56 protein-coding genes and 1 pseudogene (1 of these 57 running past the window's edge) are annotated in these 54725 nt (G+C 71.5%); 29 read left to right on the top strand and 28 right to left on the bottom strand.

Annotation, left to right across the window (positions count from 1 at the left end; genetic code table 11):
* Together ACIRVK_RS20215 and ACIRVK_RS20210 are read left to right on the top strand one after the other, a co-directional pair.
* Window positions 1-879, top strand: the 3' portion of a protein-coding gene (locus ACIRVK_RS20215; protein WP_404249058.1) for a hypothetical protein. It extends 291 nt beyond the left edge of the window; only the last 879 of its 1170 coding nucleotides appear in the window; its start codon lies off the left edge, out of view; the stop codon is at window positions 877-879.
* A gap of 99 nt (window positions 880-978) precedes the next feature.
* Window positions 979-1134 carry a hypothetical protein gene (locus ACIRVK_RS20210; RefSeq protein WP_404248850.1) on the top strand — a complete coding sequence of 52 codons (156 nt, stop codon included), beginning with the start codon at window positions 979-981 and terminating at the stop codon, window positions 1132-1134.
* Between the two features lie 80 nt (window positions 1135-1214).
* Here ACIRVK_RS20210 and ACIRVK_RS20205 read toward each other — a convergent pair whose 3' ends face one another.
* From ACIRVK_RS20205 to ACIRVK_RS20195, 3 genes are read right to left on the bottom strand one after another with little or no spacing between them, the layout of a single operon-like run.
* A complete protein-coding gene (locus ACIRVK_RS20205) occupies window positions 1215-2153 on the bottom strand; it encodes a 3-oxoacyl-ACP reductase (RefSeq protein WP_404248848.1) in 939 nt (312 codons plus the stop codon).
* Window positions 2154-2173: 20 nt separating this feature from the next.
* Window positions 2174-3250, bottom strand: a complete 1077-nt coding sequence (locus ACIRVK_RS20200) for a Zn-dependent alcohol dehydrogenase (RefSeq protein ID WP_404248846.1) — start codon at window positions 3248-3250, stop codon at window positions 2174-2176.
* A 29-nt stretch (window positions 3251-3279) separates the two neighbouring features.
* On the bottom strand, window positions 3280-4173 hold the full coding sequence (locus ACIRVK_RS20195) for a MaoC/PaaZ C-terminal domain-containing protein (RefSeq protein WP_404248844.1): 894 nt from the start codon (window positions 4171-4173) through the stop codon (window positions 3280-3282).
* A 268-nt stretch (window positions 4174-4441) separates the two neighbouring features.
* Between ACIRVK_RS20195 and ACIRVK_RS20190 the strand changes: the two genes are divergently transcribed.
* The 4 genes and pseudogenes from ACIRVK_RS20190 (at window position 4442) to ACIRVK_RS20175 (ending at window position 8060) form a co-directional block, all read left to right on the top strand.
* Entirely contained in the window at window positions 4442-5347 is a 906-nt protein-coding gene (locus tag ACIRVK_RS20190; protein WP_404248842.1) for an ABC transporter ATP-binding protein, read from the top strand.
* A 26-nt stretch (window positions 5348-5373) separates the two neighbouring features.
* Window positions 5374-6089 (top strand): annotated as a pseudogene (locus tag ACIRVK_RS20185) (ABC transporter permease).
* A gap of 27 nt (window positions 6090-6116) precedes the next feature.
* Window positions 6117-7388, top strand: a complete 1272-nt coding sequence (locus ACIRVK_RS20180; RefSeq protein WP_404249056.1) for a sensor histidine kinase — start codon at window positions 6117-6119, stop codon at window positions 7386-7388.
* Window positions 7389-7427: 39 nt separating this feature from the next.
* Window positions 7428-8060, top strand: coding sequence for a response regulator (locus ACIRVK_RS20175; RefSeq protein WP_404249054.1), 633 nt, complete (start codon window positions 7428-7430; stop codon window positions 8058-8060).
* A gap of 25 nt (window positions 8061-8085) precedes the next feature.
* Here the strand turns inward: ACIRVK_RS20175 and ACIRVK_RS20170 are convergent, their stop codons facing one another.
* Together ACIRVK_RS20170 and ACIRVK_RS20165 are read right to left on the bottom strand one after the other, a co-directional pair.
* Window positions 8086-9531 (bottom strand): MFS transporter, encoded by a 1446-nt coding sequence (locus ACIRVK_RS20170; RefSeq protein ID WP_404248840.1) that lies wholly within the window; start codon window positions 9529-9531, stop codon window positions 8086-8088.
* A gap of 64 nt (window positions 9532-9595) precedes the next feature.
* Window positions 9596-10783 (bottom strand): lipid-transfer protein, encoded by a 1188-nt coding sequence (locus ACIRVK_RS20165; protein WP_404248838.1) that lies wholly within the window; start codon window positions 10781-10783, stop codon window positions 9596-9598.
* 161 nt (window positions 10784-10944) lie between these two features.
* Between ACIRVK_RS20165 and ACIRVK_RS20160 the strand changes: the two genes are divergently transcribed.
* The 5 genes from ACIRVK_RS20160 to ACIRVK_RS20140 all read left to right on the top strand — a co-directional run bounded on the left by ACIRVK_RS20160 (window position 10945) and on the right by ACIRVK_RS20140 (window position 16527).
* Entirely contained in the window at window positions 10945-12678 is a 1734-nt protein-coding gene (locus tag ACIRVK_RS20160; RefSeq protein ID WP_404248836.1) for an MFS transporter, read from the top strand.
* 163 nt (window positions 12679-12841) lie between these two features.
* Window positions 12842-13492: a class I SAM-dependent methyltransferase gene (locus ACIRVK_RS20155; RefSeq protein WP_404248834.1), complete on the top strand. Its 651-nt coding sequence runs from the start codon at window positions 12842-12844 to the stop codon at window positions 13490-13492.
* A gap of 22 nt (window positions 13493-13514) precedes the next feature.
* On the top strand, window positions 13515-14483 hold the full coding sequence (locus ACIRVK_RS20150; protein ID WP_404248832.1) for an N-acetylmuramoyl-L-alanine amidase: 969 nt from the start codon (window positions 13515-13517) through the stop codon (window positions 14481-14483).
* An 85-nt stretch (window positions 14484-14568) separates the two neighbouring features.
* Complete coding sequence (locus ACIRVK_RS20145; RefSeq protein ID WP_404248830.1) at window positions 14569-15384, top strand: hypothetical protein; 816 nt, start codon at window positions 14569-14571, stop codon at window positions 15382-15384.
* Between the two features lie 132 nt (window positions 15385-15516).
* Complete coding sequence (locus ACIRVK_RS20140; protein ID WP_404248829.1) at window positions 15517-16527, top strand: LLM class F420-dependent oxidoreductase; 1011 nt, start codon at window positions 15517-15519, stop codon at window positions 16525-16527.
* Here ACIRVK_RS20140 and ACIRVK_RS20135 read toward each other — a convergent pair.
* The gene (locus tag ACIRVK_RS20135; protein WP_404248827.1) at window positions 16524-17093 is read right to left on the bottom strand and encodes a hypothetical protein; all 570 of its coding nucleotides are present in this window, start codon (window positions 17091-17093) and stop codon (window positions 16524-16526) included. The two genes, ACIRVK_RS20140 and ACIRVK_RS20135, sit on opposite strands and share 4 nt — an antisense overlap.
* Window positions 17094-17233: 140 nt before the next feature.
* Here ACIRVK_RS20135 and ACIRVK_RS20130 point away from each other — a divergent pair, with 140 nt between their 5' ends.
* Entirely contained in the window at window positions 17234-17521 is a 288-nt protein-coding gene (locus ACIRVK_RS20130; protein ID WP_404248825.1) for a hypothetical protein, read from the top strand.
* Window positions 17522-17765: 244 nt separating this feature from the next.
* On the opposite strand, the gene ACIRVK_RS20125 is transcribed toward ACIRVK_RS20130, so the two are convergent.
* The 3 genes from ACIRVK_RS20125 to ACIRVK_RS20115 are packed head-to-tail and all read right to left on the bottom strand — an operon-like array spanning window position 17766 to window position 20991.
* Window positions 17766-18836 carry a prenyltransferase/squalene oxidase repeat-containing protein gene (locus ACIRVK_RS20125; protein WP_404248823.1) on the bottom strand — a complete coding sequence of 357 codons (1071 nt, stop codon included), beginning with the start codon at window positions 18834-18836 and terminating at the stop codon, window positions 17766-17768.
* Window positions 18833-19567, bottom strand: a complete 735-nt coding sequence (locus ACIRVK_RS20120; protein ID WP_404248819.1) for a class I SAM-dependent methyltransferase — start codon at window positions 19565-19567, stop codon at window positions 18833-18835. Before ACIRVK_RS20120 ends, ACIRVK_RS20125 begins: the two co-directional genes overlap by 4 nt.
* Window positions 19561-20991: a glycosyltransferase family 4 protein gene (locus ACIRVK_RS20115; protein WP_404248817.1), complete on the bottom strand. Its 1431-nt coding sequence runs from the start codon at window positions 20989-20991 to the stop codon at window positions 19561-19563. Before ACIRVK_RS20115 ends, ACIRVK_RS20120 begins: the two co-directional genes overlap by 7 nt.
* A 210-nt stretch (window positions 20992-21201) precedes the next feature.
* Between ACIRVK_RS20115 and ACIRVK_RS20110 the strand changes: the two genes are divergently transcribed.
* Window positions 21202-21828: a TetR family transcriptional regulator gene (locus tag ACIRVK_RS20110; protein ID WP_404248815.1), complete on the top strand. Its 627-nt coding sequence runs from the start codon at window positions 21202-21204 to the stop codon at window positions 21826-21828.
* A gap of 301 nt (window positions 21829-22129) precedes the next feature.
* Here ACIRVK_RS20110 and ACIRVK_RS20105 read toward each other — a convergent pair whose 3' ends face one another.
* From ACIRVK_RS20105 to ACIRVK_RS20090, 4 genes are all read right to left on the bottom strand, one after another.
* On the bottom strand, window positions 22130-22363 hold the full coding sequence (locus ACIRVK_RS20105; protein ID WP_030932035.1) for a ferredoxin: 234 nt from the start codon (window positions 22361-22363) through the stop codon (window positions 22130-22132).
* 5 nt (window positions 22364-22368) lie between these two features.
* Window positions 22369-23826 carry an aldehyde dehydrogenase gene (locus tag ACIRVK_RS20100; RefSeq protein WP_404248814.1) on the bottom strand — a complete coding sequence of 486 codons (1458 nt, stop codon included), beginning with the start codon at window positions 23824-23826 and terminating at the stop codon, window positions 22369-22371.
* Window positions 23827-23945: 119 nt separating this feature from the next.
* On the bottom strand, window positions 23946-24167 hold the full coding sequence (locus ACIRVK_RS20095; protein ID WP_404248812.1) for a tyrosine-type recombinase/integrase: 222 nt from the start codon (window positions 24165-24167) through the stop codon (window positions 23946-23948).
* 501 nt (window positions 24168-24668) lie between these two features.
* Entirely contained in the window at window positions 24669-25232 is a 564-nt protein-coding gene (locus ACIRVK_RS20090; RefSeq protein ID WP_404248810.1) for an RICIN domain-containing protein, read from the bottom strand.
* A gap of 372 nt (window positions 25233-25604) precedes the next feature.
* Between ACIRVK_RS20090 and ACIRVK_RS20085 the strand changes: the two genes are divergently transcribed.
* Window positions 25605-26633, top strand: a complete 1029-nt coding sequence (locus ACIRVK_RS20085; protein WP_404248808.1) for an MBL fold metallo-hydrolase — start codon at window positions 25605-25607, stop codon at window positions 26631-26633.
* Window positions 26634-26725: 92 nt separating this feature from the next.
* Entirely contained in the window at window positions 26726-27190 is a 465-nt protein-coding gene (locus ACIRVK_RS20080) for a nuclear transport factor 2 family protein (protein WP_404248806.1), read from the top strand.
* A 30-nt stretch (window positions 27191-27220) separates the two neighbouring features.
* Here ACIRVK_RS20080 and ACIRVK_RS20075 read toward each other — a convergent pair whose 3' ends face one another.
* A complete protein-coding gene (locus tag ACIRVK_RS20075) occupies window positions 27221-27901 on the bottom strand; it encodes a phosphotransferase (RefSeq protein WP_404248804.1) in 681 nt (226 codons plus the stop codon).
* Window positions 27902-28243: 342 nt separating this feature from the next.
* On the opposite strand from ACIRVK_RS20075, the gene ACIRVK_RS20070 reads away from it, so the two are divergent.
* A complete protein-coding gene (locus tag ACIRVK_RS20070; protein ID WP_404249052.1) occupies window positions 28244-28663 on the top strand; it encodes a transglycosylase SLT domain-containing protein in 420 nt (139 codons plus the stop codon).
* Here the strand turns inward: ACIRVK_RS20070 and ACIRVK_RS20065 are convergent.
* Complete coding sequence (locus ACIRVK_RS20065) at window positions 28648-29904, bottom strand: alpha/beta hydrolase (protein ID WP_404248802.1); 1257 nt, start codon at window positions 29902-29904, stop codon at window positions 28648-28650. The two genes, ACIRVK_RS20070 and ACIRVK_RS20065, sit on opposite strands and share 16 nt — an antisense overlap.
* A 103-nt stretch (window positions 29905-30007) precedes the next feature.
* On the opposite strand from ACIRVK_RS20065, the gene ACIRVK_RS20060 reads away from it, so the two are divergent.
* Window positions 30008-30718 (top strand): YoaK family protein, encoded by a 711-nt coding sequence (locus tag ACIRVK_RS20060; RefSeq protein ID WP_404248800.1) that lies wholly within the window; start codon window positions 30008-30010, stop codon window positions 30716-30718.
* Between the two features lie 50 nt (window positions 30719-30768).
* Window positions 30769-30966, top strand: a complete 198-nt coding sequence (locus ACIRVK_RS20055) for a hypothetical protein (RefSeq protein ID WP_404248798.1) — start codon at window positions 30769-30771, stop codon at window positions 30964-30966.
* A gap of 9 nt (window positions 30967-30975) precedes the next feature.
* Here the strand turns inward: ACIRVK_RS20055 and ACIRVK_RS20050 are convergent, their stop codons facing one another.
* From ACIRVK_RS20050 to ACIRVK_RS20040, 3 genes are read right to left on the bottom strand one after another with little or no spacing between them, the layout of a single operon-like run.
* Complete coding sequence (locus ACIRVK_RS20050) at window positions 30976-31503, bottom strand: GNAT family N-acetyltransferase (protein ID WP_404248796.1); 528 nt, start codon at window positions 31501-31503, stop codon at window positions 30976-30978.
* Between the two features lie 31 nt (window positions 31504-31534).
* A complete protein-coding gene (locus tag ACIRVK_RS20045; protein WP_404248794.1) occupies window positions 31535-31774 on the bottom strand; it encodes a hypothetical protein in 240 nt (79 codons plus the stop codon).
* A 55-nt stretch (window positions 31775-31829) separates the two neighbouring features.
* Window positions 31830-32999: a steroid 3-ketoacyl-CoA thiolase gene (locus ACIRVK_RS20040; protein ID WP_404248792.1), complete on the bottom strand. Its 1170-nt coding sequence runs from the start codon at window positions 32997-32999 to the stop codon at window positions 31830-31832.
* Between the two features lie 237 nt (window positions 33000-33236).
* Here ACIRVK_RS20040 and ACIRVK_RS20035 point away from each other — a divergent pair, with 237 nt between their 5' ends.
* Entirely contained in the window at window positions 33237-34472 is a 1236-nt protein-coding gene (locus ACIRVK_RS20035; RefSeq protein ID WP_404248790.1) for a cytochrome P450, read from the top strand.
* A 132-nt stretch (window positions 34473-34604) separates the two neighbouring features.
* Here ACIRVK_RS20035 and ACIRVK_RS20030 read toward each other — a convergent pair whose 3' ends face one another.
* Entirely contained in the window at window positions 34605-36650 is a 2046-nt protein-coding gene (locus ACIRVK_RS20030; protein WP_404248788.1) for a phosphatase PAP2 family protein, read from the bottom strand.
* 278 nt (window positions 36651-36928) lie between these two features.
* Here ACIRVK_RS20030 and proP point away from each other — a divergent pair, with 278 nt between their 5' ends.
* Window positions 36929-38302, top strand: coding sequence for a glycine betaine/L-proline transporter ProP (gene proP, locus ACIRVK_RS20025; RefSeq protein ID WP_404248786.1), 1374 nt, complete (start codon window positions 36929-36931; stop codon window positions 38300-38302).
* A gap of 158 nt (window positions 38303-38460) precedes the next feature.
* Complete coding sequence (locus tag ACIRVK_RS20020) at window positions 38461-39129, top strand: O-methyltransferase (protein ID WP_404248784.1); 669 nt, start codon at window positions 38461-38463, stop codon at window positions 39127-39129.
* Window positions 39130-39132: 3 nt separating this feature from the next.
* On the opposite strand, the gene ACIRVK_RS20015 is transcribed toward ACIRVK_RS20020, so the two are convergent.
* On the bottom strand, window positions 39133-39522 hold the full coding sequence (locus ACIRVK_RS20015; RefSeq protein ID WP_404248782.1) for a hypothetical protein: 390 nt from the start codon (window positions 39520-39522) through the stop codon (window positions 39133-39135).
* An 80-nt stretch (window positions 39523-39602) separates the two neighbouring features.
* Here ACIRVK_RS20015 and ACIRVK_RS20010 point away from each other — a divergent pair, with 80 nt between their 5' ends.
* Entirely contained in the window at window positions 39603-40034 is a 432-nt protein-coding gene (locus ACIRVK_RS20010; RefSeq protein ID WP_404248780.1) for a DUF1992 domain-containing protein, read from the top strand.
* Here the strand turns inward: ACIRVK_RS20010 and ACIRVK_RS20005 are convergent.
* Both ACIRVK_RS20005 and ACIRVK_RS20000 read right to left on the bottom strand, forming a co-directional pair.
* On the bottom strand, window positions 40023-40625 hold the full coding sequence (locus ACIRVK_RS20005) for a hypothetical protein (protein ID WP_404248779.1): 603 nt from the start codon (window positions 40623-40625) through the stop codon (window positions 40023-40025). The genes ACIRVK_RS20010 and ACIRVK_RS20005 overlap by 12 nt on opposite strands.
* Before the next feature lie 5 nt (window positions 40626-40630).
* On the bottom strand, window positions 40631-41287 hold the full coding sequence (locus ACIRVK_RS20000; RefSeq protein WP_404248777.1) for a hypothetical protein: 657 nt from the start codon (window positions 41285-41287) through the stop codon (window positions 40631-40633).
* A 173-nt stretch (window positions 41288-41460) separates the two neighbouring features.
* On the opposite strand from ACIRVK_RS20000, the gene ACIRVK_RS19995 reads away from it, so the two are divergent.
* A complete protein-coding gene (locus ACIRVK_RS19995; RefSeq protein WP_404248775.1) occupies window positions 41461-42090 on the top strand; it encodes a dihydrofolate reductase family protein in 630 nt (209 codons plus the stop codon).
* Between the two features lie 99 nt (window positions 42091-42189).
* Here ACIRVK_RS19995 and ACIRVK_RS19990 read toward each other — a convergent pair whose 3' ends face one another.
* The gene (locus tag ACIRVK_RS19990; RefSeq protein ID WP_404248773.1) at window positions 42190-43398 is read right to left on the bottom strand and encodes a hypothetical protein; all 1209 of its coding nucleotides are present in this window, start codon (window positions 43396-43398) and stop codon (window positions 42190-42192) included.
* Between the two features lie 344 nt (window positions 43399-43742).
* On the opposite strand from ACIRVK_RS19990, the gene ACIRVK_RS19985 reads away from it, so the two are divergent.
* The gene (locus tag ACIRVK_RS19985) at window positions 43743-44987 is read left to right on the top strand and encodes a hypothetical protein (RefSeq protein WP_404248771.1); all 1245 of its coding nucleotides are present in this window, start codon (window positions 43743-43745) and stop codon (window positions 44985-44987) included.
* 12 nt (window positions 44988-44999) lie between these two features.
* On the opposite strand, the gene ACIRVK_RS19980 is transcribed toward ACIRVK_RS19985, so the two are convergent.
* Window positions 45000-47045: an MDR family MFS transporter gene (locus ACIRVK_RS19980; protein WP_404248769.1), complete on the bottom strand. Its 2046-nt coding sequence runs from the start codon at window positions 47043-47045 to the stop codon at window positions 45000-45002.
* A 287-nt stretch (window positions 47046-47332) separates the two neighbouring features.
* On the opposite strand from ACIRVK_RS19980, the gene ACIRVK_RS19975 reads away from it, so the two are divergent.
* Entirely contained in the window at window positions 47333-48229 is an 897-nt protein-coding gene (locus ACIRVK_RS19975; RefSeq protein WP_404248767.1) for a peptidoglycan-binding protein, read from the top strand.
* Window positions 48230-48257: 28 nt separating this feature from the next.
* Here the strand turns inward: ACIRVK_RS19975 and ACIRVK_RS19970 are convergent, their stop codons facing one another.
* On the bottom strand, window positions 48258-48926 hold the full coding sequence (locus ACIRVK_RS19970) for an HAD-IA family hydrolase (RefSeq protein ID WP_404248765.1): 669 nt from the start codon (window positions 48924-48926) through the stop codon (window positions 48258-48260).
* 182 nt (window positions 48927-49108) lie between these two features.
* Entirely contained in the window at window positions 49109-49690 is a 582-nt protein-coding gene (locus ACIRVK_RS19965) for a TMEM165/GDT1 family protein (protein WP_404248763.1), read from the bottom strand.
* A 374-nt stretch (window positions 49691-50064) separates the two neighbouring features.
* On the opposite strand from ACIRVK_RS19965, the gene ACIRVK_RS19960 reads away from it, so the two are divergent.
* The 4 genes from ACIRVK_RS19960 (at window position 50065) to ACIRVK_RS19945 (ending at window position 53852) form a co-directional block, all read left to right on the top strand.
* A complete protein-coding gene (locus tag ACIRVK_RS19960) occupies window positions 50065-50709 on the top strand; it encodes an HNH endonuclease family protein (RefSeq protein ID WP_404248761.1) in 645 nt (214 codons plus the stop codon).
* 90 nt (window positions 50710-50799) lie between these two features.
* The gene (locus ACIRVK_RS19955) at window positions 50800-52431 is read left to right on the top strand and encodes an alkaline phosphatase D family protein (protein ID WP_404248759.1); all 1632 of its coding nucleotides are present in this window, start codon (window positions 50800-50802) and stop codon (window positions 52429-52431) included.
* 127 nt (window positions 52432-52558) lie between these two features.
* A complete protein-coding gene (locus ACIRVK_RS19950; RefSeq protein WP_404248757.1) occupies window positions 52559-53014 on the top strand; it encodes a DoxX family protein in 456 nt (151 codons plus the stop codon).
* Window positions 53015-53240: 226 nt separating this feature from the next.
* Window positions 53241-53852, top strand: coding sequence for a DedA family protein (locus tag ACIRVK_RS19945; RefSeq protein ID WP_404248755.1), 612 nt, complete (start codon window positions 53241-53243; stop codon window positions 53850-53852).
* 3 nt (window positions 53853-53855) lie between these two features.
* Here ACIRVK_RS19945 and ACIRVK_RS19940 read toward each other — a convergent pair whose 3' ends face one another.
* Together ACIRVK_RS19940 and ACIRVK_RS19935 are read right to left on the bottom strand one after the other, a co-directional pair.
* Entirely contained in the window at window positions 53856-54080 is a 225-nt protein-coding gene (locus tag ACIRVK_RS19940) for a DUF2277 domain-containing protein (protein WP_404248753.1), read from the bottom strand.
* A gap of 41 nt (window positions 54081-54121) precedes the next feature.
* Entirely contained in the window at window positions 54122-54634 is a 513-nt protein-coding gene (locus ACIRVK_RS19935; RefSeq protein ID WP_404248751.1) for a GNAT family N-acetyltransferase, read from the bottom strand.
* Between the last annotated feature and the right edge of the window lie 91 nt (window positions 54635-54725).

Raw genomic sequence — 54725 nt, 5'->3', positions numbered from 1 at the left:
GGCACCGGCGAGGTGCCGATCGGCGCCGTCGAGTGCCCGGAGGAGTCCACCGCGTTGCGGCTGCTGCCGCCGGCACCGGGTGGCGAGCGGGCGTACGCACTCGCCGTGGGCCTGCGTGCCAGCACGCTGTGGCTGGTGGCCGGCGGGGCCTTCGGGCCCGAGCGCGTGGCGGAGATCCCGGGGCGCTGCTCGGGCGGGGCGTGGCTGGACCGCGCGGGGCGGATGCTGGCCCTCGACCGTGAGGCGGGGGGCCGTACGAAGGCCGTCGTGGTGGACCTGGAGCGGCGCGGCGAGGTGTCCCCGCTGCTGCAGATCGCCGACGGCAGCGACGACCGGCTGCTGCTGGCCGACCCGGACAGCGGGCTGCTGCTGATCCGTTCCGACGCGCCGTCGCCGGGCGAGGAGCGGCTGGGGTGGGGGGTGCTGGGCAGCACGCTGCCGGTGCGGTTCCCGGAGTGCCTGCGGGTGCCGGACTGCGCGGTGACGCCGTTCGCGATCCAGCCCGGGCGGGTGCTGATGCCGGAGAGCTGTGCGGTGGCGCTCCGGGTCGACGGGCCGACGGGCGGCTGGCTGGGACTGTGGCGGCCCGACCGGCGGCAGGTCCACCATCTTCCGGCGCCGGAGGGGTGGTTGACGGGCGCGGGGCTGTGGACCAGGGACGGGGTGCTGCGACTGCCGTACGCCACGGCCGAGGTGCCGTGCGGTGTGGCACCGGTGACGGTGCCCTGGGGAGAGGCGGAACCACAGGATCCGCTCCGCGCCGGTACGGCCGTCCCGGCGGCGGAGGAGCGGTCGGCGCCGGCGGAGTCCGCGGAGCCCGTCGTGGCGCGTCCGGTGCCGTTGCGGGAGGCTCCGTTGGGGCGTCTTGTAACGAAGTAGTGCCGAACGGCGTGGGTGCCTGGATTCCGGCCGAGGTGTGCTGGTTACACTCGCCGGGCTGTTAGAAAGATCATGTTGTTGACGGGGTGAATCCTTCCGATGAGCGACACAAGCACCATGCAGCCGCTGTCCGCCGGGTCCCAGGAGGACGCCGGGCACGGACGTCACCGGGGGCCGGTATCGGTCCAGGACGGTGACACGGCCCCCCAGGGCCGGCACCGCAAGGAGTCCGAGGACACCGGCACGGCTGCCTGACGGCAGAGACGGGAAGGGCCCGCACATCAATGCCGATGTGCGGGCCCTTCCCTCTGTCTCACCTGCGCTCGGGTCCCGTCTCAGGTGCGCTTGAGCCCCAGCACCTCCACCGCCCCGAACGTCTCCCCGTCCGGGCGTTCCGCGTAGTGCGGGGTGAGGACGGCGTCCAGCTCGTCGTAGGTGAACGTGTCCTGCTTGCTGTCGAACTTGGCCCGCACCCGCGGCCGGTCGACGATCGCCACCATGCCGCCGTGCACGACGAGAAGCTGTCCGTTGACGCGGGAGGCCGCGGGCGAGGCCAGGTAGCCGACGAGGGGGGCGACATGCTCGGGCGAGAGCGGGTCGATGCCCTCGTCGGGCTCCTGGAAGCCGGCGAAGACGTCCTCGGTCATCCGGGTACGGGCGCGCGGGCAGATGGCGTTGGCGGTGACGCCGTACTTGGCGAGCGCGAGGGCCGTCGAGGTGGTCAGGCCGACGATTCCGCCCTTCGCGGCCGCGTAGTTGGGCTGGCCGGCGGAGCCCGCGAGGAAGGCCTCCGAGGAGGTGTTCACGATGCGCCCGTAGACGGGGGCGCCCGTCGCCTTGGAACGCTCGCGCCAGTGGGCGGCGGCGAAGTGGGTCGTGTTGAAGTGTCCCTTGAGGTGGACCCGGATCACCGAGTCCCACTCCCCCTCGCTCATGGAGAAGACCATCCGGTCGCGCAGGATGCCCGCGTTGTTGACCAGGACGTCCAGTTTCCCGAACTCGGCGACCGCCAACTCGACCAGGTGACGGGCCTGTTGGAAGTCGGCCACGTCGCCGGTGTGCGCCACGGCGCGCCCGCCGCTCGCGCGGATCTCGGCGGCGACCTCCTCGGCGGGTCCCGCCGAGGCCTCCCCCGTGCCGTCCCGGCCCGGCTGCCCGAAGTCGTTGACGACGACGGCCGCCCCGAGCCGGGCGAGCTCCAGCGCCTCGGCCCGGCCGAGGCCGCGACCGGCGCCGGTGACGACGGCGGACAGTCCCTCAAGTGGCAGTGACATGAGCACCCTTCACGTAGGCGTCAGATCTCGATGCACGTGCGCAGCGCGGTCCCGGAGCGCATCTGGTCCAGCGCCTCGTTGATCTCGCTCAGCGGCAGCCGGTGGGTGATCAGGCCCTCCAGGTCGACGCGGCCGGCCCGCCACAGGGCGATGGTGCGTTCGTAGGAGCGCAGGACGTCGCCGCCGCCGTACATGGACGGCAGGATGCGCTTCTCGTCGAAGAACAGCTCGAACATGTTGAGCTGGAGGAAGTCGTCCATGGCGCCCGCGCCGACGACCACGAGGGTGCCGCCGCGGCGGGTGTTCTCGTAGGCCGTGCGGGCGGTGGCGGACTTGCCGACGACCTCGAAGACGTAGTCGAAGCCCTCGCCGGCGGTGACCTCCTGCTTGGCGGTGGCCAGTTCGTCCGGGGAGACGGCCCTGGTGGCACCGAACGTGAGCGCCGACTCCCGACGGCCGGCGACCGGGTCGACGGCGACGATCTCGGCGGCGCCCTTGAGCCGCGCCCCCTGGATCGCCGAGATGCCGACGCCTCCGCAGCCGATCACGGCGACCGACGAACCGGCCTCCACGTCGGCGGTGTTGAGGGCCGCGCCGAGGCCGGTGGTGACTCCGCAGCCGATGAGGGCGGCGATGTCGAAGGGCACGTCGTCGGGGATCGGCACCGCGCAGCCGGCGTCGACGACGACCTCCTCGGCGAAGGTGCCGGTGCCCGCGAAGCCGAAGACGTCCCCACCGGGGCGCCGGAAGTTGGGGGTGCCGGCGTTCATGAACCCGGCCAGGCACAGCTCGGTCTGCCCGCGCCTGCAGGCGGGACAGGCGCCGCAGGCGGGCAGCCAGCACACGACGACCCGGTCACCGGGCTTCAGGTTCCGTACGCCCTCCCCCACTTCGAGGACCTCGCCCGCGCCCTCGTGCCCGGGCACGAACGGCGCCGGCTGGGGCAGCACCCCGTTCATCGCGGACAGGTCCGAGTGGCACAACCCCGTGGCGCGCACCCGGATCCTCACCCGTCCGGGGCCGAAGCCGGTCGCCTCGACGTCGTCGAGGACCTCCAGCTTGTCCTGGCCGATCTCGTTCAGTACGGCTGCTCGCATGGTGCGGCTCCCCTCGGAGGCAACAGGGCTCAGGAGTGTTCGACGATCGTGTCGGCGAGGACGGGCGCGTCCTCCCTCCCCCACGCTCGGCTTCGCTCGCGCGGGGGGACCCCCATGACGGCGCTGACGGCGACCCGGACCCGCCCGTCCTGTCGCCACATGCGGATGCGCAGGGTCTCGCCGGGGTAGACGACGCCGGCGAACCGGGTGGTGTACGAACGCACCCGGCCGACGTCCCCGCCCAGCAGCGTGTCCACGACCGCCTTCAGCGTCATGCCGTAGGTGCACAGCCCGTGCAGGATGGGCTTCTCGAACCCGGCGAGCTTGGCGAACTCGGGGTCGGCGTGCAGCGGGTTCCAGTCGCCGGAGAGGCGGTAGAGCAGTGCCTGGTCCTCGCGGATCGGGCGTTCGACGGTCCGGTCGGGTTCGCCCGTGGGCGCTTCGGTGCGGGTGGAGGGGCCGCGGTCGCCGCCCCAGCCGCCCTCCCCCCGTACGAAGATCTGGGCGTCGTTGGTCCACAACGGGCCGTCGGCGTCGGCGACCTCGGTGCGCATGACCAGGACGGCCGCCTTGCCCTTGTCGTACACGGCGGCGATACGGCCGGTGGCGGTGGCGGTGCCCTGGGCCGGGATGGGGCGGTGCAGGGTGAGGGACTGGCCGCCGTGCAGGACCTTGGCGAGGTCGACGTCGATGCCCGGCATCGACAGCCCGCTGATCACGCCGGGTGAGCCGGCGCCGGCGACGGTGGCGAAGGACGGCAGCACGTGCAGCCGGGACTCCAGGGTGTAGCGCAGCTCGTCGGGGTCGGTGGCGGGGATGCCGGCGCCGATGCCGAGGTGGTAGAGCTGGACGTCCCTGGTGGTCCAGGTCAGCTCGCCGGTCCGGGGTTCGGCGGCGAGGGCCTTGGCTGCGTCGATGGGCATGGGGCTCCTGAAGATGATCGACTGAAGACCCCGGTGCGGCCGTCCGCACCGTCGGCCGCACCGAGGTCGCTGCGGGCCGATCTAGAACGCGTTCCAGTCCGGCGCCCCTTGTATAGCCCAGCACTCCGCACTTGTGAAGGCTCCTGACACTGTGTCAGGTAACGTGTCCCCGGCCAAAGACCTCCGGACCGCCGGTGACATTTGTCCTGCCCGAGTCCGTACAAGCGCATCTGCCGGGCGGAGGGCCGCGGTTCGTAGCGTCAAAGGCATGACATCGGACATCGAACCGGCCGTGTCCTTCCGGGACGCGGTCAAGCGCTTCGGCCCCGTACGGGCCGTCGACGGCCTCGATCTCGCCGTGGCCTCCGGCGAGACGGTCGCCCTGCTCGGGCGCAACGGCGCCGGGAAGTCCACGACGATCTCGCTGCTGCTCGGCCTGACCGAACCGGACGCGGGGGACGTACGGCTGTTCGGCGCCCCGCCGGAGCGGGCGGTGCTGGCCGGGCGGGTCGGCGCCATGCTCCAGGACGCGCGGGCGGTACCCCGGGTCACCGTGCGGGAGCTGGTGGGCTTCGTGGCCCGGCGCTATCCGGCCCCGATGCCTCTCGCGCGGGCCCTGGAGCTGGCCGGGATCGCCGAGCTGGCGGGGCGCCGGGTGGACCGGCTGTCCGGCGGGCAGGTGCAGCGAGTGCGGTTCGCGCTCGCCCTCGCCGGGAACCCCGCGCTGCTCGTGCTGGACGAGCCGACGTCCGCGCTGGACGTGGAGGCCCGGCAGGCGTTCTGGGCGTCGATGCGGGGCTACGCGCGCCGCGGGCACACGGTCCTGTTCTCCACGCACCACCTCGAGGAGGCCGACGCCCACGCCGACCGCATCCTCGTCATCGACCACGGGCGGATCGTCGCGGACGGCACCGGCGAGCAGCTCAAGCGCTCGGTCGGCGGCGGTCTGGTCGCCTTCGACCTGGCCGGACGGCCGGCGAGGGGCCTCGACCGGCTGCCGGGCGTACGGTCGCTGGAGGTGCGGGGGGACCGGGCGCGGCTGCGGACCGACGACCCGGACGCGACGGTGATCGCCCTGGCCGGCATGGGGGCGATACGCGGCCTGGAGGTCGCTCCGGCGTCCCTGGAGGACGCGTTCCTGACCCTCACCTCGTCCGTGACGGAGGCCGCGTGATGACCGCCCTGGTCGCCATGGTCGACGTGTTCGACTATCTGAAGCTCGAGGTGCGCCGGACCCTGCGCGACGTCGGTTTCGTCGTCGGGGGGATCGGCATGCCCGTGGTGATGTATCTGCTGTTCACCAACATCGGCGCCTCGGACGGGCCTGGCGGACCGGGGCGATGGTCGGAATGGCCGGGTACGGGGCCGTCGGGTGCGCGCTGAACACCGGGGGCGGCGTCGCCGAGGACCGGGCGATCGGCTGGCTGCGGCAGCTCAGGGTGACGCCGATGACCCCGCGCCAGGTGGTCGTCGGCCGGGCGCTGACCGGTTCGGTGACGGTGCTGCCGGCGATCGTGGCGGTGCTGGTGGCTGGCGGGGTCGTGAACGGCGTACGGCTGGCGGTCTGGCAGTGGGTGGCGATCGCGCTGCTGCTGTGGCTGGGCTCGGTGCCGTTCACCCTGCTGGGGCTGGGCAACGGCTACCGGCTGACCGGGCAGACCACGGGCGTGGTGAACATGGCGTGCAGCATGGGTCTGGCCGTCCTCGGCGGCCTGTGGTTCCCCGTCACCCTGTTCCCCGACTGGCTGCGCGCCCTGTCGGCGTACACGCCCACGTACCGCTTCGCCCAGCTCGGCACGTCCGTGGCCGCCGGTCACGCCCCGGCGCTGGGCGCGATCACGGTGCTGACCCTCTGGCTCGCGGCCTTCGGTTCGTACGCTGTGCTGTCGTACCGCCGTGGCGCGGGCACTGTCTGACGGGGGGAACGGGACATGAGCGGTGGAATGGCGTGGTGGCGCGGGGTGCGCTGTCAGCTGTTGGTGTGGCAGTCGGCGCGCGCCGAGTGGAAGCAGGACATGGAGGCCTACAAGGCGGCGGAGCGGACCGCCCGGCGCGAGGGCCGCCCGACCCCGGAGCATCCGGGCCCGCCGCCCACCGGGTTCGCCCTGCTCCCCTGGCTGCTGATGGGCATGGGCTCCTTCTCCAACCTGCTCCAGGGCAAGACCCCGAACCCGTGGATCGGCGGCCTGGGGCTGCTCACCTTCAACTCGCTCTACATCTACGTGACGTTCCGCTCCTTCCACAAACAGAAGCGCAAGGAGACGTCCACCCGTGTCGCCCTGCTGGTGATGGCCCTGATCACGACAGGTCTGGCCCTCGGCTACGGCGGCAGCTGGCTGCTGTTCTTCCCGCTGCTGGGCCTGGCGACCGGCGCCGTCCTGCGCGGACCATGGCTGGGCAGGACCGGACTGCTGCTCGCCGCGCTCGCCGGGGCCATCTCCGGCGTCCGCGAGGGGTCGGAGGCGGTGAACATCGCCTACGGCACCTTCCTGTCGACGATGGTGACCGCCGCGATCCTCTCCCTGTCCGAGGCGGTACGGGAGTTGCAGGCCGCCCGCGAGAAACTGGCCCACCAGGCCGTCGAGAAGGAACGCCTGCGTTTCTCCCGCGACCTGCACGACCTCCTCGGCCACACCCTGTCGGTGATCGTGGTCAAGTCGGAGGCGGCCCGGCGGCTGGCCGCACGCGACCTGGACGCGGCGCTGGCGCAGATCACCGACATCGAGTCCGTGGGCCGGCAGGCGCTCACCGAGATCCGCGAGGCCGTGACCGGCTACCGCGAGGGCAGCCTCGGCACCGAACTGGACCGGGCCCGCTCGGCGTTGACCGCGGCCGGGGTCGAGCCGGTGCTGCGGCGTACGGGCGTGCCCCTGTCCCCACCGAGCGAGGCGCTGCTGGGCTGGGTGGTGCGCGAGGCGGTCACCAACGTCGTACGGCACGCGGGCGCGACCCGCTGCGAGATCACCGTCGACAGCACCTCCGAACGGGCCCGTCTCACCGTCACCGACAACGGCTCCGGCGAGTCGGCCGCGCCGCCTTCGCCCGGCGTCGGCGGCACCGGCCTGAAGGGGCTGACCGAACGCCTCGCGACGGCCGGCGGCTCCCTGCGAGCCGGTCCCGCCCCGCGGGGCGGCTTCACGGTCACCGCCGAACTCCCGGTGGACCCGAGCGGCGCCCTGGACCCCGAACCGGTCACGGCACCCGAGGCGCGCTGAGACCCCCGCTCCCGCTCTACCCTTGCCCTCGTGGACGAGATGCCCCGGGATCACCACCCGGCGAAGAACGTGCGGGTGCTGCTCGCCGAGGACCAGGGGATGATGCGGGGCGCGCTCGCGTTACTGCTCGGGATGGAACCGGACATCGAGGTGGTCGCCCAGGTCGCGGCCGGGGACGCCATCGTGGACGCCGCGCTGACGCACCGTCCGGACGTGGCCCTGCTGGACATCGAACTGCCGGGCAGGAGCGGCCTGGACGCGGCGGCCGACCTGCGCGAGCAGGTGCCGGACTGCCGGGTGCTGATCCTGACCACCTTCGGGCGGCCCGGCTATCTGCGCCGCGCCATGGAGGCCGGAGCCGCCGGCTTCCTCGTGAAGGACGGTCCCGTGGAGGAGTTGGCCGCCGCGATCCGCCGGGTGCTGACCGGCGAGACGGTGATCGACTCCGCGCTGGCCGCGGCGGCGCTCAGCGCCGGGCCCAGTCCGCTCACCGTCCGCGAGTGCGACGTCCTCAAGGCCTCCGTGGACGGCGCGACGGTCGCCGACATCGCCGCGAAGCTGCACCTTTCCGAGTCCACGGTCCGCAACTACCTGTCCTCGGCCATCGGCAAGACCGGCACCCGCAACCGCATGGAAGCGATGCGGGAGGCCCGCCAACAGGGTTGGCTGTGAACCATCACTGCCACAGCCCTCCCCCTCACGCTTTCGAACTCGCCGAACCCGTCGGGATCCTCCGCGGCAACCACACCAGCATCAGCACCACCCCGGCGAGGAGAACCCCGGCGCCCGTACGGAACACCAGCGCGTAGCCGTCCGTCAGGGCGCCCGGGGTGACGCTGTGGCCGGTCCGCGTCGCCGCGATGGTCGACATCACCGCGAGGCCCAGGGAACCGCCCATGGTGCGCGAGGTGTTGATCAGCCCGGAGACCAGCCCGGCCTCCCCCGGCGCCGCCCCGGACGTGGCGAGCGCGGCGAGCGGGGTCGCCGTGAGCCCGGCGCCCAGCATCATCAGGATCCCGGGGAACATGATCTCGGTGAGGTAGGCGCCCTCGGGTGTCATCGCCGACTGCCAGCCGAAGCCCGCCACCGCGATCAGCGTGCCGAGCGCGGCCAGCCTGCGCGCCCCCAGCGCCGGCATGAACCGCGGTGCGAGCTTGGACCCCAGCACGATCGCGAGCGAACTCGGCACCAGCGCCAGCCCGGCCTCCAGCGGGGAGTAACCGAGCACGTTCTGCGCGTACAGCGTCATGAAGAACCACATGCAGAACATCGCGGACCCGTTCAGGAACATCGCCGCGTTCGCCGAGGACACCGCCCGCACCCGGAACAGTCCGAGCGGCATCAGCGGAGCCGCCGTACGCGCCTCGACGAGCAGGAACAGCGCGATCAGTGCCAGCCCCGCGAGCAGCGGCAGCAGCGTCGAGGCCGCCGTCCACCCCTGGGCCTCGGTCTGCGAGATGCCGTACGCCAGGGTCGCGAGCCCGGCGGTGACCAGCACCGCGCCAGGCAGGTCGAGGCGCCGCCCGTCCCCGTTGCGGCTCTCCGTCAGCCACCGCGCCGAGCCGGCCAGCACCACCGCCCCGACCGGCACGTTGATCAGCAGCACCCAGCGCCAGGACAGCCCGTCCACCAGCGCCCCGCCGACCAGTCCGCCCGCGGCCCCGCCGCCCGCGCCCACCGCGCTCCAGGTCGCTATCGCCCGCATCCGCGCCGCGCCCTCCGGAACCGCGGAGGTGAGGATCGTCAGCGTCGAGGGCGCGAGCACCGCCGCCCCCAGGCCCTGCACGGCCCGCGCGACCAGCAGCTCACCGCCCTCCTGCGCCAGGCCGCCGCCCAGCGAGGCCAGCGTGAACAGGCCGAGGCCGACCAGGAACATCCGCTTGCGTCCGTACAGGTCCCCGGCCCGCCCGCCGAGCAGCATGAACCCGGCGAAAGCGATGGCGTAGGCGTTGACCACCCATTGCAGCCCCTGCGCGCTGAGCCCCAGGTCGGCCCGCATCGACGGCAACGCGACGTTGACGACCGAGACGTCCAGCACGACCAGGAACTGGCCGGCGCAGGCGAGCGCCACCACGAGCCAGGCGGGTGAGACGGTACGGGGCGGGGTGCGGGTGAGGTCGGCGGCTTCCAGCATGCCTGTCATGCTCTCAACCCGGTTGCGCCCCTTGCATCGGGATTTCGGCCCGCCCGGACCTCCGTCGCAGGACCTACACCGCCCGCACCAGCGTCACCACCGCCGCCCCGCCCAGCCCGATGTTGTGCGCCAGCCCCACCCGCGCCCCCGTGACCTGCCGCTCCCCCGCCGCGCCCGTCACCTGCCACACCAGTTCGGCGACCTGGGCGATGCCGGTCGCCCCCAGCGGATGCCCCTTGGAGATCAGGCCGCCGGACGGGTTCACCACCCACCGCCCGCCGTACGTGGTCGCCCCGGACTCCACGAGCTTGCCCGACTCGCCCTCCCCGCACATGCCGAGCGCCTCGTAGGTCAGCAGTTCGTTGATCGAGAAGCAGTCGTGCAGTTCCACGACGTCCACGTCCTCGATCCCGAGTCCGGACCGCTCGTACACCTGCCGGGCCGCCTCCCGGGACATCGGCTGCCCGACGACGTCGATGCAGGAGCCGGACGCGAAGGACTCCTCCGTGTCGGTGGTCATCGCCTGCGCGACGATCTCCACCAGCCTGGTCAGCCCACGCCGCTCGGCGAACCGCTCCGAGACCACCACCACGGCCGCCGCCCCGTCCGAGGTCGGCGAGCACTGCAGTTTGGTCAGCGGGCGGTGGACGGTACGGGCGGCGAGGATGTCGGACACCTCGTACACGTCGCGGAACTGCGCGTACGGGTTGTGCGCCGAGTGCCGGTGGTTCTTCGCGGCGACGGCGGCGAGCTGCGCCTCGGTCGTGCCGTACCGGTCCATGTGCTCGCGGGCGGCGTCGCCGAAGATCTGGGCGGTGGGCGGGGTCATCTCGAAGCCGTGCCGGGCGGCCATGATGCCGTAGTGCCGGGCGACGGGAGAGGTGGAGAAGTCTCCCCCGTCGGCTCCCCCGCCCAGCGCGCCCTTCTTCATCTTCTCGAAGCCGAGCGCCAGCACGCAGTCGGCTGACCCGCCCTCGACCAGCTGCCGGGCCAGCATCAGGGCGGTCGAGCCGGTCGCGCAGTTGTTGTTGACGTTGTAGACGGGGACGCCGGTGAGGCCCAGTTCATAGGCGGCGCGCTGGCCCGCGGTGGAGGGCTGGAAGCAGTAGCCGACCGGAACCTGTTGCACCTCGCCGTAGGCCACCCCGGCGTCCGCGAGAGCGGCCAGCCCCGCCTCCCGCGCCATGTCCCAGTACTGCCAGTCACGGGTCTCGGGCTTCTCGAACTTGGTCATGCCGACCCCGGCCACGTATGCCCTCATGGCGGCCGAGACTAGAACACGTTCCATTCAGTCGCCAGACCTGACGGCAGATCAGATCCCCATGACCGGGTCAAGGATTCATTAGAGGCCCGAAGCAACGGAATAGTTGCCTATGCATACGAGGTTTAGCCGGTACTTATCTTCACTGGAGGCCTCACCCCATGACCCACACGACGAACGACCAGCCCGCCCGGAGAGCGAGCGGGGCCGTGGTCCCGGTGCTCGCCTTCGCGGGGATCGTTGTCGCGGTGATGCAGACCCTGCTCGTCCCGGTGATCAAGGACCTGCCGCAACTGCTGCACACCGCGCCGAGCAACGCCACCTGGGTCCTGACCTCGACGCTGCTGTCCGGCGCCGTGGCCACCCCGATCATGGGCCGGCTCGGCGACCTGTACGGCAAGCGGCGGATGATGATCCTGAGCATCGCCCTGATGGTGGTCGGCGCGCTGGTCAGCGCGTTCACCAGCACCCTGCTCCCGATGATCGTCGGCCGTACGCTCCAGGGCTTCGCGATGGGCGCCATCCCGCTCGGCATCGGCCTGATGCGCGACATGCTCCCCCGCGAGAAGCTCGGCTCCGCCATGGCGCTGATGAGCTCCTCGATCGGCGTCGGCGGCGGCCTCGCGCTGCCGCTCGCCGCACTGGTCGCCCAGCACACCAACTGGCACGCGCTGTTCTACGGCGCCGCGGGCCTCGGCGTACTCTCGATCGCCCTCACCCTCCTCGTCGTACCGGAGTCCCCGATGCGCGCCGAGGGCACCTTCGACGTGCTCGGCGCGATCGGCCTCTCGGCCGGCCTGGTCCTCTTCCTCCTGCCGATCACCAAGGGCAGCGACTGGGGCTGGACTTCCGGCAACACCCTCGGCATGTTCGCCGCGTCGGCGGTCGTCCTCGTCCTGTGGGGCCTGTTCGAGCTGCGCTCCGCCGCGCCCCTCGTGGACCTGCGCACCACCGCCCGTCCGGCGGTCCTGTTCACCAACCTGGCCTCGATCATGGTCGGCGTCTCGTTCTACGTCGTCTCACTCGTCCTTCCCCAACTGCTCCAGCTCCCGAAGGCGACGGGCTACGGCCTCGGTCAGTCGATGGTCGTCGCCGGTCTGCTGGTCGCCCCGCTGGGCCTGACGATGATGTTCACCGCCCCGGTCTACGCCCGCCTCTCGGCGAAGTACGGCCCGAAGGTGACCCTGATCCTCGGCATGCTGATCATCGCCATCGGCTACGGCGCGGGGCTCGGCCTGATGAGCGCGGCCTGGCAGAGCCTGGTCATCTCCGTCGTCCTCGGCGCGGGCATCGGCCTCGCGTACTCCTCCCTGCCCGCGCTGATCGTGGGCGCGGTCCCGGCCTCGGAGACGGGCGCGGCGAACGGGCTCAACACCCTGATGCGGTCCATCGGTACGTCGGTGTCGAGCGCGGTCATCGGCATGGTGCTGGCGAACACGGCCAACAACGTGGGCGGCATCGCGATCCCGACCATGCACGGCTTCCGGGTGTCCTTCCTCATCGCGACCGGCGCGGTGGCGATCGGTCTGCTGATGGCCCTGTTCCTCCCCAAGGCGAACCGGGCGCCGCAGCTGCGCGCCAGCAGCGAGGAGGAGGCCTCGCTGGAGCGGGCCGAGGAGGTGCTGCGGGGCTTTCGGGGGCGGGTCCTGGACGCCGAGGGCGCGCCGGTGGCGCGGGCCAAGGTCACGCTGATCGACCGGCGGGGGCGGCAGGCCGGCGCCGCGGTCTCCGACGAGAACGGGACCTATGAGCTGGCGGTGCCGGCGGAAGGGACGTATGTGCTGGCCGCGCGGGCCTTCGGGCACGGGCCGCTCGCGTCCGCCGCGACGCACTCCGGTGAGGAGCGGGCGGTTGATCTTGATCTGGCGTTGCCTGGGGAAGCGGTTAACGCATAGAGCTCGGGGGGGTCGGTCGTCTGGGGGTGCGGATGCGTCGTGGCTGGTCGCGCAGTTCCCCGCGCCCCTAAAGAGGCATGCTGCAGCACCCCGTGTCGAGTAGTGACCGAGGGGATGCGGCAGCATGAGGGCCGTTGACGTTCGTATGACCGGAAGGAACCCCATGGTCGCGGTGCCCAAGCCCGAGGTGCTGGCTGCTTTCGAAGCGGCCAAGGGGTTCATGCCCGTAGGGGAAGGGCTGGCGTTGTACGCCGCCGCTGTTGAGGCGGGGGCGCTCGGGTTGCCGTTGCTCGAGGTGGGGACGTATTGCGGGCGGTCTGCTGTGCTGCTCGCCGATGCGGCGCGGCAGGTCGGGGTGACCGCGCTCACCGTCGACCATCACCGCGGCAGCGAGGAACAGCAGCCCGGGTGGGACTACCACGACCCGGAGACCGTCGACCCGGAGATCGGGTTGATGGACACGTTGCCGACGTTCCGCAGGACGCTGCACCGGGCCGGGCTCGAGGAGCACGTGGTGGCGCTGGTGGGGCGTTCGCCGCAGATCGCCGCGTTCTGGAACTCACCCCTCGGGCTGGTCTTCATCGACGGCGGTCACACCGACGAGCACGCCGGCGCCGACTACGAGGGGTGGGCGCCGCACGTCGCCGAGGGTGGGCTGCTGCTCATCCACGACGTGTTTCCGGAGCCGGAGGACGAGTTCACCGGGCAGGCGCCGTACCGCGTCTACCTCCGGGCCCTTCAGTCCGGCGCGTTCACCGAGGTCTCGGTGACCGACTCCCTGCGCGTCCTGCGGCGAACGGGCACGGGGATCTGAGAGCACGGTTAGAGTCGCAGTCGTGTCGTACGTAGGCCCGGAGTTCGATCCACCCCAGCCCCGCCGTCCCCGGCGCGGGCCGCTCACCGTCGCGCTCGCCGCGATCGTGCCGGGCGCGTTGCTCGGGTGGCTGGTGTACGCGGCGGTGGGCGCGTCGGGCGGGGGGAACGGCTCGGACCGGGCGACCGTACGGACGTCCACGGCCGGCGTGTCCAGCCCCGCCGCCGGCCCGTCGACCGACGACGCCAAGCAGCCGGACAGTGCCACGCCGGGCCCCGCCTCCCCCGCCTCCTCGGCGCCGCTCGCCTCCGGCTCCCTCAAGGGCAAGGTCGTCGTCATCGACCCGGGCCACAACCCCGGCAACTTCCAGCACACGGCCGAGATCAACCGCAAGGTGGACATCGGCACCAACTGGAAGGAGTGCGACACGACCGGCACCTCCACCAACGACGGTTACACGGAGGCCCAGTTCACGCTGGACGTCTCCCACCGGCTGGCGGCGCTCCTCCAGAAACTGGGCGCGACGGTGAAGCTCACCCATGACAACGGCTCCCCGTCCTGGGGCCCTTGTGTCGACCAACGCGCCCGGTTCGGCAACGCCGCCCGCGCCGACGCCGCGATCTCCATCCACGCGGACGGCTCGGCGGCCGGCAACCGCGGCTTCCACGTGATCCTGCCGGGCTCCGTCCACGCGGGCGGCGCCGACACCCGTGCCATCGTGACCCCTTCCTCGGATCTCGGCGTGCGGGTCGCGGCCAACTTCGTCCGGGTGACGGGCGAACCGGCGTCCAACTACGTCGGCGGCGGCACCGGTCTCGTCACGCGCACGGACCTGGGCGGTCTCAATCTGTCAACGGTTCCCAAGGTGTTCATCGAGTGCGGCAACATGCGCGATAGCAAGGACGCGGCACTCCTCACCAGCGCCGCCTGGCGCCAGAAGGCAGCACAGGGAATCTCTGAGGGAATCGTGAGTTTCCTGCGCGGTCACTGACGGGCGTACTGGTCCCGGCGGACACCCTGGTCGGGGGGACGATAGTGTCTACCGACGACGAGACGACCTACGAAGGACCTGCGAAGTGAATATCCGCTCCCTCACTCGAGGCGACGGCGTGGTGATCGGGGCAGCGGTGTTGCTGTTCATCGCGTCGTTCCTGGACATCTTCTCCGCCGACGGCGCGTCGGGCATCTCCCTGCCGAACGCCTGGGGCGACGGACCGCTCCTGCTCGGCGTCGTCCTGGCGGGTCTCATCGGCGCCGCGCTCATCGTGGTCGCCCGCGGTCTGCCGCAGGTCCCCAAGGTCGCGGGTCTCGACCTCGGACACTTCGGCGTCGCCTTCACGGTCTTCGCCGCCTGGAGCGCGCTCGGCAACGTACTGGACCCGGCCGGCGGCGCGAACAACGTGGGCCCGGGTTCCTCCGGCCCCGACGCCGGCATCGGTCTCATCCTCTCGTTCGTCGCCACCCTGGTGATGGCCGGCGCCGCCATCGCCACCCCGCTCGTCCCCGCCCTCCAGGCCGCCCTGATCCCGGCCCCCAAGCCGCAGGCCCCGCAGCCCTACGGCGCCCAGCCCGCCGGCGGCTACGGCTACCCGGGCGCCCAGCAGGCGCAGTACGGCGGCCAGCCGCAGCCCGGACAGCCCTACGGCGCCGCGCAGCCGCAGCCGCAGGCCACCCAGGCGCAGCCGCCGGCCGGGGAGTTCTCGCCGTTCTGGTTCGCCGTTCCGGTGCCGCGGCCGCTGTTCGCTGAGGACGGCTCGCCCACGCCGATCGCCGAACTCGCCCCGGGCACCTGGTACCTGGCCGTCGAGCAGCGCGGACCGGCTCTGGTCGCGCAGACGCAGGACGGTCGCCGCGGCGTCCTCCAGGACACCTCCGGCATCCAGCGCGGCTGACGCGTCCGACCACGTCGCCGACGTCGTGCACGGCCCCTCGCCCTTCCGGGCGGGGGGCCGTTGTCGTACAGTCGCAGCCCGTAGCGCCAGAACTGACTGACCGTCAGATACCAGACACCTGATGGAGGCGTCATGCGACTCGGGCTCGCCCTCGGTTACTGGGGCCGCGGCCCCTCCGCCTACCATGTACCGCTCGCACAGGAGGCGGAGCGGCTCGGGTACGACTCCGTGTGGACCGCCGAGTCCTGGGGGTCCGACGTCTTCACCCCGCTGACCTGGATCGCCGCCCGGACCTCAACCATCAAGCTGGGTACGGCCGTTGCGCAGATGGCCGCCCGCTCGCCGACCACCACCGCCATGCACGCCCTCACCCTCGACCACCTCTCCGGCGGCCGGATGATGCTGGGGCTCGGTCTGTCGGGGCCGCAGGTGGTGGAGGGGTGGTACGGGCGGCCGTTCCCCAGGTCGCCGCTCACCGCGACGCGGGAGTACGTGGACGTCGTACGGCAGGTGCTGCGACGCCAGGCGCCGGTCGCGCTGGACGGGCGGTTCCACTCGCATCCGTATCGCGGGGAGGACGGGACCGGTCTCGGCAAGGCGCTGAAACCGATCACGCATCCGCTGCGGGCCGACCTGCCGGTCCTGCTCGGCGCGGAGGGGCCGAAGAACGTCGCCCAGACGACCCGTATCGCCGACGGCTGGCTGCCCCTGTACTGGTCGCCGGCCCGCCCCGAGGTGTACGAGGCCTCGCTGGCGGACGCCCCCGAGGGGTTCCTGATCGCCCCCATGGCACAGGTGCGGGTCTGCGACGACGTACGGGAGGGGCTGCTGCCCGTGAAGACCATGCTCGGCTTCTACATCGGCGGCATGGGGCACGCGGCGCGGAACTTCCACGCTGATCTGATGGCGCGGATGGGCTACGAGGAGGAGGCGCGGCGGATCCAGCGGCTGTTCCTCGAAGGGCGGCGGGAGGAGGCCGTGCTGGCCGTGCCGGACGCCTTCGCGGACGAGATCTCGCTGGTCGGGCCGCGCGAACGGATCGCCGAGCGACTGGAGGCCTGGCGGAAGGGGCCAGTGACCGACCTGCTGGCACTGGCCCCGGATCCGCACACGTTGCGGGTCCTGGCGGAGCTGAACTCCTAGGAACCGCTGCTGAGTTGGCCGGCCGACGGGACCTTGTCGGTCACCGTGGCGCCGGCGCTCTTCCCGGCGTCCTTGACCTTGTTGATCACGTCGTTGAAGGAGCCGGCCGCCTGGTCGGTGGAGTCGCCCTTGCGGAGCTTGGCGGGGAGGGCCTTGAGGGCGGCGATGCCACTACTCAGCGGGGCCAGCGCCTTGGCGAGGGTCGGATCGCCCTGCGCGTTCTTGGTCGCCGCCTTGAGGCGGTTGTAGGCGAAGGTGCCCGCGAGGGCGGCCTTGACCAGGGCGGCCTTGCGCCCGTGCGCGCCCTTCTTGAACTTCCCCGCCTTCCACGGCTTCACGATCCACTGGTACGTCGCTCCGGCCGCGAGCCCGGCGTTCGCCACGAAGCGCGTCTTGGCGAACTTCTGCCGCTCGGCCGAGGTGCTGGGGCTGGGGGTGGCGGCGGCCACGACGGCCGCGGCGTCCTGGGCGCCGGTGTTCTTGCTGCTGGAGCAGGCGGTGCCGGCCGTGATCAGGGCGCAGCAGAGGGTGAGGGCGACGACGAGGCGCCGTAGGGCTACGGGCACGGTGGACCTCCGGGTGTGCTCCCCGAGTCGCTGTTCCTCCGGCAGCCTGCCCCGGACCGGGGCACGGCGCCACTCGGGAGGCTCCGTTCGGGTTTCATCCGACCGGGTTTCATTCGGGAAGCGGCGGCAATCCGCAAGGTATGTCTCGATATAGCAGCGGCAATCGGGCCGGGGCGGTCGTAGCGATCGTCGCCGACATCATGGCCCTCATCCTGGGCCTGTGGATCGTGATGTACCTGCTGGACGCCAACAGTGCCAACGAACTGGTGCAGTTCGTCCACAACGCGGCCAACTGGCTGGCCGGCTGGTCACGTGACCTGTTCACCTTCGACAAGGCCTGGGCCCGGGTGATCGCCGGCTACGGCCTGGCGGCGGTGGTCTACCTCTTCATCGGCCACGCGGTCGCCGGCCGCATGCAGCGCCACTAACACCAACGCACCCCCAACGCCCCCGGACCACCACAGGCCGGTCACGTGACCCGGGGGCCTGGGGGGCACCCCCAGAAGACACAGCACCATCGACAAGGCCTGGGCCCGGGTGATCGCGGGCTACGGCCTGGCGGCGGTGGTCTACCTCTTCATCGGCCACGCGGTCGCCGGCCGCATGCAGCGCCACTAGCACCTACGCCGGGCGGCCGTACGTCCAGCGGCTGAGAGCCCGGGGTCTCGGCTCTCAGTCGCAGCAGTCCGCCTCCAGGCCCCTCGGAAGGTGTTCGCCGCCGAACACCGCGCAGGTGGCCTCGTGGCCGCCGAGGGCGGCGACGGCCAGGAGCAGGGAACCGGCCGTCCACGTGGTCAGCTCCTGGGGCCAGACGGCCTCGTCCTCGTAGACGTAACCGGTCCAGTACAGGCCGCTGTCCGCGTCCCGCAGGTGCTGGATGGACTGGAGGAGGTCCAGCGCGCGGTCGGACTCGCCCATCGCCCAGAGGGTGAGGGCGAGTTCGGCCGACTCGCCGCCGGTGACCCACGGGTTGGGGACGACGCAGCGCACGCCGAGGCCGGGCACCACGAAGCGCTCCCAGCCTTCCTCCACACGGGACTTGGCCTCGCTGCCGGTCAACGCGCCGCCCAGCACGGGGTAGTACCAGTCCATGGAGTAGCGGTCCTTGTCGAGGAACCGCTCCGGGTGCCGGCGGATCGCGTGGCGCAGCGCGCCGACCGCCAACTCCCAGTCCGGCTGCGGCTCTTCGCGCTGGTCGGCGATGGCGAGCGCGCACCGCAGGGCGTGGTGGATCGAGGACGAGCCGGTCAGCAGCGCGTCCGGGGTGACCGTACCGTCGTCCTCGCCCTTCCAGCCGATCTGCCCCCCGGGCTGCTGGAGCCGCAGCACGTACTCGATCGCCGCGTAGACGGCCGGCCACATGCGGTCCAGGAACGTGTCGTCGCCGGTGGACAGGTAGTGGTGCCACACGCCGACGGCTATGTAGGCGACGAAGTTGGTCTCGCGCCCGCGGTCGGTGACGTCGGCGAAGTCGCCGTCGGCGTAGGCCGCGTACCAGGAGCCGTCCTCGTTCTGGTGCCGGGCGAGCCACGCGTAGGCCCGCTCGGCGGCCTCGTGCTCGCCGGCCGCGTCCAGCGCCATCGCGGCCTCGGTGTGGTCCCACGGGTCCAGGTGGTGGCCGCGGAACCACGGGATCGCGCCGTCCTCCCGCTGCACGGCGAGGATGCCTGCGACGGTCGCGGCGGCCTGCTCGGCGGTGAGGACCCCGGGCAGGACGAGGTGTTCTGTCCGGGGAGTGGTCACCGGGCGTCCACCGCCGGCAGGTGCGGCTTGGTCGCGTACGCCACGAAGCTCTTGCCGATCAGCGGGTTCAGCGCCTGCTCGGCGACCCGTGTCGCGAAGGGCCTCTTCATGATGTCCCAGACCAGCAGCTTGTGGTACGCCTGCACCGGCAGCGCCTTGTCGTTGTCGACGCCGAAGGCGCACTTGAGCCACCAGTAGGGGCTGTGCAGCGCGTGCGCGTGGTGGGTGCCGTACGGCTGGAGCCCGGCCTCCCGCATCTTGGCCAGCAGTTCGTCCGCCTTGTAGATGCGGATGTGGCCGCCCTCGACCTCGTGGTAGGCGTCGGACAGGGCCCAGCACACCTTCTCGGGGCCGTAGCGCGGGACGGTGACGGCGATCCGGCCGCCCGGCTTCAACACCCGCACCATCTCGGCGAGTACACCCTTGTCGTCCGGGATGTGCTCCATGACCTCGGAGATGATGACGACGTCGAAGGACTCGTCGGGGAAGGGCAGCGCGAGGGCGTCGCCCTCCATGGCGGTGGCGGTGGCCCCGGCGGGCGCCTCCCCGGCCTCCTCCATCGCCGCGAACCACTTCGCGACCTCGCGGATCTCCTCGCCGTTCTGGTCGAGCGCCACGACCTGGGCACCGCGCCGGTAGCACTCGAACGCGTGCCGGCCGGCTCCGCATCCGAGGTCCAGGACACGGTCGCCCGGGGCGAGCGGGAACCGGGAGAAGTCGACGGTCAGCACGTGGCCCTGCTTTCGGTGTCTGCGTGGGGTTCGACGGGGGTGGCCGCCGTGAGAGACGGAACGGCTGCGACTGGTGGTACGGACGCTCCTGCCGCCCGCGAGGGTTGAGCGGCGCCCTGGCCGCCGATCGCCTCGCGGTAGCGGGCCACCGTGCCCTCGGCGGCCCGCGCCCAGGTGAACCTCGCCAGGACCCGCTCCCGCCCGGCGCGGCCGAGCCGCTCGCGCAGCCCGGCGTCGGACAGGAGCCGGCCCAGACCGGCCGCCAGCGCCCCCGGGTCACCCGGCGGCACGGCGAGGCACGTCTCGCCGTCGCGGCCGGCGACCTCCGGGATCGCGCCGCCGGTCGTGGCGAGCAGCGGCGTGCCCGTCGCCATCGCCTCGGCGGCCGGCAGCGAGAAGCCCTCGTACAGGGACGGCACGCACGCGACCTCGGCCGACCGGACCAGGTCGACCAGTTCGGCGTCCGAGATCCCCTTGACGAAGTCGACGGAACCTTCCAGGCCGTAGCGCTCGATCGCCTGTGCCACGGGTCCCCCGGCGGGCCGCTTGCCGACCACGACGAGGTGGGCGGCGGGATGCTCGGTGCGGACCTTGGCGAGCGCCTCCACGAGGAAGACGAGCCCCTTGAGCGGCACGTCCGCGCTGGACGTCGTCACGATCCGGCCGGGCACGACGGGCACGGACGGGTCCGGCGAGAACAGGTCGGTGTCGGCGCCGATGTGGACGACGTGGATCCGGTCGTCCCGTACGCCGAGATGGTCGACGATCTCCTGGCGGGAGGTGCCGGAGACGGTGAGCACCGAGGGCAGCCGCCGCGCGACCCGCTTCTGCATACGGGTGAAGGCGTACCAGCGCCGCTTGGACAGGCGCTGCTGCCAGTTCTGGGCGGCGTCCAGCTCCAACTGCCGGTCGACGGTGATGGGGTGGTGGACGGTCGTCACCAGCGGGGCGCCCAGGTCCCCCAACAGCCCGTATCCGAGCGTCTGGTTGTCGTGCACGACGTCGAACTCGCCGCGTCGGGCGCGGAGATGGCGGCGGGCGCGGAGGGAGAAGGTCAGCGGCTCGGGGAACCCTCCGGTCCACATGGTCGCGACCTCGAGGGCGTCGATCCAGTCGCGGTACTCGTCGCGGGCGGGGGTGCGGAAGGGGTCGGGCGAGCGGTAGAGGTCGAGGCTGGGCAGCTCGGTGAGGCTGAGGGAGCCGGCGTACTCGGCGTCCTCGTCGAGGACCGGGTAGGGCTGGGAGCCGATGACCTCGACGCGGTGGCCCAGGCGGGCCAGCTCGCGCGAGAGGTGCCGTACGTAGACACCCTGTCCGCCGCAGAACGGGTTCCCTTTATAGGTCAGGAGCGCGATGTGGAGCGGTCGCTCGCCGTCGGCGGCCAGGTCCCCCTGGGGACCAGCCTGACTGGCCTCAGCGGTCACTCTGGGCCCCCTTCTGCATGCTCTGTCCCGCGAGATTACGCCGGGACGCTAATCTAGAACAAGTTTCAGACTTGATCGTCCAGGAGGCTCTGAATCTACCGGCAGGTAGGGACACTGTGAGCAGTGGATCAGGTGATTCGCGCCACGGCGGACACCCTGCCATGCTCGGTGTGATCACCAGCCCTCACCGAGTGTCACGGAACGGGACCCATGCCTGTGGAAGCCAAGCTCGAAGCCACCGGGCGCCCAGCCTCCCCGCCCCTCACGGAGCGCCAGGAGGCCCGCCGTCGCCGCATCCTGCACGCGAGCGCGCAGCTGGCCAGCCGGGGCGGTTTCGACGCGGTGCAGATGCGGGAGGTCGCCGAGTCCTCCCAGGTGGCCCTCGGCACGCTGTACCGCTACTTCCCGTCCAAGGTGCACCTGTTGGTCGCCACGATGCAGGACCAGCTGGAGCACATGCACGGCACCCTGCGCAAGAAACCGCCGCAGGGCGAGTCGGCGGCCGAGCGGGTCGCGGAGACGCTGATGCGGGCCTTCCGCGCCCTGCAGCGCGAGCCGCACCTCGCCGACGCCATGGTCCGCGCCCTCACCTTCGCCGACCGCAGCGTCAGCCCCGAGGTGGACCAGGTCTCCCGCCAGACGACGGTGATCATCCTGGACGCGATGGGCCAGGAGAACCCGACCCCCGAGCAGCTCTCCGCGGTCCGCGTCATCGAGCACACCTGGCACTCGGCACTGATCACCTGGCTCTCGGGCCGCGCCTCGATCGCCCAGGTGAAGATCGACATCGAGACGGTGTGCCGCCTGATCGACCTCACGAGCCCCAAGGACACCTGAGTCGCGCGGAAGCGGCTCGGACACATGAAGGACCTACGAGACGGGTTCCCTTCGCCGGCATTGCCCGGATCAGGTGCTGGGGGTCGCCTTCCGGCCTGACCACTGCCGTCCGGCCTCTCAGTCCGACCGTCGCCGTCGGCCCCAGCGGATGCCTTCGCGTCACGCCGAAGTCGGCACCTCCGGTCGAACTCCCTCACTCGTCCCGTAGGCCGTTACCAGAATAGAACACACAAAGCAAGACGGAACACCCCGAACCGGAGATTTTTTCCCTTTACGCCTCTTACCCCCCTTGCTCCCAGGGTCACTCCTCGGGCGGGAACACCGGCTCACCGCTGCCCAGCAGGGTGATCACGATCGCCTCCACGGGACAGTTCTCGGCGGCGTCCAGGATGCGCTCGTTGGCATCCGTCTCCGGCTCGACGGGGTGGGACTGCATGGCCGAGTCGAGCCGGAAGGCGCCCGTCGCGCGGTGGACGCACTGGGCCGAGCCGATACAGACGGAGCGGTCGACCTCGACATGCCAGCGGTCGCCCATGCCGTTCAGTTCTCCCAGCCGGCCGGCAGATGGATCATCTTGTGTTCGAGGTACTCGCCGAAGCCCTCGGGCCCGAACTCCCGCCCCAGACCGGAGTTCTTGTAGCCGCCGAAGGGGCCCAGCATGTCGAGACTGAAGGTGTTCACGGAGTACGTGCCCGTACGGACCGCCTTCGCGACCTCGATGCCGTGTCCCACGTCCGCCGTCCACACGCTGCCGCTCAGCCCGTAGTCCGAGTCGTTGGCGATCTTCACGGCCTCGGTCTCGTCGCCGTAGGGCAGCAGGCAGATCACCGGCCCGAAGATCTCCTCCCGCGCGATCCGCATGGAGTTGTCGACGTCGCCGAACAGCGTCGGCTCCACGTACCAGCCCTTGTCGAGGCCGGGGGGACGGCCACCGCCGGTGAGGATCTTCGCGCCCTCCTCCTGACCGATGCGGATGTAGTCGAGGTTGCGCTGCTGCTGCCGCTTGGCCACCAGGGGGCCGACCTGGGTCGCCGCGTCCAGCGGGTCACCGACCACCAGCGCGCTCGCCGCCGCCGCGAAGGCCTCCGCGAACTCGTCGTAGCGCGAGCGCGGAAGCAGGATGCGGGTCTGGGCCACGCAGGCCTGCCCGTTGTTCATCCAGGCCGCCGGGACGACACCGGCGACGGTGGTCGCCACGTCGGCATCCGGCAGCACGACCGCCGCCGACTTGCCGCCCAACTCCAGTGTCACGCGCGTGAGATTGCGGGACGCCACCTCCATCACCCGCTTGCCCGCCGCCACCGATCCGGTGAAGGCGACCTTGTCGATCCCCGGGTGCCCGACCAGATACTCGCTGACCTCACGGTCCGCCGGCAGAATCGACAGCACGCCCTCCGGCAGCCCCGCCTCGCGCGTGATGTCGGCCAGGATGTACGCGTCCAGCGGCGACTCCGGCGACGGCTTGAGGACCACCGTGCAGCCCGTCAGCAGCGCGGGCGCGAGTTTGGCGGCGGCCACGAACTGCGGGACGTTCCACGGCACCACGGCGGCCACGACCCCGACCGGCTCCCGCCGCACGAGGATCTTCCCCAGCACGCCGTCGCGCTTCTCCTCGTACGTGAAGTTCCGCGCGACCGTGATCGCCGCGTCCCAGACCATCATCGCGCCGAGCGCCTGCGCGAGGACGCTCCAGGAGTACGGCGACCCGTTCTCGGACGAGATCACGCGGGCGATCTCCTCGTGCCGGACGGCGATCGCGTCCTTGATCCGGGTGACGACCTCGATCCGCTCGTCCAACGACATCCGCGGCCAGGGCCCCTCGTCGAAGGCCCGGCGCGCGACCGCCACGGCCCGGTCCACATCCTCCCGCGAGGCGTGCGGCACCCGCCCGATGACCTCCTCGGTGTGCGGCGAGATCACCTCGATGACGTCCCTGCCCAGGGGGTCGGTCAGTTCCCCGCCGATGAACAGCTGTCCGTGTTCCACGAGCTCGGCCATCGCCCCTGCCCTCGTTTCTGACGGTGTTTCAGGAACTGATACCAGTTCTAGTTAAACTAGGCCAGAGCTAGAGCGAGATGGGCCCCCACCAGCAGGTTCACTGCCGGTGGGGGGTGGCGTCATGCCGCTTGGGCCGTCTGTGGGCCGTCATCGCCTTCACCGGCGGCCCTGAACACCCCGTCGACGGCCCGCCGGGTGCGGGTCTCGCTGCTCGGCATGAGGTGCGTGTAGACCCGCAGGGTGAACCCCGGGTCACTGTGCCCGAGACAGCGGCTCAGTGCCTTGATGTTCTCCCCCGCATCGAGCAGAACGGATGCATAGAAGTGCCTGAGGGCGTGCATGCCATCCTCGCGTGCTTCTGCGATCCGCTCCCCCGGTTGGGGCGCGCAGAGCCCTTCTCCGCGACAACCGCCTCTTCACAACCACGCCGCCACCAGCGGGTGCAGCCTCAGCAGCCTGACCCGGCCGAGACGACCAGGTCTGGCCACCTACCTGCCGTCAGTGCTCAAGGCCGTGCTTGTGGAGTGCCGCACTCGCCCGGAAGCGAATGCGCCCGCAGCGATCGTGCTCTTCGTCGGACGCGTCCGGAGAACAGCAGCAATGACCGCCGACCTCGCGGAGTTCTTCTCCAGGCCTGACCGCACGGCTGCGGCCGGCCACCCCGAACTGCGGGGTGGCCGGCCGCAGACATGTCCAGCTCTGCCCACTGGCCCGTCAGGCTGCCCAGCAGGGCGGCCCTGCAGCTTCGGCTTGCGGTGTTCAGGCCGCGCGGGCTGCCCCGGAGCAGGCCGCACCCTCAAGGCGGCCCGCTCCGGTAGCGTGATGAGTTGGACAGAGAATTGTCAGATGGAATCGTCCTCGGCCCAGAAGCTCTGGTATCCGGCGTCCTGAGAGGAGCCGTTGCAGGCGAAACCGCGGGTGCCGCCGCCGGAGGAGATGTCCACGCACATGCTGCTGGGGTCCTCGTTTGTGGCGCTCTTGAGGACCTGGGATCCGTTGAAGGCGCTGCGGTTGATCATCGCCCATCCCTGCCAGCCGCCAGTGAAGCTGGGACCGTTGCATACGTAGGTACGCAGTTGGTACGCGTGTGAGTAGTCCAGGCAGCGACCTGTGTTCACATTTCTCAGCTGGGCCCAGCCGTTGCTGAGGGCGGTAACCTTCCACTGCTGGTAGTTCTGCCCATTGCAGGTGAAGTTGCGCAGGTAGCCGGAGGGACTGGAGCCGGAGTCGTCCAGGCAGGTACTGGAGTGATAGTAGTCCGGGCTCATGCTGATGAAGCGGTAGACGTGTCCGTACGTCCAGTTGGAGGCGTTAACCTCCGCGGTTGCGGTTCCGGTGTTCGCGACCGCGAACCCGAGCGCCATGGCGAGCGCCGCAGCGGCAGATCCAAGGGCGCGGAGCCTCATACGGCCACGAACCGGAGCGGTGGATATGGAACCCGACGTAGATACCGTCACGGCGAACCCCCTGTTGTCGAAGCTGCTGTCCCGAAGCGGGACCTCAGCTGCCGGCCTGTCGGTGAACATCAGGATCGAGGCTAAGGACTACCGTCCTAGATCCGTCCTAGATCCGTCCTAGCCAGTGACGACGTGCGCCAAGCGCACGGCCGACCGCCGGGCCGTCCTGGGCCGTCTGACAGCAGCCCACGACACCCGACAACGACCAACAACGACCGCCGCGCTGCTGGTCAGAGCCTCCCCACGGACAGCTTCCGCACGTCCATCTGATCTGAAACCAGTTCTAGTTATAGTGGGCAAGGGCCGTGGAGCGGAGGGCAGATGACGAAGACGTTCGATCATGCCGGGGGTGTGCGGTCGGTCCGGGTTCCCATCCCGGACAATCCCCTCGGTCACACGCTGGTCTACGTCGTCGACACCGACCGGGGCCCGGTACTGGTCGACACCGGATGGGACGATCCCGGCTCGTGGGAAACCCTCGTCGAGGGGCTGGCCGACATCGGCACGTCGATCGCCGAGATCCACGGTGTCGTGATCACCCACCACCACCCCGACCACCACGGCCTGTCGGGCAAGGTGCGGGAGGCGTCCGGCGCCTGGATCGCGATGCACGCGGCCGACACGGCGATCGTACGGCGGACCCGGGAGACGCAACCCGGGCGCTGGTTCACGTACATGGCCGCCAAGCTGACGGCGGCCGGGGCGCCCGAGGAGCATGTGGCGCCGCTGCGTACGGCCGGTCCCCGCACGACCCTGCCGGGTTTCTCGCCCGCCCTGCCCGACCGCGAGATCGTGCCCGGCGAGCTGCTCGACCTGCCCGGGCGGCGGCTGCGGGCCATCTGGACGCCGGGGCACACGCCGGGGCATGTGTGCCTGCACCTGGAGGAGGAACACCCCGCTCAACTCCCGGGCACGGGACGGCTGTTCTCCGGCGATCACCTCCTCCCCGAGATCACCCCGCACATCGGCCTGTACGAGGATCCCGACGACACCACGGTCACCGACCCGCTCGGCGACTACCTCGACTCCCTCGAGCGCGTCGGACGGCTCGCCCCCGCCGAGGTACTCCCCGCCCACCAGCACGCGTTCACCGACGCGGCCGCCCGGGTGCGGGAGTTGCTCGACCACCACGAGGAACGGCTCACCGACCTGCGCTCCCTCCTCGTCGAACCCCTCACGCCCTGGCAGCTCGCCGAGCGCATGGAGTGGAACCGGCCCTGGGACCAGATCCCCTACGGGTCGAGGAACATCGCGGTCTCGGAGGCGGAGGCGCACCTGCGGCGGCTGGTGAAGCTGGGGCGGGCGGAGGCGGTGGCGGGGAGCGATCCGGTGACGTACGTGGCCGTGTGATGCGGTGACGTGCGTGGATGTGTGGTCCGGTGACGTGCGTGGATGTGTTATCCGGTCGCGTCCCGTCAGCGCGCGCTGGTACCAACATCCCCATGGACCCCTTGGAGCGACTTCTCGCCGAACGTGCCTGCGAGCGCCTGATACTCGACATCGTGCACCGTCTCGACCTCGGTGACCCCGCCTCCGTCGCCGGGTTGTTCACCGAGGACGGGGTGTGGGAGTGGCCGCCGCCAGGTGACGGGCGGCGTTCTGAGGGGCGGGAGGCGTTGCGGGCGTACTTCGGTGCGCGGCCCCCGGACAAGCTCTCGCGTCGGGTGATGTCCAACGTCCGGGTCACGGTGACGTCGGCGGACACGGCCGAAGCGACGTCGTACTTCACGACGTACCGGATCGAGGGCTGGGACGGCGGCATGGTGCCGGCCGGGCCCCCGGTCCAGGTCGGCCACTACGAGGACACATTCCGCCGGGTCGACGGACGGTGGCTGCTCGCCTCCCGGACGCTGCGGCTGCCGTTCGGTGGGCCCACCCCACGGCAGGAGCACATCGCCCGGCGCTGAACCCCGGGACCCCGGGCACGTGGTGGGACGTCAGCTGTCCGGTCGCGCGCCGAGTGAGCGGATCAACTCCTCGGCCGCACCGAGGAGTTTAATCTCCCGACGGCTCATGACGGGCTGGGCGGCCCGTCGGCGCCGGGCCTCCGTCAGGCCTGCCTCGGTGAGGTCGGAGGGGTCGGCGAGCAGGGCCGTCAGCATCGCGCGGGCGGGACCGGCGATCGGTTCGTCGCCGACGGCGGCCTGGGCGAGGATGATCGCGGACATGCCCCAGTCGAGGCCGGGATGCCCTTCCTCCGCGTTGCTCCAGTCGATGACGTGCGGGCCGTCCGGCGTGAGCATCACGTTGTCCGGATGCAGGTCGAGGTGCAGAACGCGACCACGGGTCCCCCGGCCCGGCACGGAGTGCAACCGTCGCAGCAACCTCGCGAGGACGCGCCCCGCCTCCTCCACATCCATGGCCCCCGCCCGGCACGCCGCCAGCATCGTCGGCCCCGCCAGCCGCTCCATCACCAGCTCGGTGCGCGTCGAGTCGGCGAGCCGTACCCGGGGAGCGGGATATCCGTGCCGGCGCACGTGCTCCATGAGGGCCCCCTCGGCATGGGCGTCCCCCCACCCCTCCCGGTTACGGCGCACCACCCACGCCGCGTCGATCTCGTACACGTCGCAGACCCGCCCCGACCCGAGCAGCCTGCCGCCGCTCCCCGTGATCCCCATGGGCCGGAACCTACCTCCACGGGGTCCTTTTTCGAGACCGCGGTCACATCCGAGGGCGGTTGAGCGGTGAACCGCCCCACATGACCCACATCACCCCCGAACCACCTTAGTAGTGCATTTCGGACGCCGTGTCCATGCCAAAATGCCCCCTGACCTGCGGCTAGAGAGCCAGGCCACAGGAGCCACGCGCCCCCCAGATGCGACCACAACTAGTAAAAGGGGTCATTGCAGACACCTTCCGAGCCTGTTTCTCTGGACGACGTCGCACGGCGCCGACAAGCCTCCGGGCCTCGGCGCCGACGCATGACCGCGACTTTCCTGTCCCCGAAGAAAAGGTTCCCCGTGATCGTCTCCCGCATCGCCCGCCGCGTCTCGTCCCCGAAGAAGGCCCTCGCCGGCGCCGCCGTGGCCGCCGCCACCGCCGGCATGGTGCTGACCGCCGTGCCCGCGCACGCCGCGACCGCCGACTCCGTCACCGCGGCCCAGTCGATCGCGCACAAGATGATCCCGAACGCCGCGGACTACAACGCCTTCAGCAACATCGTCTCCCGCGAGAGCGGCTGGAACGTCACCGCCACCAACGCCTCCTCCGGCGCCTACGGCCTGGTCCAGGCCCTGCCGGGCTCGAAGATGGCCTCCGCCGGCGCGGACTGGAAGACCAACGCCCAGACCCAGATCAAGTGGGGCCTGCAGTACATGAACTCCCGCTACGGCAGCCCCAGCGCCGCCTGGGCCTTCTGGCAGGCTCACGGCTGGTACTGATCCGCCACGCCGTCGAAGTACCGCACGACCTGGGGCGCCGACACCGCGAACGACCCGAAGTGGTCCACGGCCCCCTGATCGACGACCCGCACCCTCGCACCCTGACCTGCGAGGGTGCGGGCGCATGTGCGGGCGTTGCCGATGGGCACGTCGGTGTCCGCGCCGCCGGCGTACAGCCGCACCGGGACGGCCGGTTTCCAGGCGCAGGTGTCATCGGCGGCGCGCATCGCGCCGAGCAGGGCGCCGGCGGGGTGCCGGAGGCGCTCGTAGCCGGCCGGCGTGAGCAGCTGCTTCACCGTGGGGGCCAGCTGCCCGAGCACGTCGTCCTCTTCGTGCTCCCCGTCGAAGAGGGACTCGACACGGTCTGCGTACGGCTCCCGGAAGACCTCGCGCGGGCTGCCGTAGAAGTGGTGCAGCCGGTTCTGGGCGACCAGCCAGTACGAGATGTACAGGACGCCGCTGGTGTCGTTGACCCGTCCGTCGAACAGGGCGGGCATCTCGGTGCCCTCCAGGTCGTACGGGCCGCTGATCGGCGCGAGCGCCTTCAGGCGGAAGTGCTGGTCGGCGCCCTGCGCCAGGGCCTTGCCCAGCGCCATCGCCACCTGGCCGCCCTGCGAGAAACCGGTCGCGTAGAGGTTGCCGGTCAGCGGGCGCCCGAGCCGGGCGGCGGCCGTACGGGCGGCGCGCAGCATGTCCAGTGAGACGGTGACCGCCGACCCGGTGTCCATGTACGGGTGCGGCCCCGGCCCCTCCCCGAGGCCCAGGTAGTCGGGCGCGGCGACCGCACGTCCGGCGCCGGCGTTCAGGTAGGACGGCACCCGGTTCAGGTCCTCGCTCGCCGAGGGCGCGTCGGTGCGCTTGACCATGGTGCCGTGCGTGTCGGAGACGAGGCCGAGGCGGTGCGCCCCACCCGTGGGGAGCGTGAGCAGCCCGGTCGCGGTGGTCGGTTTCCCGTACGGGTCCGCCGTCCGGTACGTCAGCCGGTACGCCCGCACGCCGTACCGCACCGGGCCGGCGTCGATGCCCCGCTCCTCCATGTACCGCCGCACCTGCCCGGCATCATGCTCGGCAACCGGCGCAACCGCGACCACCTCACCCCGCCACCCCTGCTGCTGCTCCCCGGCAACCGCCACCGGGGCGCCGGCGATCCCGGCAAGCACCGGTACCGCCACACCGGCGATCCCACGCCGGGCACGCCAACTGGCCCTGGTCTCCTGCGTTTTACCCGTCTCATCACTCATGCCACCGACGCTACGGACGCCCGCGTCGCGTCGACATCCGAAAGGCCCCCGCGCTCATGGTGGACTTGGGTGCACCCCGCCCGTCCGGCCGACCGGAGCCTTCATGAGCGAGCAGAGCACCCCGACGCAGCCGCAGCCACAGCCGCATCCGGACGAGTACGAGGCGCGGGGAGTGCGGCTCGTTGCCGTTCTGTTGGGGCTGACCGTGGTCAGTGGGCTGATCGACGCCGTGAGTTATCTGGGGCTCGGGCATGTCTTCACCGCCAACATGACCGGGAACGTGGTCGTGCTCGGGTTCGCGGCCGCCGGTGCCCCCGGGTTCTCCGTGCCGCACACCGCCACCTCGCTGGCGTGCTTCCTCGTCGGCGCGGTGGCCGGCGGGCGGGTCGCCCGGTGGCGGGGGGAGGGTTCGCGCCGTACCTGGGCACGGCTCACGCTCGCCGCCGAGGCCGTGCTGGTCAGCGCCTCCTCCATGGTCGCCTTCGCCGCCCCGCACGCCACCGTCACCGTCTACGCGGTGATCGCCCTGACGGCGTTCGCGATGGGCCTGCGCAACGCCACCGTCCGCAAGCTGGGCATCGCCGACCTGACGACGACCGTCCTGACCATGACCCTCACCGGCCTCGCCTCCGAATCCCGCGCGGGCGGTGGCACCGGCCGGCGCTCCCCGCGCAGGAGCGCCTCCGTGGTCGCGATGGCGGCGGGCGCCTGCCTCGGGGCGTGGCTGGTGCTGCACCACGGTCTGGGCATCCCGCTGCTGGTCGCGGCCCTCGCCTCGGGACTGCTGGCGGTGGTGACGTCGGGCAAGGAGTAGGGGTCAGCTCAACGGGGATCCGGTGGTCCGGCCGGCCGTCCTTGGCGAAGATGAGACACCGGCAGCCGACAGAACTCATCGACCGCCTCCGCCGCATCCTGGGGCTCCTCGCGGCCCGGGGCATCGACACCACACACGCCCGCCCGGCCTGTTACAGCGGCGTCGGCTTCACCGCCGACCTCCGGGCTGCGGCCGAGCGGGGAGAAGTGGTTCTCGTCGATCTCGATCGCCTGTACCGCGGGGAGTGAACCAGCGGCTCAGCGGCCCACGAGGCTGAGCCGCGCCGTGTGCAGACCCGTTTCCGCCGGGTGGCGGGTGCGGTTGCCCAGCGTGTCGCCGGTCATCTCTCGTGGTGGGCCGAGCTCGAAGCCCAGGGCGTGCAGGAAGCCCAGTCCCGGCTTCCAGTCCGAGGGGCAGGTCGCCGTCACCGTTCGTATGCCCCGGCCGGCCGCCTCCTCGGTCAGCCGTCGCGCAACCGCCGTGCCGAGTCCGGTACGGCGGGCCTTCGGGGCGATGAGGAACAGGCCGACCGACAATCTCTCGGCGTCCGGGTGCCGGTCCACGAGGTCGGCCAGGCCCACGACCTCCTCGCCCCGGCACAGCACCAGCAGCCGCTTCTGGTCGAGGTCGGCGCCCTCGGGGAGCGCGTAGTACAGGCTCTGTACGTCCGCCGGGAGCGCCGGCGCACCGGTCGCGGCGACGAAGTAGTCCTCGCAGGACGCGAACAGCCGGGCGACGCCCGCCTCGTCCTCGGGCCGCAGTTCCCTTACCTCGATGTCCTCCATGCCCTACGGGTGTCCCGGAACGCGTCGACGACTACGTCTGTGGCGTGGCGGCCGCCGCCTTCGCCGCCCGGCGGGATCTCCACTCTCTTCGGGCGAAGAAGAAGCGCAGGACGCCGACCGCGAGGAACAGCAGGGCGATGCCGGCCCGGGCCAGGCCTCCTATGGTGAAGAACCAGTAGAAGCCCAGGCCGGCGAAGAACGCGCAGATGGCGATGACCAGCGGCTCGCGGATGTGGAAGGGCAGGACGCGGAGGATCAGGTTGATCAGCATCGGGCAAGTCGACCAGCCCGGTCCCCCGCCTGTCCACAGCCTTTCCGCAGCCTGTCTAGAGCCTTTGGAGGATCGTGCCGGTGGCGAGGGCGCCGCCCGCGCACATGGTGATGAGCGCGAACTCCTTGTCCGTGCGTTCCAGTTCGTGCAGGGCGGTCGTGATGAGGCGGGCCCCGGTGGCCCCGACCGGGTGCCCGAGGGCGATCGCGCCGCCGTTGACGTTGACCTTCTCCAGGTCCTGCTCGAAGACCTGCGCCCAGCTCAACACCACCGATGCGAACGCCTCGTTGATCTCGACGAGGTCGATGTCCTTCAGGGTCATGCCCGCCTTGCCCAGCACCGTCCGGGTCGCGTCGATCGGGCCGTCGAGGTGGAAGTGCGGGTCGGCGCCGACCAGCGCCTGGGCCACGATCCGCGCCCGGGGCCGTAGCTTCAGGGCCCGCGCCATGCGCTTGGAGGCCCACATGACGGCCGCGGCGCCGTCGCTGATCTGGGACGAGTTGCCGGCGGTGTGGATGGCGGTCGGCATGACCGGTTTCAGTTTCGCCAGCGCCTCCATGGAGGTGTCGCGCAGGCCCTCGTCCCGGTCGACCAGTCGCCACATTCCCTGACCGGCGCGCTGCTCGTCCTCGGTGGTGGGCACCTGGACGGCGAAGGTCTCCTTCTTGAAGCGTTCCTCGGCCCAGGCGGTCGCCGCCCGCTCCTGCGAGATGAGGCCGAGCGAGTCGACGTTCTCGCGGGTCAGTCCGCGGTGCCGGGCGATGCGTTCCGCCGCCTCGAACTGGTTGGGGAGGTCCACGTTCCACTCGTCGGGGAACGGCTTCCCGGGGCCGTGCTTGGAGCCCGAGCCCAGCGGGACGCGCGACATCGCCTCGACGCCGCAGCTGATGCCGACGTCGATGACGCCGGCCGCGACCATGTTGGCGACCATGTGCGAGGCCTGCTGCGAGGAGCCGCACTGGCAGTCGACGGTCGTCGCGGCCGTCTCGTACGGCAGCCCCATGGTCAGCCAGGCCGTGCGCGCGGGGTTCATGGACTGCTCGCCGGCGTGGGTCACCGTGCCGCCGACGATCTGCTCGACCGCGTCGGCGGGGATGCCGGTGCGGCCCAGGAGCTCACGGTAGGTCTCGCCCAGGAGATAGGCGGGGTGCAGGTTGGCGAGCGCTCCGCCGCGCCTGCCGATCGGGGTCCGTACGGCTTCGACGATCACGGGTTCCGCGGCCATGGGGGATCCTCTCCTCCGGTACCCGCGCGGCGCGGGGGCGTCCCGGCCGGCCCCGCCACGCTGAACTAGTACGTGTTCTAGTTCTGCCAGCAGTCTGCTGACAGGGTGTGCGCAACCGCAAGAGGCGTGCAAGCAATTGAGCGTGCCGTACCCCTTGCCTCTTGTAGGACCCGTTACTACCTTCACGGCAAACCTGATGGACCGTCAGAACACGGAACACCGGCTGGAGTGAGTCCCATGCCCTGTCCAGCTCTTCCCGACGGGTTCGACTTCACCGACCCCGATCTGCTGCACGCCCGTGTGCCCCTGCCGGAGTTCGCCGAGCTGCGCCGGGCCGAACCGGTGCGCTGGATCCCCCAGCCGGGCAACGTGGCCGGCTTCCAGGACGAGGGGTACTGGGCCGTCACCCGGCACGCGGACGTCAAGTACGTCTCCACGCACCCCGAGCTGTTCTCCTCGTACCTCAACACGGCGATCATCCGCTTCCACGAGAACATGCAGCGCGACGCGATCGACGCCCAGCGGCTGATCCTGCTCAACATGGACCCGCCCGAGCACACGCGCGTGCGCCAGATCGTGCAGCGCGTGTTCACGCCCCGGGCCATCCGGGCGCTGGAGGACCGGCTGCGCGAGCGCGCCCACGCCATCGCCGGGCAGGCCCGCGCCCGCTCCGGGCCCTTCGACTTCGTCACCGACGTCGCCTGCGAACTGCCCCTGCAGGCCATCGCCGAGCTCATCGGCATCCCGCAGGACGACCGGGCGAAGATCTTCGACTGGTCCAACAAGATGATCGCGTACGACGACCCGGAGTACGCCATCACCGAGGAGATCGGCGCCCAGTCGGCCGCCGAGCTGATCGCCTACGCCATGAACATGGCCGCGGAACGCAAGCAGTGCCCGGCGAAGGACATCGTGACCAAACTGGTGGCGGCGGAGGACGAGGGGAACCTGAACTCGGACGAGTTCGGCTTCTTCGTGCTGATGCTGTCCGTCGCCGGCAACGAGACCACCCGCAACGCCATCACCCACGGTATGCACGCCTTCCTCACCCACCCCGAGGCGTGGGAGCTGTACAAGAGGGAGCGGCCCCACACGGCGGCCGAGGAGATCGTGCGGTGGGCGACCCCGGTCAACGCCTTCCAGCGCACCGCCACCCAGGACATGGAACTCGGCGGCAAGCAGATCAGGAAGGGCGACCGGATCGGCATCTTCTACGCGGCCGCCAACCACGACCCCGAGGTCTTCACCGACCCCGACACCTTCGACATCCTGCGCGACCCCAACCCGCACCTCGGCTTCGGCGGCGGAGGCCCGCACTACTGCCTCGGCAAGTCGCTGGCGGTCCTGGAGATCGACCTGATCTTCAACGCCGTCGCCGAGGCCCTGCCGGACCTGACCCTGGTCGAGGACCCGGACCGGCTGCGCTCCTCGTGGATCAACGGCGTCAAGCACCTTCAGGTGCGGGCGGGTTGACGACCGCCGCGGGGGGCTGAAGATCTCGGGCCGGCGGCCTCCCGGAGCCGCCGGCCCGTCCCGCGGTTCCCGAGGGAGGCAGGAACATCCCCCCTACGCCCCGTTCCTGCCTCCCCCGAGGGCCGCGGCGGGTCAGCTCGGTGCCGGTTCCTTCGCCGTCGTGGGACTCTCGGTCACGGCCGGAGCCTTCGCGAACCTCGCCCGCGGGCCCTGCAGCAGGTACGTCAGCGCGAACCCGGCGCCGACGACCGCCGCGCCGCCCACGGCGTCCAGGACCCAGTGGTTGCCGGTGGCCACGATCGCGGAGACGGTGAAGAGCGGGTGCAGCATCCCGAGCGCCTTCATCCACCACGCCGGTGCGATGACCGCTATCACCAGCCCGCACCACAGCGACCACCCGAAGTGCAGCGAGGGCATCGCCGCGTACTGATTGGTCAGGGCGGTCAGGGCGCCGTAGTCCGGCTTGGAGAAGTCCTGCACGCCGTGCACGGTGTCGATGATGCCCAGGCCGGGGAGGAGGCGCGGCGGGGCCAGCGGGTAGAGCCAGAAGCCGATCAGGGCGAGCAGGGTGGCGAAGCCGAGGGACGAGCGGGCCCAGCGGTAGTCCACCGGTCGGCGCCAGTACAGGACGGCGAGGACGGTCAGCGGCAGCACGAAGTGGAACGACTCGTAGTAGAAGCTGAGGAAGCCGCGCAGCCAGTCGGTCCTGTCCACCGCGTGGTTGACGGCGTACTCGATGTCGATGTGCAGGAACCGCTCGATGCCGAGGATCTGGTGCCCGTGCGCCTCGGCCCGCGCCCGCCCGTCGAGGCTGCTGTCACCGCTCGCCGCGAGCCTGATCTTCGAGTAGAAGGCGTAGGTGACCCGGATCAGCAGCAGTTCGAGCAGGAGGTTCGGACGGGTCAGCACCCGGCGCAGGTACGGCACCAGCGGTACGCGCCGGAAGCGGGCCGGGACCGGGGCGGCGTACTCGGTCGGGGTCGGCGCCCGGTAGTACGGCGAGGTGCGCGACAGGAACGGGACGAGGGTCGCGGCGGCCAGGGCGGCGAGCAGGACGACGTTGTCGCGCAGGGGGTCCATCGCGTCCACGTTCGGCAGCATCATCTTCGCGGGCAGCGTCATCACCAGGATGACGGCGACCGGCCAGACGTAGCGGTCCGAGGCCCGCTTGCCGACCCGGCCGGCCACCGCGAGCAGCACCCACAGCAACTGGTGCTGCCAGGTGGTCGGGGACACGGCGACCGCGGCGCAACCGGTGACGGCGACGGCGAGCAGCAGTTGGCCGTCGCGGGCGTAGCGGACGGCGCGGCGGAGGCCGAGGACGGCGACGGCGGTGCCGAGGGCGAAGAAGACGCCGATCTCCAGCGGACCGGTGAGGTCGAGGCGCAGCAGCGCGCCGTGCAGGGACTGGTTGGCGAGGGCGTCCGCCTTGCCGCCCAGGCCGGCGCCTGCCATGTGGTGGACCCAGTAGGTGTACGAGTCGTGCGGCATCGTCGCCCAGGCCAGCGCGGTGCTCGCGGCGAACGTGCCGCCGGTCCAGACGGCGGCCCGGCGCCGGCCGGTGAACCACAGCAGCGGGGCGAAGAGCAGCACCGTCGGCTGCAGGGCGGCGGCGACGCCGATCAGCGCACCGCTGGCGCGCTCACCGCGGACGACGAAGCAGCCGACCAGGACGAGCAGGACCGGCAGGATGCTGATCTGGCCGAGCCAGAGGGCGTTGCGCACGGGCAGCGACAGCATCAGCAGACTGATCGCGACGGGCGCGGCGAGCTGGGCGGTACGGCGGCTCACCGGGTGCGGCAGGGCGCGGGCGGCGACCAGGCCGAGGGCGACCACGAGCAGCAGCGTGCCGAAGGTCCAGCCCCAGCCGAGCGCCTGCTCGGCCGCGTTGGTGAGCGGCTTGAGGACCAGGCCGCCGAACGGGGTGCCGGTGAACCGCGTGGAGTCGTACAGCGAGCCCTTGACGTGCAGGACGCCGTTCGGGCCCACCCAGGTCTCCAGGTCCGTCAGCCGCTCACCCCTGGGGGTGCCGAGGACGACGGCCACCTGCCGGACGGCGAGGACCGCGGCGATGAGCCACAGGCCCAGACGGGCGACGCGCAGCCGTCCCCTGACGGCTCCGACGGCCGTCGTACCGAACGCTTCTGCCGGTCGTCCGCCATGCTCCACGTTCGCCACGCCCCGTAGGCCTCCCGCCCCATCGTCTCTGTGACCCCCCTGAGAGGAGACGCAGGCTACCCCTGCTTCACCTGTCGTCCGGCCGCCTTTTGTCTTGATGACGATAGTCCGCAGGGTGTGCGGTTGCCCGCGAGGGGCGCGAGAAGGATCACAGACGCACGTCGTGGAGGGCGCGCGAGGGCGGGCGTACGGGCCTGGACAGGCGCCGTTTTGGTGCACTGTGCAACCACTTGCCCACGGCACGTGAGGGCGACAAGGGACCCTATGGTCGATTTGCTATGTCCCTGCTTACCAAGTCCCCCCACAGTCCGCTTCCGTCCCCGACCCCCTCCCCCGCCCACGAGGTCACCGCCACCGATCCCGCCCTGGTCCGCCGTGCCGTGAAGGCCGCTGCGGTGGGCAACGCGATGGAGTGGTTCGACTTCGGCGTCTACAGCTACATCGCCGTGACGCTGGGCAAGGTCTTCTTCCCCTCCGGCAACCCCACCGTCCAGCTGCTGTCCACCTTCGGCGCCTTCGCCGCGGCCTTCCTGGTCCGCCCGGTCGGTGGTGCCGTCTTCGGACCGCTCGGAGACCGGATCGGCCGGCAGAAGGTCCTCGCCGTGACCATGATCATGATGGCGGCGGGCACCTTCTCGATCGGCCTGATCCCGTCGTACGCGACGATCGGCGTCGGCGCTCCGCTGCTGCTCCTGCTGGCCCGCCTGGTGCAGGGCTTCTCGACCGGCGGCGAGTACGCGGGCGCGTCCACCTTCATCGCCGAGTACGCGCCGGACAAGCGGCGCGGCTTCCTCGGGAGTTGGCTGGAATTCGGCACGCTGGCCGGTTACGTCGGCGGTGCGGGCCTGGTGACGCTGATGACGGCGCTGCTGTCCTCCCACGACCTGGTGACCTGGGGCTGGCGCGTCCCGTTCCTGATCGCGGGCCCGATGGGGCTCGTCGGCCTGTATCTGCGCCTGCGCCTGGAGGAGACTCCCGCCTTCGCCGCCGAGGTCGAGAGGGCCGAGGCCGGCCGCCCGAAGGTGCCGCTGCGCGAGATGGTCACCGGCCAGTGGAAGGCGCTGCTGCTCTGCGTCGGCCTGGTCCTGGTCTTCAACGTCACCGACTACATGCTGCTGTCCTACATGCCGAGCTACCTGACCAGCGAGCTGCACTACGACGAGACGCACGGCCTGCTCGTGGTGCTCGCGGTGATGGTGCTGATGATGGTGGTGCAGCCGTTCGCGGGCGCGCTGACGGACCGCGTCGGGCGCCGTCCGGTGATCGCGGCGGGCTGCGCGGGCTTCCTGTTCCTGTCCGTCCCGGCCGTGCTCCTGATCCGTCAGGGCAGCCTCGCGGCGGTCGCGCTCGGCATGGGCGCGCTGGGCCTGCTGCTGGTCTGCTTCACCGCCGCGATGCCGTCCGCCCTGCCGGCCCTCTTCCCGACCCGGGTGCGCTACGGCTCCCTGTCGATCGGCTTCAACGTGTCGGTGTCCCTGTTCGGCGGCACGACCCCGCTGGTCGTCACGGCCCTGATCGGCGCGACCGGCAACATGATGATGCCCGCGTACTACATGATGGCGGCGGCCGTGATCGGCGGCACGGCGGTGTGGTTCATGTCCGAGTCGGCGGGGCGGCCGCTGCCGGGGTCCCCACCGTCGGTTGAGCGCTGATCGCTCCGCGGGGAGTGCCGGGATGGGCCGTCGGTCGTCTGCGGGTCCGCTGTGGCTGGTCGCGCAGGTCCCCGCGCCCCTTTGGGGCGCCAGGGGCGGTCCGCCGTGCGAGGCTGTTCGCGTAGGAAATCGGCCGACCGTTTGAAAGGCACAGGTGAATGAGCGAGTCGCAGCTCTGGGACGCCGTTGACGACTACTTCTCCGCCCAGCTCTCGCCGAACGACGAGGCACTGGAGGCGGCCCTGCGCGACAGCGAGGCGGCCGGCCTCCCGCACATCGCCGTCAGCGCGCCCCAGGGCCGGTTCCTGCAGCTCCTCGCCCAGATCCAGGGCGCCCGCACCATCCTGGAGATCGGCACCCTCGGCGGCTACAGCACCATCTGGCTGGCCCGCGCCCTCCCCGAGGACGGCAGGCTGATCTCCCTCGAGTACAGCTCCCGGCACGCCGAGGTCGCCACCCGCAACATCGCGCGCGCCGGCCTCGACCGCCTCGTCGAGGTGCGCGTCGGCCCCGCCCTGGAGTCGCTGCCCAAGCTCGCCGACGAGAACCCGCCCCCCTTCGACCTGGTCTTCATCGACGCCGACAAGGTCAACAACCCGCACTACGTGGAGTGGGCGCTCAGGCTCACCCGCGCCGGCAGCCTGATCGTGGTGGACAACGTCGTACGGCAGGGCCGGGTCGCCGACGCGGACAGCACCTCCCCGGACGTCGTCGGCACCCGCGCCGCCATCGAACTCATCGGCACACACCCGAGGTTGACCGGTACGGCCATCCAGACGGTGGGCGCCAAGGGCTACGACGGGTTCGCGCTGGCGCGGGTGCTGTAGCCCCTAGAACTCGTGGTAGAAGCCGACATTCACGCTGCGGGGCGCGGTGCGGTCGCGGATGACGATCTCGCCGTTGCCGCCCCGGGGCAGCGCGACCGTGCCGCCGTACTCCAGGGGCTGCGCGTACTCGCCGACGACCAGGCGGACTTCGGACGACGGGTCGGGCTGCGAGCCGCGCAGCCACGTCACCTGCCAGGTGCCCTCGGGGCCGCACAGGAACTCCAGGTGCACACGGGAGACGAACAGCCAGTCGTCCGGCGTGGCCAGGCGGCACACGGACTTGTCCCGGCCCACCCGCAGCACGGCACCGGGCTCGCTCGGCGCGTCGGCCATCAGCATGCCCGCCGTGGCCCCCTCTTCCCCGGAGACGGTGGCCATGGTCAGTTCGAGCACGTGCGCTCCTCGTGAAGTGTCCTTACACAGCGGGCGCATGATAAATCGCCCGGCCAGGTCGCGTCCGGCACAATGGAGTCATGACCGAGCGAAAGCCACCGGGCGTCCCGTTCGAGTCCTGGGTCGACAAACAGATCCGTGAGGCCGAGAGGCGCGGAGAGTTCGCCCAACTCGCCGGTGCGGGCAAGCCGTTGCCCGCCGGAACCGACACCTCGTACGACGAACTGTGGTGGATCAAGCAGAAGATGGCCCGCGAGGGCCTTTCCGTGCTGCCGCCGACGCTCGCCCTGCGCAAGGAGGCCGAGGACGCCCTCGCGGCCGCGTACGCCGCCCCCTCGGAGCGCCTCGCACGCGAGATCGTCACGGATGTCAACGTCAAGATCCGCGACATGATGTTCAAGCCGCCGCCCGGGCCCCCACTCGGGATGAAGCCGTACGACGTCGAAGAGGTCGTACGCGAGTGGCACAGGCGCCGGACGGCGGCCGGAGAGTCGGAGGCGTCAGCCGTGTAGCAGGCGCTCGGCGAGTTCGCGGTAGTCGCGCAGGGCGAGCCGGAGCTGCTCGGTGTCGGGCTGCGTGCCCTTGGTCCTGCCCTCGTCGCCGTCCTGCCAGGACATCCGCAGGGTCCGCCGGCGCCGGGTCACGGCTTCCGCGAACCGCCCGGCGATCTCCTCGACCACCTGGTCGGCCTCCCGCACGGCGTCCCGGGGTTCGTCGACGAACCCGGAGACGGCCTGCCGCAGCCTCAGTTCCAGCTTGTCGCTCTCCTCGTGGGCGAGGAGTTGGGTGGTGGAGCCCCCGCCCGCGGTGCGGTCAGTGGTTTTGGTGTTCGTGGTACCTGCGGCGCCGGTGCCCTCGAGGTCGGTGGTGTCGGTGACGCGAGGGGTGTCCGCGGTGCCGGGGGACTCGGAGCGGGCCTCGTCCGGGGTCGGGAACGGGGGGACCGTCCGGCCGTGACCGCTGTCGCCGCCGCCCACCGGGCTCTCCCGGTCCGGGCCCGTCTCGCGGTTGGGCGTGGTCGGGGTCACCGTCGACCGCCTGGTACCGTCGCCGTCCGCGGTGTGCGCCGCGCCCGTTCCGGGGCCGGTCGTTGCGTCGGTCATGTCGATCAACTGCCCTTCACGTGCCGTCGGTTGAGAGCGAACGGGAGATGGCTCCGCCCGCTCGCCCGGGTGCTCGCCGGGGTCGTGGACCTGTCGTCGGCGTGGTGGATGGGCGAGGTCAGGTCCTCGAACAGGGCGCGGGCCTCGACCATGGCCTCGCGCAGTTCCTCGGTGTCGGCCCGGTCGCCGTCGCGCCCGCCCGCGCCGACGCGGGCCACGCTGTGGACGTGCCGGTAGCCGTGGACGTGGTGGCCGTGGTGCACGGAGATCGCCTCGAGCTGCTCCTCGTACCCGCCGGCCGGGAAGCCGCGCACGGCGGCCAGCTCCGACAGCAGGCGGTCCGCCTCGGCCACCGCCTCCCGCGGCGAGTCGACGAACCGCTCCTGCGCGGCCGTCCAGCGCGCCTCGAACTGCTCGCGCTGCGCCGGTTCCAGCGCCCGCTCGCGCAGTGAGCCGTGCCGCTCCACGCGCTCGGCGAGCTCACGCTCGGCCGCCTGGGCGTCCCCGTCGTGCCGGGCCAGCGTCCGGTCGTACTCGGGCCCGAAGCGCCGCTTCAGGTTCCGGCCGCCGTGCGCGCCCCGGGCTCGCGAGGTCAGGACGGCCGCGACAACGACCACGGCCGCCACGATCACGATGAGAGCAATGATCAAGCCAGTGGACATGGGTGCCTTCCGGTGTGTCGGCCCCTCGGGCCGGTTCTTCGTCCGGGTTGCCCGCGAACCCCCGCTCAAACGGGACCCGGATCCGTGGGACCGGCGTGTCGAATGGGCCGCCTCCCGATCGACGCCGAGGGTGAGGGTGCCACTGGGGCGCCGGATCCGAGGAGGTTCTGATCATGGGTGAGGTCATCGCGCGGCTGGCGATGTCGCTGGACGGGTACATCGCGGGCCCCGAGTCGGGGCGGGAGCACCCGCTGGGCATCGGCGGGGAGCGGATGCACTCATGGGTGTTCGGGCTGCGCTCCTTCCGCAGGATGCAGGGCATGCGGGGCGGGGCGACGGGCCCCGACGACGACCTGCTCGCCGAGCACGTCCAGCGGCCGGGGGCGGTGGTGATGGGGCACGGCATGTTCATCACCGGCGAGGACCCGTGGGGCGAGGAGCCGCCCTTCCACACGCCGGTGTACGTCGTCACCCACCACCCCCGCGAGCCGCTGGTGCGTACGGGCACGACCTTCCACTTCGTCACCGAGGGGCCGGAGCGGGCGCTGGAACTGGCCCGCGCGGCGGCCGGCGACAAGGACGTCTCGCTGGCGGGCGGCGCGGACCTGGCGCAGCAGTTCATCCGCGCGGGGTGGCTGGACGAGCTGCTGCTGCACATCGTCCCGGTGCTCGCGTGCGGCGGCCGCCGCCTGTTCGACAACCTCGGCGACCAGCACATCGAGTGGCGCAAGACGCAGGTCCTCGACTCCCCCGAGGTCACGCACATCAGGTTGCGCAAGGTGGCTTCGCCGCCCGCCGAGTGATGCTGTGAGGCCGGGCCGGGCGGCGCCCGAGCGGCTCCAGGGCTCTTCTGACGGATCTCCGCGGCGTCGCGGCGATGGGCTTGCTTTCCGGCTACCCGATCAGTCGGACCGCCCGGCCGACACCGTCTCGAACCGCTTCGGGAGCCGATGGACGTCGCCGATGACCCTCGCCGGATCGGTGATCGTGTCGGTGGCGGACCCGGGAAGTCCCTCCTGCGCGCACCAGCGCTGCGGGAGGAGAAGGACGCCGGCCGTGAGCAGCAGCACGGTCCACAGCCGCAGGGTTCCGAGCTGGGACGCGTCGCCGATCAGGCCGGGCGCCAGATGCAGGCCCGTGAAGGCGGCCAGGGACCACACGGGGACGGGGTGCCGCAGCCCCAGGAACTCCCAGCACAGCGCGCCGACGAGCAGGCCGGCGGTGTAGTAGTCGTAGACGCCCGGGTCCAGCGCGATCCGGGCCGCGACCCCCAGCAACAGCACCGCCGGCCAGCGGCGTCGCACGACCGCGAGCACGCCCAGGCCGCAGCCCAGGACGAGCTGCGCCGTGCGGTCCCACGAGGGTGTCCCGGCCGAGGTGACGCCGAGCGCGCGCAGGGCGGAGGAGGGTTCGTTGACGATGGCGTACTGCGCGGCGGTGAGCGTGCCCGGGTCGGCGATCGCGAAGGGCAGCCAGGCGAGCAGGACGGTGGCGGCCGCGTAGACGGCGACGTGCCGCCGCCGCAGCCGGGGCACGGCCAGGACCAGCGGCAGGAAGGCCAGCGCCCAGGGCTTGGAGTCGGCGGCCAGGCCCAGGCAGAGCCCCGCCAGCGCCGGGCTGTCCGCGATCAGGGCCCGGACCGCGAGTACGGCGAAGAGCAGCGCCAGCACGTCGTCGAGATGGCCGTAGTGCACGGACAGCGACTCCCAGACGACGAGGAACAGGCCGCCGCCGAGGAGCACGGTCCGCCGCAGGGCGGTCGGCCGGCGCAGCAGGTCCGGGCGCGCGAGCACCGCGCAGCGCTCCAGGGTGTGCAGCACCAGCAGGCCGACGGCGGTCATCGCCAGCTGGCCCGCCACCATCCCGTTGTCCGGGCCGATCGAGCGCAGCGCCTGGGCGACGAGGAAGGCGACCGGACCGATCTGGAGGCTCGGATAGTTCGCGTAGAGGTGCAGGCCGCCCGCCGGGCTCGCGCCGGAACCGTCGAACAGCAGCGCACTGCCGTGGGCGAAGTAGTGCCAGGAGTAGCCGCCGCCCGGCATGTACACGAGCAGCCAGACCAGCGCCCACAGCCCGAGGGCCCACCGGTACCAGGTGTCTCGTGTCGACACGTCCCCACCTCCCGTTCAGCGGCTCCCTTGTGTGTGGATGCTTCCGGTGGGAAGACGTTCCTGCGGACCGGCCCGGTTCTGTCCGCAGTGGTTCTCATACGGTTTGTTCACTTCCACGACGTGGACACCCGAAGATCGGCCGCGCTACGTTCGGTACGGCAGTGATTGGTCGGACAGCGCGCTGGGACGCAGTGGACACGACTCGAGGGTGACTCGGTGATTGACGCGTGACGACCGACAACACTCAGTGGGCTCTGCCCTTCGCGCCTCGTATCCGCTCGGTTCGGCCTTCGGCGCCGGGGGTCGCGGACCGGCGTCGGCCCGATGCCGCCATCTGGACGTCCGTGGCCGGTATCGCGCTGTTCGCGCTGGTCGGAGCGAGCGCCCCGAACCACAACACGTTGCGGGCGCCGATCAGCTGGCTTCGCCTGCCCGCCATGTCGGGCACCGTCTCCGCGGCCCTCACCTACACCGCCGTCGTACTGTCCGGCCTGGGCACACTGGCCCTGCTGCACGCCCATGAACGGGGCTGGAGACCGAGAGCGCGGGCCCTGTTCGGCGCCGGTGCGGTCGCGGTGGTCGTCGTCGCCAACCTCACCCCCGTCGGCTCCTCCGACACGGCCAGCTACGCCGCGTACGGTCGGATCGCCGCGCTCGGCGGCGACCCGTACGTGACCACGCCGGCCGGTCTGGGCGGCGCCTACGCGCATCTGGTGAGCGACGCGTGGCGGCAGACACCGTCCGTGTACGGGCCGGTGGCGACCTGGTGGCAGGCGGGCGCGGCGTACGTCGGCGGGGACCTGCCCTGGCTGACGATCTGGGCGCTGATGCTGGCGAACGCGGCCGTCTTCCTCGGCACCGGCTGCCTGCTGATCCGCACCGCCGACGACCCGGTCCGCGCCGCCCTGCTGTGGAGCGCCAACCCGCTGCTGATCGGCGTGCTGGTCGCGGGCGGGCATCTGGACACCCTGGTCGCCTGCCTGGCCGTGTGCGCGGTGCACTTCGCTCGCAAAACCGTGGGACCGTACAACGATCTGATCGTCGGAGGGCTGGTCGGCCTGGCCTGTGCCGTCAAGATCAGTGCCGCTCTGCTCGGCGTCGGTCTGGCCTGGCCGCTGCTGCTTTCCGGCGCCTGGCGATCGGTCGCCCGGCAGGCGGTCGCCGCCGTGCTGACTCTGGTCGCCCTCTACGGCGTCTACGGCGTCCATGCCCTCGCTCCCCTCACGGGTGCCTCGCAGATGGTCTCCTCACCTTCGCTGTGGGCGGTGTTCACGTACTTCGGCACCAGATACCTGGGCCCGCACGCGGCCGCCACCGTCTCCGGACTCCTCTGGCCCGTCCTGATGTTCGCCGTCGCGTGGCTGCTGTACCGCCGTGTCCCGGCCGGGAGCCCGGCGGTGGTCGCCGTCCCCTTCGTGCTCGTCTTCGCCTGGGTCCTCACCGCGCCGTGGTCGATGCCCTGGTACCTGGCCCTCGCCTGGGCCCTGGCCGCCCTGGTCCGCCAGGGCCCCCTCACCCGGTACCTCATCGTCGCCACCGGCGTCCTGGCCCTGTTCCACAACAGCGGCGGCCACGGCTGGACGTGGTGAACGGCGACCTGGTCAGCCGATCTCGCTCGTCCGTCCCTTGTGGGGCTGTTCGCGTTCGGAGCCGCAGAGTTCTGCGTTCAGTTCGTGGACCAGTTGGACGAGGTCGGTCGGGCGGTCGGGGCCCCACCAGTCGCCCAGGAGCTCGGCGAGGGAGTCCTCCCGGGCCCGGGCGAGGCGGTCGGCGACCTCACGGCCGGTGTCGGTGAGGACGAGGTCGAGGCCCTCGCGGACGGCCAGGTGCCGCTCCTCGACCTGGCGGGCGGCTTCGAGGATGACCTCCAGCGGCACGGGGCTGCGCGTGGCGAGGACGGCCGGCTCCACCCAGCCGTACCGCCTGATCCGCAGCAGCAGCCAGCTCGCGCCCGGCAGCAGGTCGTAACCCGCCCGCTCGGTGATCTTCCGGTAGATCTCGCGCCGGCCCTCCCGGGTGCCGAGCACGGACAGCGCGCGGCACACCTCGTCGTAGGAGGAGCGTTCGACCGGGTTGCTGGCCAGTGTCTCCGTGACGTCGGGCGCGGTGACCGAGGCGCGCAGCCTGTCCTCCTTGAGGAACCAGGCCAGCAGGAAGCCGAGGACGGCGACGGGGGCCGCGTACAGGAAGACGTCCGTGATGGAGGAGGCGTACGCGTGCACGGCGGGGCCGCGCAGGGCCGGCGGGAGCGAACCGATGCCGCGCGGGTCGGACTTGAGCGCGTCCGGGGAGACGCCGGCGGGCAGCCGCACGCCCTGGAGGGCGTCCGCGAGCTTGCTGGAGAGACGGCCGGCGAAGACCGTACCGAAGATCGCCACGCCGAAGGACGCGCCGATGGAGCGGAAGAAGGTCGCGCCGGAGGTGGCGACGCCGAGGTCCTCGTAGGAGACCGCGTTCTGCACGATGAGCACCAGCACCTGCATGACGAGGCCGAGGCCCAGGCCGAAGACGAAGAAGTACAGGCTCATCACGGCGGTGGAGCTGTGCTCGTCGAGTCGGTGGAGCAGCAGGAGGCCGATCGTGGTGACGGCGGTGCCGGCGATCGGGAACACCTTCCAGCGACCGGTGCGGCTGACGATCTGTCCGGAGAAGGTGGACGACAGCAGCAGGCCGAACACCATGGGCAGCATGTGCACGCCGGAGAGGGTGGGGGTGACGCCCTTGACGACCTGGAGGAAGGTCGGCAGATAGGTCATCGCGCCGAACATCGCGAAGCCGACGATGAAGCTGATGACGGCGGAGAGGGTGAAGGTGCGGACGCGGAACAGCTTGAGCGGCAGGACGGGTTCGGCGGCCCGCCGCTCCACCTGGACGAAGGCGACGGCGAGGACGACGCCCAGCACGGCGAGGCCGATGATCTGCGGCGAGCTCCAGCTCCAGGTGGTGCCGCCGAGGGACGCCACCAGCACCAGGCAGGTGGCGACGGAGGCGATGAGGAGGGTGCCGAGGTAGTCGATGACGTGCCGGGTGTGCTTGCGGGGGATGCGCAGCACGGTCGCGATCACGCCGAGTGCGACGACACCGACGGGAAGGTTGACGTAGAACACCCAACGCCAGCTGAGGTGTTGGGTGAACAGCCCGCCGAGCAGCGGGCCGAGCACACTGGTCGCCCCGAACACGGCACCGAACAGCCCCTGGTACCGGCCGCGTTCCCGGGGCGGGACGATGTCCCCGACGATCGCCATCGACAGCACCATCAGCCCGCCGCCGCCCAGTCCCTGCACCGCCCGGAAGGCGATGAGCTGGGGCATGTTCTGCGCCATGCCGCACAGCGCGGAGCCGACCAGGAAGATCACGATCGCGGTCTGGAAGAGGCGTTTGCGCCCGTACTGGTCGCCGAGCTTGCCCCACAGCGGAGTCGCGGCGGTCGAGGCCAGCAGGTACGCGGTGACGACCCACGAGAGGTGTTCGAGGCCGCCGAGATCGCTGACGATCGTCGGCAGCGCGGTCGACACGATGGTCTGGTCGAGCGCCGCGAGCAGCATCCCGAGCAGCAGGGCACCGATGGAGACGAGGACGTTCCCCGGTACGTGCGGGTCGCGTGCCTCGCGTAGGTGCCCGGTCACTGCGGGCGCGTCCCCTGCCATGAGGGCCTCCCAGGGTCAAGTCATTCCGTGGCGTGTCCGCCGCGTTTTCCCATCCTGCTGGGAGTGACCGGATATGGCCTGTCGAGTCCTCCGGAAGCCAGGATTCCGGGGGCTTGCGGGAGAAGGGGTGGAGAAGATCTGCATAATCCTTGGAGCATGCGAGGGGAGCGAGAGAGCAGCGTGGAGGGAGGGACGAACGCGTGACAGACCCGGAGGGTCGGCGGTGCCCGGAGTGCGGTGCGCCGAGAGACCCCGACAACACGCCGTCCTGTCTCTGCGCCCGACGCGTGTCCGAGGCCCTGCGCGAGACCCGCACGGCGGAGGCGGCCGCGGCGGAGGACTTCGATCCGCTGCGCATACGGCCGTACGTGGAGCTGGAGGGGCCCGGCACCGGCCAGGAGGCCGACGCGACGATGCCGTTACGGGCGATCCATCCCGAGGGGCCTGATGAGGGCGTGGGCGTGACGTCCGCGCCGCCGGTTCCTCCCGGGGACGGGCCCAGCACTCAGGACCTGCGGCTGTTCGAGGAGGGGCGACGGGGGCAGGCCCCGGGGGACGACACCCGCAGGCCGCGCGGTCGTCGCCGTACCGTGCTGCTGGGCACGGTCGGGGCGGTGGTCGCCGTGGTGGCCGCGGCGGGGCTGGCGAGCGGGGTGTTCTCCTACGAGCCGCCCTCGCGGGAGAGCGCGCTGCCGGACGGCGTACGGGCGAGAGTGCCCGAGGCCTCGACGAGCCCGGCACCCACGAAGCCGTCGGGCCGGGCGGCGGTTCCGGTACGGCCGTCCGCCGCGCCGCTGCCTCCGGCCGGCGCTTCCCTGTCCCCCTCACCGACACCGTCCGCGACGGCGAGTTCCTCGCCCTCCCCGTCGGGTTCGCCGAAGCCGGCGAGCACTCCGCCCACGATCACGGCCACCGGCACGGTCGGCTTGCCCCACGCCCAGCCCAAGCCCCAGGCTCCGCCCGCGGTCCTGCGCCGCGGCTCGGCGGGCCCCGAGGTCACCGAACTCGAACTGCGCCTCACCCAGGCGGGCTTCTACACCCGCACGCCCGGGGGCCTCTACGACGAGGGCGTCCAGGACGCGGTGACCCGATACCAGCAGGCGCGTGGGCTCAAGGTGCCGGAGTACGGGGTGTACGACCTGCTGACCCGGTCACGTCTGGAGTCGGAGACGACCAAGCCGTGAGGGGCCCGGCGCACGGGTGCGGGGAGTTCTAGCCCACGTAGAGACGGATCTCGCCGTCGGCCGTCGCTTCCACCCGTATCTGGGTGAGGTCCCGGACGACGACGTCCGGGTCGTGGACGTCGGCCCGCGGCCCCACTCCGACCACGCCCATGCCCGCGGCCCGGCCCGCGGCGATGCCGGCCGCCGAGTCCTCGAACACGACACAGTCCGCCGGTTCCACGCCGAGTTCGGCGGCCCCCTTCAGGAAGCCCTCGGGGTCCGGCTTGCTGGCGCCCACGCACTCGGCCGTGACGCGCACCTCGGGCGGTTCGAGCCCCGCCGCGGTCATCCGGGCCGTCGCCAGGGCGATGTCCGCCGAGGTCACCAGCGCGTGCGGGAGCCCGCGCAGGGACGCGAGGAAGGCCCCCGCCCCGGCGATCGGCACGACCCCGTCCACGTCGGCGGTCTCCTCCGCGAGCATCCGCGCGTTGTCCGCGAGGTTCTGCTCCACCGGCCGGTCCGGGAGCAGCAGCGCCATGGTCGCGTGCCCCTGCCGTCCGTGCGCCACCTTCATCACCTCGTCGCCGTCCAGCCCGTGCCGCTCGGCCCAGCGCCGCCAGATGCGCTCGACGACGGCGTCGGAGTTCACGAGGGTGCCGTCCATGTCGAGCAGGAGGGCGCGGGCGGTGAGGACGGTGGGCACGGTGGTGACCGTCATCGGCAGCTCCAAGGCGTGGCGGAGAGGGGGCGTCGGTCGGCCCCGGAGGGGACAAGGCGGCCCCGCCCGCCGGTCAGGGAGAGCGGGCGGGAGCCACTTTGTTCCTCCACGGTACAAAACCGTTCCGGTATCCGCCACCGCTCGGCGCAGAGTTCATCCGGCGTTCAGCCGGGCCGGCCGCGTCAGCCCGCCACCGCCTCCCACAGGCCCCACACGCCGAGCCCCAGCATCAGCAGCGCCGCGATCTTGGTGATCAGGGCCAGCGGCACCCGCCTCATCAGCGCCTTTCCGCCGACGATGCCCAGTCCGGCCACCGCCCACAGCGCCAGCACCGCGCCCAGCCCGACGGAGATCGGGTCGTTGTAACGGGCCGCGAGATTCGCCGTCATGATCTGGGTGAGGTCACCGAACTCGGCGACCAGGATGAGCATGAACCCGGCGCCCGCGACCTTCCAGAAGGACTGGTCCTCCGGCTTGCGGATCTCCTCCTCGCCGTCGCCCTTCCTCAGCAGCAGCACCGCGGCGCCGGCCAGGAACAGCACGCCCGTCAGCGCGTGCACGAGCCGCTGCGGCAACAGCGTGAGCACGCTGCCGGCCGCGACGGCCAGGACGACGTGCAGGGCGAAGGCGGCGGCGACGCCGGCGAAGACGTACGAGGCGCGGTAGCGCGTGCCCAGCACGAGTCCGGCGAGCGCGGTCTTGTCCGGGAGCTCCGCGAGGAAGACGACGCCGAAGACGAGCGCCGTGACGGTGATGCTGATCAAGAGGTCCTCAATCGGTCGGGCCGCCCCGCCGAGAGTGATCCGTCTTCGGGAACGACACCTCGGCACGGCAGCACACTCGACGCCCGCCGTACGACACGGGCGTGCACTGCTGGCCGAAGGTCTCGCTGGCGAGGTCCGCGTGGACCCGCCTCCGGGCGCCGGCTCAGACGAGCTGAGCAGTATGTCGACGGTCCGGCGAAGAGCTACTCCCCTTCTGCGCCGTCCATCGTACGCGAGAGAAAGTTCGACCGTGAACCTTGTGATGTCATGCACGCATCATTAACTTCTTACCGGACACTCACCTTCCGGCAACAGAGCAGCGTGAGTATTCCCCTGCCTCCCCTCCAACACCCCCACTCCACCAGGGAGTTCGCATGCCGAAGTTCTACGCGCGTCGACGGCTCAGCATACTCGCGACTCTTACCGGACTCATAGCCTCCGCCGCCCTCTTCAACGGCCCGACCGCCTCCGCCGCCCTCCCCACCCCGGTCAGCGCCGCCACCGCGCGCACCTACCTCGCCTCGCTCACCGTGGCGACCGAGAGCCGCACCGGCTACAGCCGGGACCTGTTCCCGACCTGGATCACCATCTCCGGGACGTGCGACACCCGCGAGTACATCCTCAAGCGGGACGGATCGAACGTCGTCACCGACTCCGCCTGCGCCGCCACCAGCGGCAGCTGGTACTCCCCCTACGACGGCGCGACCTGGACCGCCGCCTCCGACGTTGACATCGACCACCTGGTGCCGCTGGCCGAGGCCTGGGACTCCGGCGCGAGCAGGTGGACCACCGCCCAGCGCCAGGCCTTCGCCAACGACGTCACGCGCCCGCAGCTCCTCGCCGTCACGGACAACGTCAACCAGTCCAAGGGCGACCAGGACCCCTCCACCTGGGTCCCGTCCCGGACCGCGTACGTCTGCACCTACGTCCGCGCGTGGGTCCAGGTGAAGTACTACTACGACCTCGCGGTCGACTCCGCCGAGAAGTCCGCCCTCACCGGCCACCTCGCCGGCTGCTGACCCCGTGGCGCGCGGCTGATTCCGTGCCGGAACCTCGCCACTGACCTCCGTCGTTCCGTACCGTACGGGGCGACGGAGGAGGGCGACGAGGTGGCCGAACTGCGCCTGGGACCACTGCTGAGGTATGCCGACGGGTCGAGCGCGACCGTGTGGGTCGAGGCGGGCCGGCCGTGCACCGCCGAGGTGCGCTGCGCCGACGGTTCGTCCGGGTCGGCCCGCACCTTCCAGATCTGCGGCCACCACTACGCCCTGATCCCGGTCACCGGCCTCACCCCCGGTACGGCGACGGCGTACGAGGTGTTCCTGGACGGCACGCGCGTGTGGCCGGAGCCCGACTCCCCCTTCCCGCCGTCCGTGATCAGCTTCCCGGCCGACGGCGACGCCGTCCGCGTCTCCTTCGGCTCCTGCCGCTGGGCCGCCCCGCCCGCCGACGGCCACGACCCCGTCGGCCCGGACGCCCTGGACGCGCTCGCGAGCCGCGTCGCCGCCGACCCGGAAGGCGAACGCCCGGACGTGCTGCTGCTGTTGGGCGACCAGGTGTACGCCGACGAGGTCTCCGACGCCACCCGCCGCTGGCTGGCCGCGCGGCGCGACCTGAGCGAGCCGCCGGGCAGCGAGGTCGCGGACTACGAGGAGTACACCCGCCTCTACCACGAGTCCTGGCTCGACCCCGAGGTACGCTGGCTGCTGTCCACCGTGCCGAGCTGCATGATCTTCGACGACCACGATGTCATCGACGACTGGAACACCTCCGCCGCCTGGCTCGAGGACATGCGCGCCACGCCGTGGTGGCGGGAGCGGCTGCTGAGCGGCCTGATGTCGTACTGGGTGCACCAGCACCTGGGCAACGTGTCCCCGGACACGCTGGCCGCCGACCCGCTCTACCGTGCCGTAAGCGAACTCCCCGACGGTACCGACGAGTTGCGTGCCTTCGCCTGCCGTGCCGACGCCGACTCGGCCTCGGTGCGCTGGAGTTACCGGCGCGACTTCGGCCGGGTGCGGCTGCTGATGGTCGACTCGCGGGCGGCCCGCGTCCTGGACGAGGAGCACCGCGCCATGCTCGACCCGGGCGAGGCGGAGTGGCTGCGCGAACAGGTGCTGGACGCGCGGGAGTCGTACGACCACCTCCTTCTCGGGACCTCGCTGCCCTGGCTGCTGCCGCACCTGGTGCACGACGCCGAGGCCTGGAACGCGGCCCTGTGCCGCGGCGATCGCGGGGCGCGCTGGGCACGGTTCGGGGAGGACCTGCGGCGGCGGGCGGACCTGGAGCACTGGGCGGCGTTCCCGGCCTCCTTCGCCGCGCTGGCGGACCTGATCGCCGAGGCCGGCTCCGGGGCCGGGGCGCCGGCGACCGTACTGGTGCTGTCGGGGGACGTGCATCACGCGTACGTGGCGGAGCCGAGGTGGGTCTCGGGGGCCGGGCCCGACGCGCGGGTGCTGCAACTGACCTGCTCGCCCGTGCACAACGCCGTCCCCCGGGCCATCCGGTTGGGCTTCCGCTTCGGCTGGAGCAGGGCGGCCCGCGTGCTGGGGCGCCGGTTCGCCCGGCACGGCAGGTGCGCGCCCCCGCCGGTCACGTGGCGCAGGACGGGCGGCCCCTGGTTCGGCAACCAGCTCATGACCCTGACGCTGAAGGGCCGTTCGGCACGACTACGCCTTGAGCAGGCGGGGACGGAGGGCGGGCTCACGGCTGTGGAGGACTCCACGCTCAGCACCGCGTGAGCCCTCCCGGATGGCTGAATGTTGAACTTGAAAGCATTATTTAGGTTGACCTAGCGTGAATCACTCACTCGGCTCGTCCCCCAGCCGGCCCGCCCCGGACCGGCCCGACCGAAGGAGTACCCCCCACATGACCGCTCGGCTCAACAGTGCCCAGCCCTATGCGCTGGGCCTGTTCCGCATCGTCGTCGGCCTGCTCTTCGCCTGCCACGGCGCGGCCTCGCTCTTCGGCGTCCTCGGCGGGGTGCCCGGCACGCACGGCGGCACCGTCGCGACCGGCGCCTGGCCGTTCTGGTACGCCGCCGTCATCCAGCTGGTCGGCGGAGTCCTCGTGCTGCTCGGCCTCGGCACGCGGTTAGCGGCGTTCCTCGCCTCCGGCTCGATGGCGTACGCGTACTTCAAGATGCACCAGCCGCACGCCCTGTGGCCGATGGAGAACGGCGGCGAGGCCGCGGCGATGTTCAGCTGGGCCCTGCTGCTGCTGGTCTTCACCGGGTCCGGCGCCTTCGGCCTGGACCGGCTGTTCGCCAGGCGCTCATCGGCCGAACGTCGGCGGACCGCGGAGCAGACGCCGGTCGCCGCCTGAACGACCGCGAAACCGGGCCTTCCCTCATCTGCGGGGGAAGGCCCTTCACGTGGCCGGACGACGCCCGGCCGGCGCCGGTGAACAACTTGTGTCGAACACACGCGCCCCCGATGGAACTCCTGTCACACTGCCCGCGTAGCCTGTAGGGCTGTTGATGGCCGCCCTGCCGCTCCCCCGCGACGAAGCGGCTCGGTCGGACCGACGGGGGAGTTCACGGGGAGTCGTGGTGCTGGAGAATCTGGGGTCGCTGACCGGCAGCCCTTGGATCTACGTCATGGTGGCGCTGTCGGTGCTGCTCGACGTGTTCCTGCCGGTGCTGCCCAGCGGCGTGCTGGTGATCACCGCCGCGACGGCGGCGGCCGCGGGTTCGGCGAGCGGCGCTGTGCCGCACAAGGTTCCGGACATCATCGGCCTCACCGTGTGCGCGGCCTGCGCCTCCGTCCTCGGCGACCTGGTCGCCTACCGCCTGGCCTGGCGCGGCGGCGCACGCCTGGACCGCGCCATCGCTCGCTCCCGTCGGCTCTCCACCGCGCAGGAACGTCTCGGCGCGGCCCTGGCCCGGGGCGGCGGCGCCCTGGTCATCCTCGCCCGGTTCGCCCCGGCGGGCCGCTCGGTCGTCTCCCTCGGTGCGGGCGCCGCCCACCGCCGTGCCCGCGACTTCCTGCCCTGGTCGGCCCTGGCGGGCCTGGCCTGGGCCGTGTACAGCGTGGCGCTCGGCTACTACGGCGGCCGGTGGCTGGGGACGACGTGGCTCGGCACCGGGGTGTCGGTGCTGGCATTGTTCGGGGCGGGCGCGGGGGCGGCGTACGTGATGCGCCGGCCGGCGAAGGCGTCGTAGCGGCTACGCGCTCGCCTTCTGGCCGCGGACCTCCAGGTTGTCGAGCAACTCCGCGGTGGCCTGGGCGATCGCGTCGACGGCGTGGTCGAACACCTCCCGGTTGTGCGCGGCCGGCGCCCGGAACCCGGACACCTTCCGCACGAACTGCAGGGCCGCGGCCCTGATCTCCTCCTCCGTCGCCTCTTCGGGCAACACGGGCGGACGCAGTGTCTTGATGCTCCGGCACATGACCCCAGTCTCACGCATACCGGGGGTCTGCCGCCAAGGTTCTACAGGGAGCTCAGGTCCGCCCGCCAGTCGTTGGAGATCGCCCAGTGGCCCTTCGGGTACTCCAGGTCGACCGGTCCGAGCAGCGTGAGACCGGCCCGGCGGCACACTTGGTTCGACGGAACGTTGTCCACGCTCGGAAAGGCGTGCAGATACCGGTGCCGACCGGCGTCCCGCGCGGCGGCCACGACGCCTCGGGCCGCCGCGGCGGCCAGCCCCCGCCCCTGGAACTCGGGCAGGATCCCCCATCCCGCCTCCCACACCACGCCGTCCCGCCACTCCCGTTCCCAGAACCCGGTGGAACCGACGGCCTCCCCGCTCTCCGCCGACACGACCCGGTACATCTGCCCCGGCCCCGCCTCGAGGTAGCGCCGATGCCGTGCGACGACCTTCTCCTCGCTCTCCGGCCCGCCCAAGTGCTCGGTCATCTCGGGGCTGTTGGCCCTCCGCAACAGCCACAGGTCCCCCTCACCCCACGGCTCCAGCCGTACCTTGTCCCCGCCCGCGATCTCCATTGGTAGTCAGGGGCGCGGTGCTCTTTCGAGCCCGTTTCCCCATTCCCCTTTCAATCCGTGCGTGCGGTTTTCCCGCACACGGCTTACCGGT

The organism is Streptomyces sp. NPDC101152 (genome assembly GCF_044768275.1).
In the GTDB taxonomy this organism is placed as follows: Bacteria; Actinomycetota; Actinomycetes; order Streptomycetales; family Streptomycetaceae; genus Streptomyces.
This window is presented reverse-complemented; position numbering and strand designations above follow the sequence as displayed.

Excerpts from the sequence above, each read along its gene's own strand:
- ACIRVK_RS20140 (WP_404248829.1), top strand. The coding sequence starts at position 15,517 with ATGCGACTCGGGCTCGCCCTCGGTTACTGGGGCCGCGGCCCCTCCGCC.
- ACIRVK_RS19935 (WP_404248751.1), bottom strand. The coding sequence starts at position 54,634 with ATGGAGATCGCGGGCGGGGACAAGGTACGGCTGGAGCCGTGGGGTGAG.
- ACIRVK_RS19940 (WP_404248753.1), bottom strand. The coding sequence starts at position 54,080 with ATGTGCCGGAGCATCAAGACACTGCGTCCGCCCGTGTTGCCCGAAGAG.
- ACIRVK_RS20095 (WP_404248812.1), bottom strand. The coding sequence starts at position 24,167 with ATGCACGCCCTCAGGCACTTCTATGCATCCGTTCTGCTCGATGCGGGG.
- ACIRVK_RS20205 (WP_404248848.1), bottom strand. The coding sequence starts at position 2,153 with ATGTCACTGCCACTTGAGGGACTGTCCGCCGTCGTCACCGGCGCCGGT.
- ACIRVK_RS20045 (WP_404248794.1), bottom strand. The coding sequence starts at position 31,774 with ATGCTGATCAACCTGATCCTCCGCGTCCTGCCCTTCCACATCCGCGAG.
- ACIRVK_RS20180 (WP_404249056.1), top strand. The coding sequence starts at position 6,117 with ATGGCGTGGTGGCGCGGGGTGCGCTGTCAGCTGTTGGTGTGGCAGTCG.
- ACIRVK_RS20190 (WP_404248842.1), top strand. The coding sequence starts at position 4,442 with ATGACATCGGACATCGAACCGGCCGTGTCCTTCCGGGACGCGGTCAAG.
- ACIRVK_RS20080 (WP_404248806.1), top strand. The coding sequence starts at position 26,726 with ATGGACCCCTTGGAGCGACTTCTCGCCGAACGTGCCTGCGAGCGCCTG.
- ACIRVK_RS20130 (WP_404248825.1), top strand. The coding sequence starts at position 17,234 with ATGTCTCGATATAGCAGCGGCAATCGGGCCGGGGCGGTCGTAGCGATC.
- ACIRVK_RS19995 (WP_404248775.1), top strand. The coding sequence starts at position 41,461 with ATGGGTGAGGTCATCGCGCGGCTGGCGATGTCGCTGGACGGGTACATC.
- proP (WP_404248786.1), top strand. The coding sequence starts at position 36,929 with ATGTCCCTGCTTACCAAGTCCCCCCACAGTCCGCTTCCGTCCCCGACC.
- ACIRVK_RS19980 (WP_404248769.1), bottom strand. The coding sequence starts at position 47,045 with ATGGCAGGGGACGCGCCCGCAGTGACCGGGCACCTACGCGAGGCACGC.
- ACIRVK_RS20000 (WP_404248777.1), bottom strand. The coding sequence starts at position 41,287 with ATGTCCACTGGCTTGATCATTGCTCTCATCGTGATCGTGGCGGCCGTG.
- ACIRVK_RS20005 (WP_404248779.1), bottom strand. The coding sequence starts at position 40,625 with ATGACCGACGCAACGACCGGCCCCGGAACGGGCGCGGCGCACACCGCG.
- ACIRVK_RS20200 (WP_404248846.1), bottom strand. The coding sequence starts at position 3,250 with ATGCGAGCAGCCGTACTGAACGAGATCGGCCAGGACAAGCTGGAGGTC.
- ACIRVK_RS19950 (WP_404248757.1), top strand. The coding sequence starts at position 52,559 with ATGACCGCTCGGCTCAACAGTGCCCAGCCCTATGCGCTGGGCCTGTTC.
- ACIRVK_RS19960 (WP_404248761.1), top strand. The coding sequence starts at position 50,065 with ATGCCGAAGTTCTACGCGCGTCGACGGCTCAGCATACTCGCGACTCTT.
- ACIRVK_RS19970 (WP_404248765.1), bottom strand. The coding sequence starts at position 48,926 with ATGACGGTCACCACCGTGCCCACCGTCCTCACCGCCCGCGCCCTCCTG.
- ACIRVK_RS20060 (WP_404248800.1), top strand. The coding sequence starts at position 30,008 with ATGAGCGAGCAGAGCACCCCGACGCAGCCGCAGCCACAGCCGCATCCG.
- ACIRVK_RS20040 (WP_404248792.1), bottom strand. The coding sequence starts at position 32,999 with ATGGCCGCGGAACCCGTGATCGTCGAAGCCGTACGGACCCCGATCGGC.
- ACIRVK_RS20210 (WP_404248850.1), top strand. The coding sequence starts at position 979 with ATGAGCGACACAAGCACCATGCAGCCGCTGTCCGCCGGGTCCCAGGAG.
- ACIRVK_RS20195 (WP_404248844.1), bottom strand. The coding sequence starts at position 4,173 with ATGCCCATCGACGCAGCCAAGGCCCTCGCCGCCGAACCCCGGACCGGC.
- ACIRVK_RS20155 (WP_404248834.1), top strand. The coding sequence starts at position 12,842 with ATGGTCGCGGTGCCCAAGCCCGAGGTGCTGGCTGCTTTCGAAGCGGCC.
- ACIRVK_RS20035 (WP_404248790.1), top strand. The coding sequence starts at position 33,237 with ATGCCCTGTCCAGCTCTTCCCGACGGGTTCGACTTCACCGACCCCGAT.
- ACIRVK_RS20170 (WP_404248840.1), bottom strand. The coding sequence starts at position 9,531 with ATGACAGGCATGCTGGAAGCCGCCGACCTCACCCGCACCCCGCCCCGT.
- ACIRVK_RS20175 (WP_404249054.1), top strand. The coding sequence starts at position 7,428 with ATGCCCCGGGATCACCACCCGGCGAAGAACGTGCGGGTGCTGCTCGCC.
- ACIRVK_RS20090 (WP_404248810.1), bottom strand. The coding sequence starts at position 25,232 with ATGAGGCTCCGCGCCCTTGGATCTGCCGCTGCGGCGCTCGCCATGGCG.
- ACIRVK_RS20020 (WP_404248784.1), top strand. The coding sequence starts at position 38,461 with ATGAGCGAGTCGCAGCTCTGGGACGCCGTTGACGACTACTTCTCCGCC.
- ACIRVK_RS20085 (WP_404248808.1), top strand. The coding sequence starts at position 25,605 with ATGACGAAGACGTTCGATCATGCCGGGGGTGTGCGGTCGGTCCGGGTT.
- ACIRVK_RS20050 (WP_404248796.1), bottom strand. The coding sequence starts at position 31,503 with ATGGAGGACATCGAGGTAAGGGAACTGCGGCCCGAGGACGAGGCGGGC.
- ACIRVK_RS20165 (WP_404248838.1), bottom strand. The coding sequence starts at position 10,783 with ATGAGGGCATACGTGGCCGGGGTCGGCATGACCAAGTTCGAGAAGCCC.
- ACIRVK_RS20010 (WP_404248780.1), top strand. The coding sequence starts at position 39,603 with ATGACCGAGCGAAAGCCACCGGGCGTCCCGTTCGAGTCCTGGGTCGAC.
- ACIRVK_RS20055 (WP_404248798.1), top strand. The coding sequence starts at position 30,769 with ATGAGACACCGGCAGCCGACAGAACTCATCGACCGCCTCCGCCGCATC.
- ACIRVK_RS20100 (WP_404248814.1), bottom strand. The coding sequence starts at position 23,826 with ATGGCCGAGCTCGTGGAACACGGACAGCTGTTCATCGGCGGGGAACTG.
- ACIRVK_RS20105 (WP_030932035.1), bottom strand. The coding sequence starts at position 22,363 with ATGGGCGACCGCTGGCATGTCGAGGTCGACCGCTCCGTCTGTATCGGC.
- ACIRVK_RS20110 (WP_404248815.1), top strand. The coding sequence starts at position 21,202 with ATGCCTGTGGAAGCCAAGCTCGAAGCCACCGGGCGCCCAGCCTCCCCG.
- ACIRVK_RS20160 (WP_404248836.1), top strand. The coding sequence starts at position 10,945 with ATGACCCACACGACGAACGACCAGCCCGCCCGGAGAGCGAGCGGGGCC.
- ACIRVK_RS20075 (WP_404248804.1), bottom strand. The coding sequence starts at position 27,901 with ATGGGGATCACGGGGAGCGGCGGCAGGCTGCTCGGGTCGGGGCGGGTC.
- ACIRVK_RS20065 (WP_404248802.1), bottom strand. The coding sequence starts at position 29,904 with ATGAGTGATGAGACGGGTAAAACGCAGGAGACCAGGGCCAGTTGGCGT.